Source organism: Chitinophaga sp., from assembly GCF_019236475.1.
Classification (GTDB): domain Bacteria; phylum Bacteroidota; class Bacteroidia; order Chitinophagales; family Chitinophagaceae; genus Chitinophaga.
Genome location: NZ_JAFAIX010000003.1, coordinates 173014 through 230684, shown reverse-complemented (window position 1 = coordinate 230684; position 57671 = coordinate 173014). Strand labels below are relative to the sequence as shown.

The window sequence follows — 57671 nt, the reverse complement described above, 5'->3', positions numbered from 1 at the left end:
ACTGAATGATAACAACATTCACCTGGTACAACTTCCTGCGCTGGCGGTGCCGTTCCAATATGCGAGTCTGCCACCAGTGCAGGCAATTCATCCTGCAAGGGAGTATCCGGCAACACATGCGCCGCCTTATGATAGTAAGATATCTCCCTATATTCTGCATTGTACTTTTCGTATATGATTCCCCGTTATTAACGGCGTACAACTGATTACCCTTTCCGCTACGTACGCACGTGTCTCCCTAAATCATTACAAGATTTTTTCAGTAACTAATCCCGTTCTCCGGGCATGTGATGCATTGGCATGACTTGCTTCCGGTAAAGCATTCATATGGTACACCGCATTATTGAATGGTCGTTAAAAAACCGGTTTATTGTACTGGTGATGGCGGCAGCCCTATTTGTATGGGGTATTTTCGCCATAAAGAAGAATCCGATAGACGCTATCCCTGATCTCTCTGAAAATCAGGTGATCGTATTTACGGAATGGATGGGGCGTGGCCCCCAACTGATCGAAGATCAGATTACTTATCCGCTGGTAACCAACCTGCAGGGACTTCCACAAATCAAGTATGTCCGCGGCTCCTCCATGTTCGGTATGAGCTTCATTTATGTCATCTTCAAAGATGATGTGGATGTATACTGGGCGCGTGAACGCGTACTAGAACGTTTGAGTACTGTATCCCGTTCCCTGCCAACCGGCGTTACACCTCAGCTCGGCCCCGATGGTACCGGCGTAGGACATATACTTTGGTATACGCTGGATGCACCCAAAATGGATCTGGGCGAGCAACGCGCACTGCAAGACTGGTACGTGAAATTCGCCCTCCAGAATGTAGAAGGCGTGAGTGAAATCGCCTCTTTCGGCGGATTTCAAAAACAATATCAGATCACAGTAGACCCGAATAAACTCCTTTATTACCGCCTCTCTGCCGCAGATGTGATTAATGCGGTGCGCACCAATAACAACGAATCTGGTGGCCGCAAATTTGAAATCAGCGATATCGGCTATATCATTAAAACGGCTGGTTATTTGAAATCGGTAGCCGAGATCGAAAATATACCGGTTAAAACGCAGAACTCTATTCCTATTCGGGTGGCGGATGTTGCCGCTGTACAGATGACGGGCGAAACTCGCCTCGGTATTTTCGACCAGGATGGAGAAGGCGAACGTGTAGGCGGTATCGTAGTGATGCGCTACGGTCAAAATGCCGATGCAGTCATTGAAAAGGTGAAACAGAAAATGAAGGAAGTGGCGAAAGGATTTCCGGAAGGCGTCAAATTCGATATTGTATACGACAGAGGCGATTTGATACGCGAATCCGTTGATTCCATCAAACACACGCTCCTAGAAGAAATGATAGTAGTGTCTATCGTCGTGATTATTTTTCTCTTCCACTGGCGGAGTGCCCTCAGCATAATCATTCAAATCCCTGTAACACTGGCCGCCAGCTTTCTGCTGTTAAATGCCTTCGGTATTTCTTCCAATATCATGTCGCTCACAGGGATTGCTTTGGCTATTGGGGTGATTGTAGACAATGGTATTATCATGAGTGAAAATGCCTACAAACACCTGTCAGAAAGGTATGCGCAATGGCAGGATCAACAAAAAAGTAAGTAATTATGAATTGGTTCAGAAAAATATTTCGCAAATCGCCCGATTGGATCAGTGAGGAAGAAAGACTGAAAATTATTGAACAGTCCAGCAAGCAGGTGTCCAGAGGCGTTTTCTTCGCAACGATTATTATCATTACTTCCTTTCTTCCGGTATTTATGTTAACCGGACAGGAAGGGAAATTATTTCACCCACTCGCCTATACGAAAACATTCATCATGATCGTAGATGCGCTCCTAGTGATCACCCTGGCGCCTGTATTGATATCTTTCTTCATGAAAGGTAAGTTTCGCCCGGATAATCATAACCCGGTAAACCGGGTACTGGAGCGTATATACGAACCCGTTATCAGAACGGTTTTGAAATGGCGGAAAACCACCATCGCTATAAATGTGATTGCGCTGGTCATCACGATCCCGCTATTACGCAGTCTGGGTAGTGAATTCATGCCGCCATTGGACGAACAGAGCATTCTGTTTATGCCAGTCACATTGCCGGATGTATCCAATGCGGAGGCCAAGCGCATCTTGCAGGTACAGGATCGTATTATTAAATCGGTGCCAGAAGTAGACAAAGTATTGGGGAAAGCGGGTCGCGCTAGCACTGCTACAGATAATTCCCCTATCAGCATGATTGAAACCATTATTATGCTGAAGCCTAAAACCCAGTGGCGTAAAGGGAAAACCAAGAAAGATATCATCAATGAACTAGATGCCAAGTTACAGATTCCAGGGGTGGTAAATGGTTGGACACAACCCATTATCAATCGTATTAACATGTTGGCCACTGGTATTCGTACAGACGTTGGCGTGAAAGTATACGGACAAAACCTCGATACCATTGCGGTTGTTTCAGAGCGTGTGCGAAAAGAACTGGAAGGTACGCCGGGTATCATGGACTTATACGTAGAACCAGTGACAGGTGGGAAATACCTCAGTATTAATGTGAGAAGAGGCGATTTAGCGAGATATGGTCTCACCGTAGATGATGTTAATCAGACCGTGGAGACTGCGCTGGGAGGGGCTCCTGTGGGCAATACCATTGAAGGACGTCAGCGTTTTTCTATTAGTGTGCGACTGGCACAGGAATACCGCAACAGTGTGGAACATATCCGTCGAATCCCGTTGATGTCGCCGGGAGCGGGAGAAGTACCACTATCCGCCGTAGCGGATGTACAGTTTGAAGACGGCCCTCCGATGATTACCTCGGATAACGCGATGCTGCGCGGAGCTGTACTGTTCAATGTCCGTGGTCGTGATTTGGGAAGTACAGTGCAGGATGCCATCGCTAAGATGAGTAAGGCCAAAGGCATACTGCCAGCGGGTTATTACCTGGAATGGAGCGGACAATATGAAAACCTCATCCGCGGACAACACACCTTGATGTGGATTGCGCCTATAGTGCTAGTGATAATTTTCTTCTCCCTTTACTTCGCATTTAAATCTGTCAGGGAAGCATTCCTGAGTTTGATTACGGTACCGTTTGCATTGATTGGTGGGGCTTACATGATTTATTTCTGGGGCGTCAATCTCTCTGTGGCAGTAGCCGTGGGCTTTATAGCACTATTTGGGATTGCTGTGGAAACGGGGATTGTGATGGTCATCTATCTCAATGATGCCATGCACCAACTGGTGAAATTAAAAGGCAATTCGTCGGAAACCATTACCAGAGATGACCTGCGAGAATATGTTATCTATGGCGCCGCGAAACGATTGCGTCCTAAGTTGATGACAGTATGTGTATCCCTCTTTGGACTGGTGCCGGTATTATGGGCCAGGGGAGTAGGTACAGATGTTATGAAACCAATTGTGTTGCCTATGATTGGCGGGGTATTGACTTCTTCTACGCATATCCTGTTGGTAACGCCTTTGATTTTCCTCATGACAAAAGAATTTGAATTACGCAAGCATGGTAAACTGGAAATTCATGAAGTACATCACTAAACATATATTTTGGTTGTTCCTCCTCGGAGCCGCGCCAGCATGGGCGCAACAGGCTCCGGTACTACGACTGGATACTGTCTTGCAGCGAGTAGACAGAAACAACGTATTACTACAATCCTACCAACTGAAAGCGGAAAGCTATCGTTATAACGCAGATGCTGCCACCTCCTGGATGGCGCCCATGGTGGGAGTGGGAACATTTATGACGCCTTATCCTGGTCAGAAAGTAATGGACGAAAGAGATAAAGGAAGTTTGATGTTACAATTGGAACAGGATATTCCTAATCCCGCCAAGCTACATGCCAAGAAGCAATACATCGCTTCCCAAGGAAACGTAGAACGCGCTACGAGAGAGGTAACACTCAACGAACTACGTTACCAGGCGAAACGCCTTTACTATGGCTGGTTAGTGGCCAAACAACGTATATCCGTGCTGCAGGAAAATGAAAAGATCATGCAGACGATGAAGAAAATCGAAGAGGTGCGTTTTCCTTATAATCAATCACAGTTGAGTGGCGTATTTCGTGCAGCAGCAAAGATTGAAGACAACCGCAATATGATTCGTATGCAGGAAGGCACGATTGCGAAGTCTAGATCCTGGCTAAATAGTTTGATGAATGTGCCCGGCAATCAACAGTTTGAGATCGATACCACTTTGCAACCAGCTTTCGTACAGGCGTCAACGTATGATACGGCAGTATTATCTACCGTAAGAGGGGATGTGTTGAAAATGAATGAGAGCATACGTTCCATGCAATTTAATATTGAGAGTATGAAAACGGAGAAGAAACCGGATTTCCGTTTGCGATTTGATCATATGTCGCCATTAGGGGAGATGATGCCCAAAGCTTTTAGTGTGATGGGAATGGTGAGTATACCAATTGTGCCGTGGTCTTCCCGCATGTATAAGTCTGGTATAAAGGCGATGCAGTATGAAATCCAGGCGATGGAAAAAGAGAAATCCGCCATGTTGCAGGAAACGCAAGGGATGCTGTACGGCATGCAGTATGAAATACAATCGATGCAGCAAAGAATCACTGCCATGGAAGAGAAAGTTATTCCAGCATTAAAACAAACGCTGGACGCCAATTTCCTGAATTACCAGGAAAACAAATTAGCACTTAGTGCAGTGATTGATGCCTGGGAGGCGCTCACTATGATGCAGGCCAATGTGCTGGATGAAAAACAGAAACTCTATGAAATGATAGTAGACTATGACAAACAATTATATCGCTAATATATTCCTGCTGGCTGCTTTCAGCGCATGTACTACACCGGAGGCGCAACATGCTACTGCGCATAAAGAAGCGCCGGTAGACAGCAGTACCGCAGCATTGGCAAAGCCTGTAAATGCGCAGGTAGTAGCTACTATTCCGGTGATCAAAGCGCAAACGGGTACTCGGATTGTAACGGCTACCGTCAATGGGGTGATTAATTATGATACCCGTAACCAGATCAGTATTGCTAGTAGGGTAGGAGGAAGAGTAGAGCGACTGCTAATAAAATACAATTATCAGCCAGTTAGAAAGGGGCAGTTGATGATGGAGATATATGCGCCCGATCTGGCAGCAGCACAGCGAGAGCTACTGCTGGTGGCCCGTCAGCATCCGGAGTTACTCGCTGCTGCGAAGGAAAGATTGCAACTAATGGGTATGGCGTCTTCCCAAATCACGCAAGTATTGGCCACTGGCAATATTTTATATCGTGTACCGGTATATGCTAACGGCAACGGCTATATTTTGGAGAAAACAGCGGCAGCAGCCACGACCGCTTCGGTGGCCGCTCCAGCAACGGCTAGCGGTGGAGATGGCATGTCTAGTATGGGAGGGGGATCAGCTCCAACCACGCTGAAAACCAGCGCATCGCCAGCGACCACACCTGTTATGCTGCGAGAAGGACAGTATGTGAGTGCCGGACAATCCTTGTTTACCATCTATACGGCGGAAGACCTGGTAGCTGAATTCTCCTTTCCGCCAACATTGGCTACCACGGTGAAAGTGGGCCAACAGTTGCTGTTTCATCCTGCGGGAGATCAAAATAATATGCATACTGTAAAGATAGGTTTGATCGAACCAGTGTTCCGCAATGGCCAGAATTTCACGGTAGTAAGAGTGTATCTCCAAGGGCATGAACAACGACCTGGCATGTTGATGACGGCTAATATACCAGTAGTCTACACATCGGGCTGGTGGCTACCGAAAGCCGCAGTCTGGCGTTTGGGAAATGAATCGATCGTCTTCAAAAAAGAGAAAGGCGTGTATGTGCCGGTAGTCGTCAAAACCGGCGCACAAGCAGATGACCAAATACAGGTGAATACCAACATCAGTGATTGGGAAATCGCTGCCAATGCGGCTTATCTCGTGGATAGTGAAAGTTTTATTAAAACAGTCAGCACTGATAAACAGCAGTAATTATGGAAAGGAAAAAATTTTTGAAAGTCGTTGCACTCGCTGGGCTGATGCCTACCATCCTGCTGACAGCCTGCAAAGATAGTAATAAGGGGCAGACGGGAGTTGCGAAACAAACGTATACCTGCCCGATGCATCCGCAAGTGGTGCAGGATAAACCCGGTACCTGTCCCATCTGTGCGATGGACCTGGTGCCATTCGACAAGAACAGCAAAGATGCTTCGCTCACACTTGGAGAAAGCCAGATGACCCTGGCCAATATTACCACCATGATAGCAGGGGCGAGTGATTTATCCAGCTATCGCCAATTGAATGGGCGACTGGTTACAGATCCTGAAGAAACGGCGGTTATTTCTAGTAGAGTAGCCGGAAGGGTAGAAGCATTGTACGTGAAGGAAACAGGGGTGAAGGTGAATAAAGGACAGCCGTTGTATAAAATATATTCAGAACAACTGGCGGCATTGCAACAGGAATATTTGCTGGCAGTAGCGCAGGTAAAGCAGTTTCCGGATGATGCGCGTTTTCGTCAGATAGAAAAGGCTGCCAGAGGCAAACTGCAATTGTATGACCAGTCAGACGCCCAGATCAATCAGTTGGTACAACAGCAACGAGTGAATCCATATGTCACCTATCCTGCTACCGTGAATGGCGTGGTGGCCGAGCTCTCTGTGACAGAGGGCCAGTACGTATTGGAAGGTGGAGTGGTGATGCGCGTGGAATCTTATCAGCAGTTATGGGTAGAAGCGGATGTGTATCCCAATGAGGCTGCCAGCGTGAAACCGGGACAACAAGTGAAAGTAATGATAGCAGGGCGGGAGCAACCGCATACTATGACCATACAGTTCATCAATCCTGTATTGCAAAGTGGTAGTCAATTGATGCAGATACGCGGGACTGTCAATAACCCGGAAAATGAATGGCAGCCGGGATTACAGGCGGTGATATTCTTGCCGATGCAAAGTAAAGATGCCGTACTCAGTTTACCTACAGATGCCGTAATACGAGATGGTAAAGGCGCGCATATATGGATAGAAACTGCCAAAGGGAAGTTTGTGCCGCGCAAAGTGGTGACAGGTATGGAGAGTTTTGACAAGGTAGAAATTGTAAGTGGATTAACATCTGGAGAGAAAGTAGTGATCACTGGTGCTTACCTGCTGTATTCCGAATTCGTATTGAAAAAAGGGAATAACCCTGTTTGATAAAATCTTTTGTATGATGAACAGATTTTCAATTATCGCCGTGATAGTAGTAGCCATGTTGGCTTTCGCTTGTAAAAACAAGGCGGTGCCGCAGGAGGTGGCAACAGATAAAAAGCAGGATACTATAACTGCCATCGTTACCAATGAAATAATACTGCGCGATGATCGGTTGAATGCGATCTATCCGCAGTATGTAAAACTGACCACCGCATTAGTGGACAATGATGCAGCGACCGCCAGAATAGCCGCCAATGCTATTGGAGAAGGAGCTGCAAGATTACAGCTAAACAGTAAGATAAAGCAGGAAGCGGATAAGATAGTTGCTACCGCAGACATCGCGCTGCAGCGGACAGCCTTCGCCGCACTGAGCAACGAGTTGATTGTACTCATTGAAAAGTCCGGCGTACAGGCGGGAGCGTTATACGTAGATTTCTGTCCTATGGCCATGGAGGATAAAGGTGCATCTTGGATCAGTGGTGTCAAGGATATTCGCAATCCTTATTTCGGGGAGCAGATGCTGACATGCGGAGGCATTAAAAGCACTTTCGCAGCCAACAATAATTAGTCATTCATTCATAAAAAACCAGTAAATGAAACGCTTATTCCTTTGTACGATGGCCCTTGCTGCCATTACCTTTTATGCCTGCAACAATACATCCAGTGAAGCAGGTGCCAGTGCCAATACACACGAAGCGCAGCATGCAGCCGCAGATACCAAGCCAGCCACGCCTATTAAAGCAATCGTAGATCATTACCTACATATTAAAAATGGCTTATTTGCAGATAATTCCGCAGAAGCCGCCAATGGCGGTAAGGCCATGGCAGAAGCCCTCAGCGCAGTGGATAAATCAGGATTGACGCCAGCACAACAGCAGGTATTTACTGACAACTTCGAAGACTTGAAAGAAAATGCGGAGCATATTGGTAAGAATGAGGGGAATATCGAACATCAGCGGGAACACTTTGCTGCCATGAGTGAGGATATCTATGCGCTGGTGAAATCTATGGGAGCGGGCCGTACGCTGTATCACGATTACTGTCCGATGTACAATAACAACAAAGGCGCATTATGGCTGAGTGAAGAAAAAGAGGTGAAAAACCCTTACATGGGCGCTAGCATGCCAGGTTGTGGTACGGAGAAAGAAGAACTGAAATAATTATCTACAGCAGGCCGAAACCAATCGGCCTGCTGTATTGTTTATCAGTAAAATTTAATCCTGTGAAAAAAATCAAAATTATTCTCCTGGTATTATTGGTAGCATTAGTAGTAATCCAGTTTATACGGCCTGCGCCTAATGAGAGCAATCAGGTGTATACGAAGGATTTTATGCATACCTACCAGGTACCCCAAGAGATCAGTACTATTTTGAAGCAGGCATGTTATGACTGTCACAGTAACAATACCAGGTATCCTTGGTATGATAAGATACAGCCCGTGGCTTGGTATCTAGACCATCACATCAGGGAAGCTAAGAAAGATTTAAACTTTGACGAGTTTGGGACTTATCCGGCAAAACGGCAGGAACGTAAACTGGCCAGGATCCAGTCGATGGTTCATATGAAGAAGATGCCGTTGCCTTCTTACACCTGGTTGCATCCAGATGCCAGATTGACTACTGCGCAGCGGGATACGATTGCTAATTGGATCGATACGATTACACCATGAAATTCTTATATGTGATAATTACAGATATTATTCCTCCTTCACGGATGTGTTGTCATAATTAGTCTTTTCTGGAGCTCGTTTCGGGAGTAATACTTGCCCCTTTTTTCTTATGTAACAAATGTAGCCGACCAGGAGATTTCCAATACGGAGCTTTGCAGTAAAATTATTGCAAATGTTAATACTGGGCTATATAGCGGCGATGTTGATTGGGATTTCCTTGGGACTGATCGGAGGGGGAGGATCTATTCTTACCGTGCCTGTGCTGGTGTATATCTTCCATCTGGAACCAGCGAATGCCACTACTTATTCTCTCTTCATAGTAGGCTTTACCAGTCTGATTGGCGCTATGGGTTATCTAAAACGTAAACAGATCAATATACCGGTCGCCCTCCTCTATGCCTCTTCTTCTATCCTTACGGTATTAGCCACCAGGCGCTTACTGCTGCCTTTGATCCCGGAACATATTTTCAGCTTGGGTGAAGTGAATATCACCAAATCCATGCTGACCATGATATTATTTGCTTTCTTGATGGTACTGGCATCTGTTTCCATGATCCGAAACGGCAGTGCCGCAGAACAGGCTGGAAATGGGGCAAAAATGGCTTATTCCCGCATAATTGGATATGGAGTGGTCATTGGGTTTATCACCGGTTTATTGGGCGCTGGAGGTGGTTTTCTAATTATCCCTGCATTGATTATGCTCATGAAGATGCCGATGAAAGAGGCAGTAGGTACTTCACTACTCATCATTGCATTGAACTCGTTGCTGGGTTTTGCGGGCGATATCGCTTTTGTACATATCGAATGGACGTTCCTGTTAGGTATCAGCATGGTGGCTGCTATAGGGATTCTGCTGGGAGCCAGGATGAGCAAGCGCATAGAAGGCGCCCGATTGAAAAAGGGTTTCGGTTGGTTTGTGCTGATGATGGGCATTTACATTTTCGCTGCTGAATTGTTGTAAGATGCGGAAGGTTCTTTTAATTTTTGTGGGATGGATATTGTTGGGATTAACTGTAAGCGGACAGGTAAAGGATAACCTCTGGACCAGGCTTACCTTACAAACAAAGCTCAATGATAAATGGGACGCAGCGCTGGAATTCCAACATCGTAGGCAACATCCAGAGAGTGATCCGCTGTTTTCCAAGCCATTGATGTACTCCATCCGGCCATGGATTCATTACAAAGTGAATCCACATTTTTCACTGTCTGTATCGCCACTGGCTTGGTATCAGCAGCATCCGGTTTTACTGACAGCACATGATCTGTCAAAAGATCCGATGCAAGAGCTGAGAAGTACATTGGCCATCAGTTATCAAACTGGTCTTACAGAGAAGATGAGTTTTCAATCTCGTGTAGGCGTTGAGTATAGGAATTTTTCTACCGGCCAGCAAGTATTGCGCACAAGGCTCAGAACAGGGTTGCAGTATGCTTTTTCGAATAATGTTTCACTGAATGCGTACAATGAAATGATGGTAAATCCGGTGGGTGTAGCACCAGGGCATTTTTTTGATCAAGATAGACAAGCGATATCAGGAGTGCTAAAGCTTAATCAAGCAGTGACATTAGAAGCCGGTTATATGCATGTCTACCGTAAATTACCGGCATACGATAATGTTATGCAGGAGAATAATTATTTCGTGCAGTTCAATATTTCGTTACATGCGCGTTAAGTATTTATTTTCAAAAGCAAAGGGAAATGACGTCGCAGACGTCATTTCCCTTTGCTTTTTTCGTCGTCCCGGCCCAGCGGGCCAGGACGACAGGTGGGAGATTTTTTGCGCCCACTGGGCAGGGGCAACAGGCGGGAGCGTATATTTTATCTCATTAATTTAATCATCGCAGCAAATCTTTCTTTGCCGAAACCTGCGGCTCTTCCTTGGTTTAACTGTTCCAGTGCAAAGGCAGGGAACGGCGCTGTGATGGTGGATTCTGCGGCATGTCGTTGCATCAGTTCAAAACAATAAGCACATATTTCCAGTGAACTGAGCGGCTGACTGAATTGACTTTTTTCAATATCATGTCCCACTTCTTGCACCATTTCGGCCAGTACAGGAGATAGTGCTGCAATGGTATCGCCGAGGGCTCCTACAGGAATACCCTCTGCCTCCATGATACGAGCGCCGTGCAGGAATCCGAACTGCATACCAAACATAGTAGACAATATCGCGAGATCCCATGCAGCGGCTGCACCAACCGCTGGCCCCATATACACTAGGTTTCCGGCCAGTGTTTTCAAAACGGCTTCTTGTTCGCGGAATATTTTTTCATCCCCTGAGAAGAAAATGGGGGTAGTAGGTTGTCCCATTTGTGGAGGAGTGGCTAGGATAACGCCATCCAGGTATTCGGCGCCTCTGGCGAGGATGTCCGTCTGCATTTCACGGGCATCTGCTGGGGTACCACTGCTCAACTGAATAATAGTTTTTCCGGTGAGGTCAAGGCCAGCCAGGATGTCGTTGCTGGCTTTGTAGTCTACTACACAAAGTATAATCACTCGACTATCGGCAACGGCTGTATGAACGTCCGGAACATATTTAGCGCCTTGGGCTATGAGCCCTGCTGCCTTTTCTTTTGATCTATTCCAAACGGTCAGGGATATATTATTTTTAACCATTAATTCCCCTAAAACCGATCCCATGGCTCCTAAGCCAATCAATGTGATGTTGTTTCCCATATCTATTGTTTTTTTGATTATTGTGGTAGTGTGAGTCGGTGAGAGAGGCCTCCGTCTACCGTAAGTTCTGCTGCGGTGGTGAAGGTGGCCTCGAATGCGAGGAATTTAACGGCTGCGGCTACTTCCTCCATTTTGCCGTGGCGCTTTAATGGCGTGATATGATTGCCCAATTCTTCGAAAGCTGCCAGTTCCTGTGGCGTAGCCCCATAAACACCCATGGTAGGCGTACTAATGAAACCCGGGCTAACGGCATTTACGCGAATGCCTTTAGGGGCTAGCTCCGCCGCTAGTACACGCATAAACGCAGTTACTGCTGCTTTTGCTCCCGCATAAGTGCCCATGCCGGCATATCCGGAATTATTGGCAATAGAAGTCGTAAAGACAATAGCGCCATGAGGGTTGATTAAGGGAGACATATGTCTGGCTGCAAAGAAGGCGCCCTTGGTGTTGATGTCAAATGTTTTGTTATAACTAGCTTCCGTTACCTGCGAGAAGAGCTCCAATATAGAGTAACCGGCATTGACATGCAGTAAATCAATTGTTCCGAAATGATCCGCTACAGTGCGACTGAGCTTTTCAATATCGGCGATATTGGAGGCGTCAGAGCGAAGGGCTAGGGCCTTGCTGCCCAGTTGCTGCTGTGCTGCCGCGATTCGTTCCGCATTGTTGCCAGTGATGATCACGGATGCGCCGAGGTCTATAAACATCTTGGCAGTGGCAAATCCCATTCCATGCGTTCCGCCTGTGATAACTATCTTTTTATCTTTGTAATCCATCATGTTGAATAATTTTTCACAAAGGGAGCGATTTCCGGGAGGTCTGACAATATGGGAAAAAAGTTACAGGTATGGATAATTTTTTCCATACCCTCCATTTTCCGAACATATGGTAAATTTGTTCCAGTAAAACCTAGTAAGATGTACGAAAAGAAAATACCGAAAGACTTTTCCTGTGGCTTTAGTGTACTGATGGAGATCATCGGTGGGAAGTGGAAATCCTATCTACTGTACCTCATTTATAACGGCGTGCACCGGCCTAATGAAATGCATAGAGAGATGCCCTCTGCTACCCGTAGGGTATTGAATATGCAGTTGCGAGAACTGGAATTTCATGGCATGGTGAGGCGGGTGATTTACCCGGAATTACCACCGAGAGTCGAATATTTTCTGACCGAATTTGGAGAATCCCTGTTGCCGGTGATTTTTGAAATGAATGCCTGGGGGAATAACCACCTGGAAAGATTCCAGAAACTGATTGCTAGCAAGGAGCTAGTGGAAGAGGAGGCGTAATGTAGATTAGCTGTTGCTGGTTAGGGTTTCTCCAATGTCTGGCTTTCGGAGGAGGCCATCAGTACTGGTTATGCTGAAGAAGTAGTAAGGGCGGTCGGCAATTAATGCTAATACCTTTTTGTCGTGTAATTGCTCCTCGATTATCCAGTGGTATCCAGTGGTTCCAGTAAGCAAGGTTCCAGGAACTGGAATCACATCTGTACATGCAATTATGATGAAAATTCTCCCTGAAACGGAATAAAATGACTCGATAACCGAATAGGTATGCTTACTTGACATAGGTGTACAGTTGGTAACTGGTGAAGATGTTGTCTCCCTAAAGATAAATGAAAAGTTAATCCTACTAGAAAACTTACCCAATTCTTTCATCTCATTATTCGCGAATTTCTCCTAGATTTAAATAAAAAAGATGTTCCCCCATCGCCTTCTGCCTAAGCCAGCATTACTATTGTTTTTGCTTGTTTTTTGCGGTACAATTGCCTGTGCTCAGACACAATCCTGGTCTTATGCAGATCCGGCTACCGACTCGATCGCTGGGATTAGCTTGGATAAAGCGTATGAACTATTGAAAGGTCGTATAGCCAAGACCGTTATAGTAGCAGTGATAGACAATGGATTCGATATTAATCATGAAGATTTGCAGGCCGTTATCTGGACGAATAAAAAAGAAATACCGGGCAATGGCATTGATGATGACCACAATGGTTATGTAGATGATATCCATGGTTGGAATTTTCGCAGTACGAAAGAGGGGGTGCTGGTGCCGGATGAGCAAGCAGGTTATACGCAGCTATATGCCGATTGGATCAATAAATACAGGGGAAAACAACCGGATAGCCTGTTGAATCCACTTTATTTCGCAGCTCAGCAAGCATACTTGGCAAAAATTCGTTCTGGACAGGATTCCAATGATGTGAAATATGCTTGTAACCTGACATATAACTCCAGTAGCCTGTTGGGCGATAAGCGGGAGGGCCCTTACGATCATGTTTATGGTAGCCCGATTATTCCTGCGGTGGCGGCTCTCAGTCACGGTACGCATGTAGCGGGCATCATCGGTGCGGTGAGGGATAACGGGAAGGGGATAAACGGTGTGGCGGATCATGTGCTGATTATGCCTATTGTAGCCACTACGCAAACCGGCGATGAAAGGGATAAAGATATTGCCAATGCCATTCGCTATGCGGTAGACAATGGCGCACAGTTGATTAATATGAGCTTTTCCAAAACATTTTCTTCTCATAAAAAAGTCGTGGATGAAGCAGTGGAGTATGCGGCAGCACATGGCGTGTTGATTTTTCATGCGGCGGGAAATGATGGCATGAATGACGATAGTATTCCTTATTATCCGGTGGCTACGTATATGGATGGCCGTAAGGCGCCTAATTTTATTACCGTAGGTTGGAGTCGTTCTAAATTTGATTACAGGCTAGCGCATCCTTATTCCAATTATGGGAAGTCGAAGGTAGATTTCTTTGCGCCTGGCAGTGATATCCTATCAACTGTGCCGGTAAATTCGTATGGGAGTAAATCTGGCAGTAGTATGTCAACGCCATGTGCTACGGGCATTGCCGCCTTGTTGCTGGCTTATTTTCCTGAATTATCAGGGGAGCAGGTAAAGGATATCATGATGCGTTCTGTTTTTAAGCCGGCGAATATGGTCAATAGGCCGGGCACAAAGGAGTCCGTTACCTTTGATCAGTTATGTGTGAGTGGCGGTATTATCAATGCTTGTAATGCGGTGAAAATGGCCATAGAACTAACGCATAGCCATTAAATATCCAGCTTTCGGCCACCGATGAGCTTCACCATATCGGGATCACGGTGATCGAAGAAGCTACTGGTATGTTGGTCCAGCGTGGCTATTTGATGCATATCAGCGGTGCTGAGTTCAAAATCAAAGATGTTGAAGTTTTCTATGATGCGTTCTTTGCGTACAGATTTGGGGATCGCCACTACATTGCGTTGAATCAGCCAGCGTAGCACTACTTGGGCAACGGATTTATTGTGTTTAGCGGCTACTTCCATCAATATTTCATTTTCGAACATATTATTTCTACCTTCCGCAAAAGGGCCCCAGGATTCCATTTGGATTTGGTGATCCTGCATAAAATGTTGTGCTTCTGTTTGCTGATGGAAGGGATGTGTTTCCACTTGGTTGACAGCAGGGGGAATTTCTTGGTGGATCAGCATATCCATGAGGCGGTCTGATTGAAAATTACTTACTCCAATAGCCCGAATTTTACCTTCTTTATAGAGATCCTGCATATCTCTCCAGGCACCGTATACATCTCCGTAAGGCTGGTGAATGAGGTAGAGGTCAATGTATTCCAGTTGGAGGCGATGCAAGGATTTCTCGAACGCTTTGCGCGTATGCCCATCGCCGGTATCTTGTACCCAGAGTTTGGTAGTAATGAACAGCTCCTCCCTTCCAATTCCAGCACGTTTTATAGCCCTTCCTACAGCCTCTTCATTCCTATAGGCAGCGGCAGTGTCTATCAGGCGATATCCGGCCTTTATCGCCTCCAAAACGGCCGTTTCGCATTCCATTGGATCCGTCACTTGGTAAACGCCAAAGCCCAGCATGGGCATGGACACACCATTGTTGAGAGTAGTATACTGCATAAGCTACCTGTTTAACTGGATTTCTTAATGAATATAACACTTTTAACGATGCTTGGTTTGTAAATCTGTGAGGCTGTTTTTGTACCGGAACCGTGTCTCCCTAAAATAAAATACGCTTCAGGATTCTCACCCTGAAGCGTATACGAAAATTCAATGTATTTCTCAGCCTGGAACAATCACTTCTTCTGGCTCCATGATGCCGGATAATACCGGGGCACAGGAACGGATTTCTTTCAGGCCTATCATTTTTTGTTGTTCCGGGTCCCAAACTTTCAGTCGGAAACAAGCGCGGATATCGCGGAAACGGAGGGAGGTTGTTTTAGCAGTTTGCAATTCAGTCATCTTCGCCATCGCTTCCGGTAAGCGGTAAAACGGAATACGCGCATTCAGATGGTGGATATGATGGTAACCGATATTAGCCGTAAACCAAGCCATCACAGGGCTCATCTTCATATAGCTGGAAGAGAGCAGGGCGGCTTTATCGTAGCACCATTCTTGGTTCACACTGAACGATACCCCCGGGAAATTATGCTGGGCATAAAACAGGTAAGCGCCAATGCCGCAGGCAATGGTGAAAGGAATAACGATCATTAGCAGCCAGCTTTCCCAGCCCCAGAAATAGATAACAGCCACACTGCCAGCCAAGTGTATGATCAATGCCAGTAAGGAATCTATATGTTTACGGGGACTGCTTAAAAAAGATTGCACGCACATACCCAGCATGAACATGGACAGGTAGCCGGCAGCAATCGTAAGCGGATGCCTGCTAAACAGGTAAGCGCGCTTTTCCGCAGGAGTGGCCGATTCAAATTTCTTACGAGTGAAAATAGGATAGGAGCCGATGCTGGCACTAAACAACTTCGAATTATGCTTGTGATGATAATCGTGCGAACGTTTCCAAATGCTAGTAGGCGCCAGGATATATATCCCGAAGATGGTCATGATACCCTCTGCTAGCAAGGACTTATTCAATATAGTATGGTGCTGGTGGTCGTGGTAAATCACAAACATCCGGACAATCAATAAACCGGACAACACACTGGCGAGTATTCTCAATGCCAGGAATGGTAGCGTTACCGTGCCTGATAATGCCAGGATCAATAACAGGAGTGTAGAGCAGGTGTATAGCCAGCTTTTGGCTCTGTCTTCGCATGCAAACGGCTTGGTAGCCAGGATTAGATCTTTTCCCTCCAGCATAATAGGTCAGTTGAAATAGTCATATGAATAAAATAGAAACAAACGGGTACAGTTAAACATTGGCTGGGCGTTTATGCTTCCAGCGCTTGTGCGACCACAGCCAGGTGGCTGGTTGTGATACGATATCTTCTTCCAGCTTGCGTGTATGCGCAACTGTTATATTTCCGTCTTTTTCATCGGAAGGTGTGGCAGTAAGGATTTCAGCAGATACGGTGTAGTAGCCTCTTTTCAATCGTTGTACTGTCACATACACTACCGGGTAATTCATTTTTTGTGCGATCTTTTCCGTACCCTTGAATACCGGCGTATCCTGGTGCAAAAAGCGTAACCAGTGGGCGGTATCGGGTTGTGGCGCCTGGTCTGCAATAAATGCAGTGGCATTCACTTCTCCGCGGTTTTGTACAATTTGGCGGAAGGTATCCTGCATGGCAATCAGCTTCGTGCCAAAGCGGGTGCGCATGCGGTACATCAGTCCGTTGAAGTGTTTATTGGCGAGGGGATGGTAGATCACATATAATTGCTGTTGGCAGAGAATGCTGAAGGTGTTGCCTGCCCATTCCCAATTGCCTTTATGGCCCATCACAAGGATGACGCTCTTTTTCTCCGCTGCCAGTTGGTTAAACAGGGCCACTGTTTCCGGGGTAAAGCTACAATGCTTTACCATCGAGGCTTTACTGATGGTCAGCGTTTTGAACGTTTCCAGGAACAGATCACAGAGATAATGGTAGAAATCCTTGCAAATACGTTTTAATTCTGCCTCACTTTTGTCCGGGAATGCATTGCGGAGGTTTTGCATCACCACTTTCTTACGGTATCCTATGCCGTAATACAACAGGGCATATACCCCGTCAGAGAGCAGGTAAAGCAGCGGAAAAGGCAATAACGACAGCGCATAGATCAGCGGCAGCAACAAGTAATAGACAATTGTAGGCAATGTGGCACAGATTTTATGATGCTTCTCGAAGCATTATTGAAATGATAAATATATAACTTAAGGTGTATATTACCTAGCGTGTTATACAAAATACAACTTTTTTCATCCATTTAATAGCTGATTTAGGTAATACTGTACTAAATTTCATGAGATTAGCCCCTGCCAGGCGCAGATTTTATGCGGCTTTGCAGACAGGAAGTGGTCCCTACTAAAGGATGACACGCGAGTTAGGACTTACCCCTATGAACAGGGTAAAAATTTTATTTCTATATCTTTATAGTGTAATGTACGAACAAATAGACCAATTTACCGATCAATGTATTTCCCTCACCCCTGAAGAGAGGGAGTACTTTCATTCCCTGCTGAAGTTTAAGAAAGTACGCAAACGTACTTACCTGTTGCAGGAAGGGGAGATATGTGATTTTGAAGCCTATATCGTGAAGGGATGTATCCGTACTTATTTTCTCAGCGATGATGGGACGGAAACCATTTTATCATTTGCGATTGAGAACTGGTGGGTCAGTGATCTCTACAGCTTTACAGAGCAGAAGCCTTCTAATATGTTTATTGAGGCATTGGAAGATAGTGAGCTACTGCTTATCGATCATAAAAGCAAGGCACTGTTATATGAGCGGGTACCGAAGTTTGAAACCTTATTCCGGCTGCTGGTGCAGCGTTCGTTGTTTGCGCTGCAGCGTCGTTTTCATAGTCTTGTTTCTCAAACTGCGGAGCAACGCTACCTGGCCTTCCTGGAAAAATATCCGGATATCGTACAGCGCGTTCCTCAGAACCAGATAGCCCGCTACCTGGGCGTTTCCCCGGAATTTCTTAGTAAAGTGCGCAGTGGCATGCATAAAAAAAAGTAAGCCCGAAGGCTTACTTGAAAACTAATTTATTGGCCTGATTGATTTCTTCCATCGTGATGGTATGTCCCATCTGCGGGTAAATGGTGGCAGTTACCTCCGCGCCCATGCTTTTCAGGATAGTGGCAGATTCCTGTACTCTAGCAACTGGTACGTGAAAATCCGGATCACTGCTGCCGATATAGATTGGCGTTCCTTGGAAATTACCTTTATAATTTTCGTTATAGATTTTATCTCCAATTAATCCGCCGGTAAAGGCTACTGCGCCGCCGTATTTATCGGCATTCCGTGTGATATATTCCAAGGTCAGACAAGCGCCTTGCGAGAATCCTAGGAAATAGATATTTTCTTTTTTGATACCTGCTGCTACCGCTTTATCTACGGAGGATTGTACATGCTGTAAACTCTCTGTCAGCCACGGTTCATTCTGGGCAGTAGGGGCCATGAAAGACTGCGGATACCAGGTATTTCCTGATGCCTGTGGCGCCAGCAGTGCATATTCCTGTACTTGCAGGTGAGGAGCCAGGGTAAGAATATCCCTGGCAGACGCCCCACGTCCATGTATCATGATCAATGCCTTTTCTGCGGAAGCCAGCGGCTTGCCCGCTGTGTATATTTGTTTTTCCATTATTAAGTTCTCCTTACTTTAACACGGGTAATACTTTTTCGATTTCTTCTCTTGCTGGTTCATACTGTTTTGGCAGTCTCAATGAGGTGCCCAGTTTATCCAAAGGCTCATCTACGGTGAATCCTGGATTATCTGTTGCGATTTCAAACAATACGCCTCCTGGTTCTCTGAAGTAGAGCGAATAGAAGTAATCACGGTCAATCTGCGGGGTGATCTTCAAACCTTTGGTGAGAATTTTATCCCGGAATTCCATTTGTACTTTTTCATCGGCTACGCGAAATGCAATGTGGTGGTTGGTACCAGCGGCATTGTAACCTCTTTGTCCGTCTGGATCTGCCAGCAAGTCGATGATGTTGGCGTTTTCAACGGCATTGGTTACAAAGCGGTAACGGTTGCCTTCTTGGCCTTGCAGGCTATAGCCGAATATATCGGTTAGGATTTTTGCAGTAGGCTCAATAGATTTCAATGTAAGCGTGGTGCTGTGGAATCCTTTGGTAGCGGTTTCCTTCTTCACTTCTGCTGTTTCCCAAATGCTGCGGGTATCGTTCGTTTTAGGTTCTATGAGACTCAGTTTAAGTCCGTCAGGATCTGAGAATACAAGGAATTTTTCGCCAAATCTTTCCTGTACTTCTTCAAATGGAACGTTAAAGCGGGTAAAGCGGTCTTTCCAGAAATCCAGGCTGCCAGTAGGTACACTGTAGCCAATTTCGGTGGCCATGCCGGTACCGTTTTTACCTTGATCAATACCTTCCCAAGGGAAGAAAGTCAGGATAGTACCAGGAGCGCCCTGTTCATTACCAAAATAGAAGTGATAAGTACCAGGATCATCGAAGTTGACAGTTTTCTTTACCAGTCGAACGCCTAATACGTTTGTATAGAAATCCAGGTTACGTTGTGCGTTTCCTGCGATAGCGGTGATGTGGTGTAATCCTAAAATATTGTTGTTCATGATAGTTATTTTTAATGATTTATTGCTGTTGTAAATTTTCAAATTCTGCGCGCACTTCATTTTCTAAGAGTCCGCTTCCGCCGCCATAGTGGCGGATAATACGGGTAAAAAGCTCTTGCTTTTCTATGGCTGCGCGAATAATGGCTTCGTCCTCTGGAGTTACACCTACGCCGAGTAATACGCCGTCGTAAGGGTATTCGGTTAGCTGTTGCAGTCCTTCTTCGAGCGACAATGCAATGGTGCCGTGCCATCCGGAGTGGCTATTCATCAGTCGGTGTAGTACCTGCATGATTTCAGGATGATAGCCTATCGCGAGTAAATGCAGTGATAATTTGTCTGTCATGGTCGTACAATTAAAAGGTCATTGGAACATCTGTTACGAGTATTTCCGCTTCCGGACTATTGATCTTTCCGCTGAAAGCGTTGGTATCAGTGATGCCCAGCGCATCGCCAGTTGATAATTGATGACCATCTATTTCAATACTGCCATTCATTACATAAACATAAGCGCCATTGCCGGATTGTTTGACCTGGTATTCGAATTCCCGCGTACTATTGAAGATTCCTAAACTCATCCAAGCTTTTTGTTGTACTGCAGCGGTGTGTACATCCGCTGTTGGTGCGATGAAGGCGGAAAATTGATTTTGAAATGCGTCCTTATTCAATTGTAGCTTCGTGTATTTCGGTGTAACATTCAGTGCTGATGGATATATCCAGATCTGTAAGAATCTTGTTTTTGCAGTTTGTTCATGGTTGTATTCGCTGTGGAATACGCCGCTGCCGGTGCTCATCACCTGGATCTCTCCTGCTGTAACAACTTGTTCGTTTCCTAGGTTGTCTTTATGGATGAGGCTACCATCCAGCGGGATGGAAATGATTTCCATATTATCGTGTGGATGTCTGCCAAATCCTTTGCCGGCCTGGAGAATATCATCATTGAAAACGCGTAGTGCGCCGAAGTTCATTCGTTTTGGATTGTAGTAATCCGCAAAACTGAAGGTCTTCTTGCTGTCCAGCCAATCATTGTACTCATGGTGGCGACTGTCTTCTTTATGATAAATATATTTTGCCATCGTTGTGCTGTTTTGATGATGTAAAATTGCAACAGTTTCGGCTGACGGGAAATAACCTGGATTAAGAAATGGTCTTAATCTAGATTAAGATTTTTGGGCTCCGAGGGTATGACGTGGAAGAGATGGGTATCGGGAGACACGAGTCTGGCGGGGCGGAAAGAGCAAGTAGATAATTTGGGATCAAGGTCTTTTGCGCTCATCATCAGTAGGAGAGCGGCTTTTGCGTAGTAGGGTATTTCATCTGCATGAAAGTTTTGTAAATTAAAGCAGGCGGTAACATTTGTAACCCTTAAAACCCTCCTTATGTTTAAGCATAACCTGCATCTTATATTCCGACAATTCAAACGATTCAAATCGGTTTTCGTCATTAACCTGGTAGGCTTGTCTACGGGCTTGGCGGCTGCCATATTGATTTTCCTCTGGGTGAATGATGAAGGCAGTACCGACAAGTTCCATCATAACAGTGATCATTTATTCCAGGTGATGGTGAACACTACCCAGGATGGACGCATCACCACAGATGAAGGCACAGGTGGGATACTGGGTGAAACGTTGGAACGTGAAGTGCCGGAAGTCGCTTCGGCTGTTACAACTGCTCCTGCAGCCTGGTTCCAGAAATTCAATGTGTCATTTAATACGCATACTCTTAGTGCGAAAGGCAATTTTGTAGGCAGTAGTTACTTTCAGGTATTCTCTTTTGAGTTGTTGCAGGGAGATAAAAGTCAGGTGTTATCTAACAAGACCGGCATCGTATTGTCTGAAACCCTTGCTAGGAATCTGTTTCACACAACGGATAATATTGTCGGAAAGGTGATTGAATGGAAATGGGCCTCATTTACGAAGCAATGTATTGTAATGGGTGTTTATAAGGACATGCCTTTTAATTCGACGCAACAATATGATTTTGTATTGCCACTGGATGCTTGGAAGGATATCGTACCTGCCACCAATGACTTGGCTGGCGGACCTTTTCGGACTTATGTGGTGTTGAAAGATGGTACCAACACAGCGCCTGTTCAGCAGAAGATAAGTTCATTTATCAGTGATAAAATTAAAGGCAGTAACGCCACTTTATTTTTACGGAACTATGCGGATGCATATCTGTATGGGAAATACGAGAATGGTAAACTGGCGGGTGGCAGAATAGCATATATCCGATTGTTTATTATCATCGCCATTGCTATTCTCCTCATTGCCTGTATCAACTTCATGAATCTCTCTACAGCAAGGGCTTCCGGCCGAATGAAAGAAGTAGGCGTAAAGAAAGCCTTGGGCATCAAGCCGTATATGCTCATGGTACAGTTCCTTGGAGAGTCTGTGTTGATGAGTTTTATATCCATGATCCTGGCCATCCTATTGATGTTGGTGTTGTTGCCACAGTTCAATCAGATCACGGGAAAGCATTTGCGTTTTGGCTGGCATCCAGGACTGCTGGCTGCCATCTTAGGCATTACGTTGCTGACGGGCTTATTGGCAGGCAGTTACCCGGCCTTTTACCTGTCGAGCTTTAAGCCAGTGATCACGTTAAAAGGGAAGTTGATAAGTTCTGTTGGCGCGTTATGGGTGAGACGCGGGTCTGTGATTTTTCAGTTTGTCATCTGTGTTTTGTTTGTGAGTGCTATGATGGTGGTGTATAAACAGATCCAATATGTACAAACGAAAGACCTAGGATATAATAAAGAAAATGTCGTCTATTTTGAGCTGGAAGGGCGCGCGGCAGCCCAAAGAGACGCTTTCCTGGCGGAATTGAATAATATGCCAGGGGTAATAGGCGCTTCGAGTATACAGCAAAAAGTGATTCTTCCTAGTAGCGTTCCTAATAGTGTTATTCAATGGGATGGCAAGAATGCTAATGGCGACATTCGTTTTTGTGAGATGCCAGTCAATTACGGCCTCTTAGAAACCCTCGGCATTCAGATGGCGAAAGGGCGTGCTTTTTCCCGGCAGTACTCTACAGATATGGGTGGGATTGTACTTAACGAAGCGGCCATCGCTGCCATGAATCTTACAGGAGATCCGATTGGTAAAATCGTGAACCTAAACGGAAAGGATACACGCATTATCGGTGTGAGTAAAAACTTTCACTTTAATTCCCTGCATGATGAGATCAAACCATTTATTTTCCGTCTCTCTCCAGATGAAACGATGCTCGTAATGGCACGTATCCAAGCGGGCAAAACGGCTGCTACAATACAACGCGTCGAACAATATTATAAAGACTTCAATCCGGGTTATACTTTTGATTACCAATTCCTGGATATGGCGTATCAACAGCAATACGCGTCTGAGCAACTGGTGGCGTCTCTCGCGAAATACTTTACAGGACTGGCAATTATCATTTCCTGCCTAGGATTGTTTGGCTTGGCGGCCTTCACAGTAGAACGCAGAGCTAAGGAAATAGGCGTACGTAAAGTGATGGGGGCTACGGCTGCGAATATCGTATATCTCCTCTCCATCGATTTTACGAAAATCATACTGGTGGCCATTGTGTTGGCATTGCCACTCAGCTATTTCGTCACCAGAAATTGGCTTGATTCTTTTGCCTATAGGATACATTTATCTGCAGGCTACTTTGTCGCAGCAGCAGTGATAGCCTTGCTGGTGGCCTGGTGTACGATTGGATTACAAACGATTAAAGCATCGAGGGTAAACCCGCTGTTGTATTTGAAAGAAGAGTAGATGCATTTGAGATTTACTGCTTGTCGCCCCTGCCCGCTAGGCAGGGGCGACAAAAAAATAAGGGAATGGGGTGACGTCGCAGACGTCACCCCATTCCCTTATTTTTTTGATACAGCTATTATTTACAGATTCAATTCTAGCCGCGCAAAGAGGAAGCGGCCATTGTAGCCGAATTGCGTAGCTCTTCGACTATACAAGAACTGGTTATTATTGGTATTATTAGGGTTTTTAACCAGATCTGGATAGATATCAAACACGTTATTGGAACCGATACTAATCTTCAACGCCTTTATCAGCTTGTATCCTATGGCCATATCGGTGACTACTTTTGGATGGTAGGTTTGATAGAAATTAGGATCCACCGTAGCTTCTTCTACACTTCCGAAGTATACATTCCGTACGAAGGCATTGAATTTCCTGATATTATAGGAGAGAGTCAGGTTAACTTTTTCGCGGGGCACGCTGCGTTCTAGGTAGATGCGACTAGCGCGACTGAAATAGATATTCTCTTTCCCCACCAGTTTAGGCGAAGCCTTTACAGGCCCTACTTGTTGGGTATTGGAAACGGTGGCGGCCAGGTCTGCGCGGAAGTTGCCTTCACCTAATTTAGTGCCGTAAGAGAATACCAGGTCAATACCTTTTGTTTCAGAGTTGATCGCATTGGCAAAGAAGGCGGCCCTATTGGCATTGGCCTGTTGCAACAGCAGATATATCTCTTTGTCGGTAGCGGATGCGTTAGGGGCATTACTACCGGAGAACTGATCGGTATATACCACGCGGTCATCAATGCGCGTGAAGTAGCCATCAACGGTCAGGCTGAATTTCCCGAACTGGCCGGTGAGGCCGGCGCTCATACTTTTGGATTTCTCCGGTTTGAGTTTAGGAATGCCGAGTAATTCCGCAGGGCGACTATCATTCGTAAAGGTACCTACTTCATATGGTTGTCCGTCTACGAAAAGAGTGGCCGTATTGGAGAAGTAGCGTTGATGCAGGGAAGGTGCTCTGAAACCGGTGCTGGCAGAGCCTCGCAGGGCAAACTGTTCACTCAGTTTATACCGGGTGGTCAGTTTACCGGTTAGCGTAGAGCCGAAGTCGTTATAGTTTTCAAACCTGGCCGCGGCCCCTACGAGGAAACGGCTATTGAAATTCAGTTCCGCATCTACATAGGTGGCAATGGCACTGCGGGTAGCATCTACTGCATTTTCTGGCCGGAAGCCTGGAAATACTTGCGCACCGCCGGGGCGAGGGGTACCATCGGGACCGAACTTCGTATTAATAGGGCCTTGCGGGTCTGGTACTAGGATAGGATTACCTTGTCCATCAACGCCCACCTGTGAGGCGCGACCATAATCCGTATACGAGTTTACGCTGCCTGGAATCAGTTTATACCGCTCAAAGCGATGTTCTGCGCCAAAGCTAACATCCAGTCCACTCAGTACCTCCAATCGGCGGGAGAAATCCAGGTTGGTGGTATTCTGCGTAAACACAGGGCCTCCGGCGGTGAAGGTAGTAGGAGAACTTTTTCCCATAGAAGCATTCAGGGAATTGGCAACGGTAAATTTGAATTCATTTTGTCCCCATGCATTGCTGAGATCTACTTTCCATTCGCCCAGGTGGCCGCGAATACCCATGGCCAGGGAGCGATCATAGATATCAGAATGTATTTGCGGGAGGAATCCCAGCGGATAAATATCGATGATATTTCGGCTATCGCTGGGCAAGCGGTATACACCGGCCGCTTCCCCATTGCGGTATCCGAGTCCGCCGAAGGCATAGATTTCCGCCCCATTTTGAAGGGGTACGCTCGCGTTCATAAACACTTGGCTACCGCGTAGTCTGGATTGGCCTGCCCGCATGCGGATATCGTTCCGGGTGATATTATTAGCTACCAGGAAAGAATCCGTTCTGTCGATGCCGCCGGGATATGTTTTGTAGATAGGGCCTACCCAGGGGCCGGAGCGGTTTGTATAGTTGCGGTAATCGAAGGATGCGCCCACGTTGATGTATCCGCCTTTTTCTCCTAATGGCAATCCGTAGTTGACAGCCGTTTGCACGGTTTGTCCGTCGATGCCGTTATCTGCTTTTGGAGTGACATTCGCACCAGTAGTAACGTTAACGGATAAACGATTGACGGTGCTTTTCAGCACGATGTTGATGACGCCGGCGATGGCATCGGAGCCGTATTGGGCTGCGGCGCCATCACGGAGGATTTCGATGCGGTCGATGGCAGCAGTAGGGATACTATTCATATCTGTACCTACAGCGCCGCGGCCGAAGGTGCCGTTTACATTTACGAGTGCTGTATTGTGGCGGCGTTTGCCGTTTACCAGCACTAGCACTTGGTCGGGGCCTAGGCCGCGAAGAGAAGCCGGATCGATATGATCTGTACCATCTGCCACTGTTTGTGTACCGGAGCTGAAAGAAGGCGCAACGTAGTTGAGGATTTGGTTAATGGTTACCTGAGGGGCATCCGATACAATACGTTTTACGTCAATCACGTCAACAGGTACAGGGGTTTCCGTTTGTGTACGTGGAAGATTGCGGGAGCCGAGTACTACCAGTTCATTGATGGTAGCGCTTTCGCTCAGGGCCACATTCAGTTCCAGTTGTTGTCCGGAAACCAGTGTGATGGTTTTGTGTTGCGCAGCATAACCAATGTAGCTGATGCTAATCGTGTAACTGCCTGGTGCTACGGTAAGGGTATAGTTGCCAGTACTGTTAGTATAAGCGCCTTTGCTGGTATTTTCCAGGTGTACGGTCACACCTTGGAGAGGGCCTTTGCTATCAGTAATTTTACCATAAATGGTAGCTGTTTGGGATCGGGCCTGGCCTACAAAACATAGCAGGCATGCCCAAAGGAATAGGGGCCGAAGTAACGGGGTTGGCATAGTTTATAGATTTTGTTTTCTTATAAATTACAAATAAAAATTCGCAATAACAGTGAGTATTTCAAGGGTAGGATAGGTATCATAACTAAATCGGGCGTAACTGCATTTACGTTGCAGTGGACTGTTAAAATACCGCAGGACGCGTGTCTTCCTAAACTAAAAATTTGCTATTCTAATCATTCAATTGCAAGTGGTTATGTTTATTTTTTTATATTGCGGGAAATCTAAACAGCATATTTCTAACCCAGCATCATCATCCATTATCTTGCTTGCATGAAACCAGATAATATCGAGATAGACCAATTAGTTAAATCATTTTTCAGTGTGTTCACTAACGTAAATGGGCATACGCCGGATTTTACTTTAATCTTCCAGCTCTGCATTCCAGCAGCAGTGATTATCAAGAAATCGGGGCTCCAGGAAGAGATCTATAACCTGCAAACCTTTATTGCGCCTAGGAAACAGCTATTGACAGATGGTAGGCTCACCGATTTCGAGGAGAAGGAAACCAGCGGCATTACGCAGGTGCTGGGCAATATTGCGCAGCGAACGTCGAAATATGTGAAGCATGGCCTACTGAATGGCGCTGAATTTTCCGGACGTGGGAATAAACTGTTTCAGTTCATCAAAACAACTACTGGTTGGAAAATAGCCGCAGTAGTATGGGAAGATGAGTAATAGCCATAAGCCATATCAAAAACCGAATCATCCATGACACACCAACAAATAGTAGATAAACTGGCAGCCAAACGACTGGTACAATCCATAGACGAAGATCTGTCCAGGCTTGTGTTCAATGCCATGAGCTTTCATAAGAACGACACGGTAGCACAATTTTCGTATATCCTTTCCCCGTTAATGCGGCGATGGAATTGTGTGCTGCAGGCCGATAGAGAGATCTCCCTGGATTACCGGCACAAAACCTCGTTGGCTTTGGCCGTACTGTTGCATAAATATGGTTTCGCGGATAAAACCATTACGGATAGCGCCTTGCAGGCCATTGATGCGTTAAATAAAGGTGTTGTTTTAAGTGACGATTTTTTCCGAAAGTCTGATGATATCAAGGCATTCATTCAGTCGACACCCGTTTCATTGAAAAAGAAACCTTCTTACGCGGAAAGTCTGACCTTCTATCGGGGAGAAGACGTTATTTCTTTTCAATTAGAGAACAAGTATTATGCGGCTTATATTCATTACATACAAGGTGTGAATGAGAGCCCGGTGTTGGAGTTTTATGACGGCATATTTGATAGTGTACCGAGTTTGGCTATGCTGGAAGGGTTGCCCGCGAAAGGGGCTATTTTTAATGATGGTAAGTCTAGGATATCATTGTACGCAGTTCCTGGCATGAAGTTTCTGCCGGATATGGCTGGGCAGGTGCAGTTGATAAGCGCCAGTGTGAAGCATAAACCTTCCAATGCGCATTTGATAAAGCCTGATTGGGAGTACACTTTGTCGGATTTGTTTAATTTACAGAAGACTATTCAGGGGATGTTTGGAAAATGATATAGGGAGACGCGTGTTGCACGAAACGCAGTGAGCGTATGGTGTATGGAGCGACCGGTATCTCCCGAAAAAAAAATATTACAACAAAAAGGCTTCAGTATATGCTATCTGAAGCCTTTTTTATGCATTTTATTCCGCTAGGAATGGTTCCAGGATAGCGTTGAATGCTGCTGGTTTTTCCATCATGGGCGCATGCCCGCATGCTGGAAGCATTACTAGGGTGGAATTTGGCAAATAATGATGGAATTCTTGGGCTACATCTGGCGGCGTCACCTTGTCGTTTTCGCCCCAGATCAATAGCGTAGGCGTATGGATTTCAGGCAGGAGGGCGGCTACATAATTGCGATTAGCAGATTTGGCTGTTTTAACAATACGAAAGCATTTTCGTATATCCGTAGTAGTACTGAATACCTCATCTACCAAGGTATCTGTAGCAGTGGCTGGGTCATAAAAGATATTGGCCACACGTTCACGGATATACGCATAGCTGCTCCGTTTGGGAAAACTACCCATATTGGTGTTTTCATATAAGCCGGAACTGCCTGTCAGTATGAGTTTAGCTACTTTTTCTGGGTGTCGGTGGGTAAAGAGGATGGCTACGTGTCCGCCTAATGAATTGCCAATCAGCGTTACGTTTTCCAGGTTTTCTTGTGTGATATAAGTATCGAGGTAATTTACCAGGTATTCCAGGTTATCTTCTTTATGATCGTCGTATATGGGTAAGCGTGGGATATGAATGTCATAGCGGGATCCAAAGTGTGCCGCAACGCCTTCCCAGTTACTTAAACCGCCGAAAAGACCATGCAGTAGAATAAGGCTTTGTTTCATGTAATTTTTTGATACAAAGCTAAATTGCTGCTATAAGGGTAGCTGTGATCTCAGTCACAAAAGTTGCGCGACTGGTCCAGCAGGAACAAACGGGCTCTACTCAGGGCTTCCCGGCTGGTATAGAGATACCTGGCGATATTGGTGAGGGATATTTTTTTAATGATGGCTGGCCGTCTCTCTAATAGAAATTTATAGCGCTGCAGTGGCGTTTTAAGCGACAGTATATACTGATGCTCTGATTGTTGTTCCACCAGCTCTTGGAATAATTGTATGTGAACATGGAGGAGATTAGGATGGTTCTTATGGAATGACTGTAATCTCTTGGAATTAATTTTCAGGATCACCGCATCTTCCATGGCGATGATACTGATAGCCGAGGGCGCTTTTTTAGTAAAACTTTCACAGTTGGCCAGGAAGTCGTCCACCATGCCAAAGCGCACAATCTTTTCATTTCCTTCCTCATCCGTGATGGCGAATTTAAACATACCGGAGATGATAAACGCCGCATCGCGGGCTATTTTGCCATAGCGTAAAAAGGCATCGCCTTTCTTAATATGCTTAATGGTAGCGATACTATCGAGCAGTATCCATTCTTCCGGCGTTACTACCGGATATTTCTGCATTAGGCGCTCGTAATAGGAGGGAAGATTTGTTGCCATACGGGCTGCAAAATAGGAAAAAGTCAGGAATCAGGGAATGCTCCCACTTTTGGGGAATATACTCCTCAACCATGTGGGGAAGCTTTTACCAATTATGCCATTATTCCGCCTTTTTAAAAATGGTCTTTTGAGCTTTCCAAGTAAGGTATACCGTAATAGCCAGCATGACCAGGATGAAAATAACATGATGGGCAAAATCGATCTTTCTCATGATCCTACTGAGCGGGTGTTGCAGGACAATTCCAATGATCAAATAAACAATGGTATAGGATAAAGTAGCCACCCCATTGATTAGGAAGAATAATTTCCAGCGTATTTCGGAGATACCCGCTATAATCGGGCAGAAGAACCGTAGGTTAGGGATGAGCGCACTGATAAATAGTGTTTTGGTCGCATTTTGCTTCAATTTTTCCTGCGCCTTGGTGAGCCATTCTGCATTGACCTTCTTTAGCAGTTTTTTGGACAATTTTCGGCCTTTTGCAGAAATGAAGAATAAGGTATTGTCCAACACAATGAGGCCCGTAAAAGCGACTATTCCGCATAATATGGGATTTAGCCCGCTATGTACGGCAATATAGCCAGTACTTATCAAGGAAATTTCTTCTGGAATGGGGGTGAATTGTTCAATAATAGCAAACCATAGAAATATTCCCAGATAGGAAAGATGGTGAATATAGTATTTAGGTTAGCATATTCCATGACCTTGGTTTGCGTGGAAAATAGGATTTAAGGCCGGTAACGATCACCGGCCTTGTTAATTAGCCGCAATTATGACAGTTGAATGATCATACAGTACTTGGTTCAAGACTGGCTTGATGGTTTATTTCCATTTCGGCTACTCTCGTGAGTTTTTTATCTGTTTCTTTTTCTTCATTCAGTGTTTCATTCAGGATTTCGGCGATGTCGTCGTATCCCATTGTTTTGGCCAGTTCTTTTAATCCACCATAGGTGGCAATTTCGTAATGTTCAGCTTTTTGTGCGGTCATAATCAGTGCGGCATCTCTGTGGGAAGAGCCTTCTTGGGTATCGTCAATGATATCGCTTTCTTCTTCGGTGATTCCAGCCATAGCCGGACATTTGGTGGCATGAGATTTCTTACCCATCTGTTCAAAAATATTTTCCAGTCGGGTAACATGATTATGTGTTTGTTCGGCATGTTTGTGGAAGCATTCTTTCAATTCACTAGCAGTGGCTGCTTTTTCCAGTTTTGGCAATACTTTCGCCAGTTTTTTCTCTGCCCAGTAGATTTCGCCCAACTGTTCTTCAAAGAAATCATTTAGTTTGGAAGCAGTTGGAATGGATGATGCTGCATTTCTCATTTGCTTCATAAAATTGGTTTTAGAAATTAGGAAATGTTGAATCATGGTACTACTAATCGCATATAGAACAGGGTTCAATTATGATACCAAATGGTATCCATGAATCGGGTAGATGATTCCTGTCAAAGCAAGATGGCATGGCCAGTTTGCAGCCTTGACGCATGCTATTTTTCAGTCGCTTAATTGCTAAAAAAGCGTTATCTTGCACAATTACATCATTGAAAATAGTTGATAAAAAGGGATTATATGTCTATAAACGAAGATTTAAATGCTGGCTATGGTACAGATCCGTATGAGAAATTTCGTTCATTATTGCAGCAGTCGTTAGTATTTCCGACAGAGTATACTTTTAAATTTATTATTAAGGCAGACGCGGATAAATCGGCCGAGCTGAAGTCCATCTTTGCGCATACTAATGCGAATATTTCTGTTACCAATTCGGCTACAGGAAAGTATAAATCCTTTACGGTGCGGGTACAGGTAGCAGATGAAGAGGAAGTAATTGGATATTATAAGGAAGTTTCTAAGATTGAATCTGTGATCATGTTGTAAGGAATAACATCCTCAAAAATATAACGGCGGTGCGATGTGAATATCGTACCGCCGTTTTTAATAAATGAAAAAACCGTTTCAAATGAATGAAACGGTTTTTTCTGTTTACGCCCATGCAAAGATTGTAAAAACCGGTGAGAACACGAGTTTCGTTTACAGTATGCCCTTCTAAGTGTTATTAAAAATAAGTTGGAGGATGGACCGACAAGTCAGTGTACATCCTCCAGTTGGCAGATTATTTCATGGTAACGAACTTGGTCTGGGAAACATAAGCGACCTTATTATCTGCTGTACGCACATAGATAAAGAGGCTGTATGATTTTCCTGTGGCCAGTTTGGTTAGTTTCAGGTTTAAATTCCCTGAAAATGTATTTGTGTTCGGATAGGTTGCTGGAGTAAGCACGGTAGATACGCCGTTATTGGCGGTAGCAGTAGATGCAGCCACATTCCAACTGGCAAAATGCGTACTATCCACTAATACGGGTTTGCCGGAGGTAGGTACATCATACCATGCGCAGTCCAACGCTCCTGGATCAGCTTTGGTAATAGCGCCGCCAAAGGTAACCTGGATAACATCGGTGGATTGGAAAGGCCCAGTTTGGCGTAATAAACCCATACTGGTCACTTCAATAGTAGGCAATGCTTTTTCCAGTTCTGTCTTAATCATATCGTTGTTCTTAGTACAGGAATGTAACAGTACAGCAACGAGTCCAGCAGCGATATATGTTAACTTTTTCATGATTATTGTAATGTTAAATTAGAAACTGTAACGAGCACCCAGTTGCATAGACCATGTACTGGTGCTGCTGTTGATGTTCTGGTAAGGAGTAGTGTACAGTACCCCGTTGTAATTTTGCATGCGGTAAACAGGCACACCATCCGCACCAACGCTTCTATAAACCAGCGGCTGCGTAGTGGTAGTCTGTTTCTGGATACCCCAGTATTTATTCAGGAGGTTCGGCAGGTTGAGAATATCTGCGCTGAACTGCAAGGTATGTTTGGTTTTACCAGATTTGATATAGAACTCCTGCAGGAATCTTGCAGCGATATCATTATACCAAGGTGCTTGTGCAGCGTTTCTTTGCGTATAACCACCACGATGTTTGCTGAGATAAGGGGTGTTGTTGATGAATTTATCCAAAGCAGCCGCCTGTTGATCCGCCGTAAAGTTATAGGTAACGCCACCCACGGTAACATTATATGGCTCAAACACTAGCTCATTACCCTTTTTAGGTACATACATCAGATCTTGGTTGTTACCATCACCATTGAGGTCGCCGTTTATTCTGTAGGTAACAGTACCGCTAGGCGCGCCCTGGTAAACCAGAGAGATAGTGGTAGCGGCATGCGATAGGTACTCAAATCTGTAAGACAGCATACTCACAATTCTGTGGCGAGTGGCTGCAGCAGAAGGATTCATCTCCAGGTCGTTGCTGGTACCAATGGTCGCATTGGAGTTCCATACAGAATATGCCTGTGAACCGGAGTTGCCAGAGATATCTTGCGCTTTCGTATAGGTATAAGCGATAGAGCCATAGAAACCTTTTGAGAACGCTTTGGTAAACTGCGCTGTTAACGCGTAAGAATAGCCTTTATTGGTATTTTCCACGATCACCGCAGAGCTGATATTAGGATAGATATATCTGTCGGTATTAGCGGTAGATACGTAGCGCGGCCTGTTATCTGGACCATTGAAGATACCGGTTGGATCTTTCAGATTGGCGTTACGCATTCTGATAGCATTGATATCTTTTGTGATCAATCCTTCCAGGGTGAAGCTGTAGCCATTACCGAGGTTCTTGTCAATTGCCAGGTCTGTTCTGAATATCTGCGGGAATTTAAAATTACGATCCACCATCACGATATTGCTAGGTATAGAAGTACCCGCAACAGGAGGGAACAGGTTGGCATATGCATCCACTTTAGGATCGAATACCATGTTCTTCAGTTTCGCAGCATCATCCGGGTTGGTGTTTTTCAAGGAAACGCTGTTCTGATACATACCAGAGTTAGTAGGCATATTCGTTAACCATACGAATGGCGCCATACCGTTGAAAATACCTGTACTTCCACGAATGATCAGGGATTTATCTCCCAATACATCCCATCTCGCGCCAACACGTGGAGAGATATTAATTCTTGGCGTAGGCCACTGACCGTCATAATGCGTCATATTACCATCTTTGTCTGGGAATGTCAGTGCAGTGATAGCAGGGTTTTCCAGGGCTTTCTCCAGGTATACCGGTCTATCGGCACGCAAACCGATGGTTACTTTCAGTCGGTTGTTGACTTTGATTTCATCCTGTGCATACAGGGCTGCCTGGCCGTATTTCAGTTCAGCGGAATACACTGCTTTTTTTCCAGGCACCATGGAGTATGCATAGGAATAGTACAGGGGCGATTGCTGTGTGATGAAGTCGTTCAGCGAATTGTAAATATAGTAGCTCTGTGCACCAGGCATGAACATATTACCCACCATTTGGTATTCATAAGAAACCCCGGCAGTGAGGGAGTGTTTGCCTGTGTAATAAGAGAAGTTATCTGTAGCGCTCCAAACCTTGTTGATAACATCGTTATTATAGCTGTAAGGTTCCACGCCAAAGCTCATATAGTTATGTGGCGTAGTGGTGCCATCGAAGATCTCTACGAAAGGAAAATCTTTACTGTTGGTAATCCTGGTATCTTGGATTTTAGTACCAGTCAGTAACAGACTGTTGGAGATTTTACCATAGGTACTGTTCAGTTCCAGGGTACCGGTTCTAACGGTATGTTTAAAGCCATATACGGAATTAGAGAATACCATGGAGCGATTACTCAACCTGCTGTTAGGTAAAGAGGAAATAGAAGCCGTGGTACCTGGCAGAGAGAAACCGCCACCGCCGATGATAGAGGACGCATTGATAGCAGAAGGATCTTCATTGCTAACAAAATCACTGAATTTGGCAGTCAGTTTATGATGATCGTTGATGTTCCAGTCGAGCTTAGCGATGTATTTATAGTTGTTTTTCGCAGCAGTAGGGAAGTTGTCGTACGCACCTGGATCATAGTTGTATTGTTTTTTCAGGAAATCAGCCAATTTAGCGAGGGAGTCGATAGGCGTAGAAGAAGGCGTGCCCGCGTTCTTACTACCTTGCGCTACATAGTTGGTGATTCTTGCACCGGAGTTCATTTCATACTCACCATTCAAGAAAAAGAACAGTTTATTTTTGATGATAGGGCCACCGATACTTCCGCCATAGGTTTTCCTGGAAGAGGCAGTAGCCTGATCCAATTTGATATCGCCTACATTACGGCCGTTGAAGGACTGGTCGCGGTAGAAGCCATACACTGTACCGTGGAATTCATTGGTACCACTTTTAGTAACAGCGTTGATACCTGCACCGGTGAAGCCCGACTGGCGTACGTCTACAGGAGCGATGTTGACAGAGATTTCGTCGAATGCATCCAGCGAAATTGGAGGAGCGCCGCCACCAGGTAATGGCGCTGTACTGAGGCCAAAGCTGTTATTCAGGTTGGCGCCATCTACTTTCAAGTTGTTATAATAACCGCTTCTGCCTGCGAAACCGTTATCACCATTGGATTGTGGGGAAAGCTTAGTGAAATCGGTGATACTGCGGTTGAAGCTCGGCATAGTGGAGAGCGTTCTGGAATCAAATACAGTGGCTGCACCGCTTTTTTCCGTAGCGCCTTTGCGTTTCACAGAATTGATGGTAACGCCGGATAACTCTTTTGTGTCAGCGCCCATGGTTACTACCACGTCGTAAGGCTCACCTAATAATACCTGGAAGCCTTCTACGGTTTGGGTTTTAAATCCCACGAAATCTACTCTTAACACATAAGGACCACCCACGCGTACGCTGCTGATAGTGAAGGAACCATTTTTCAAGGTGCGGTTCATATAGCGCGTACCGGAAGGTTGGTGTATAAGCGTGATGCTGGCGCCTTCCACGCCTTTGCCATCAGGCCCTTTTACCGTACCGGTTACAGAACCGGTAGTTACCTGTGCCTGCATTGCCAGTGGCAATATTAAAAGGCATAACAAATAAAATAATGCTTTCGTCATTCGCATACATGCAACATTTAGAGATATAGTGAGATAGTTGTGATGAGTGAAAACAGATATTGTAGGCAGACGACAGCACATCTGCCTACGGTGTGTACATCTGTGCTACAGTAATAAGTAGTTATGATTAGGTATAGTGTTAAATGGAATTTTAAACCTCCTCATGATTTTGGATATTTGAATCGCTTTGAAAAACCTTGCTGTGTTAAGAGAATGCAAAAATATAGGATGCAGCGGAGGAGGGTGTCAAGCCAGGATCACCAAATCGTTATGGGAATATTAAAGATGTTAGAATCTTACAATTGCAGACCAGTTAGGGGGCTAGATCCAATGGTATTAATGATTTCAGCAGCCAGTTGGCGCGTAGTGCCGGTAAGATCGGCAATATCCTGAAGGGTGATCAGCCGATGGAGAATGATTTCGCGATTAGAGGCGATGATGGTTTTTTTCTGGAGTTCGTTGTACAGCATTTGAATCCGTTCTCTGGGCTCATAAGAACGGATATTCGCCAGCATGGATTCTGTTTTATTCCATCGGTAGACTATTTTTTCAAAGCACCATGCTGCCACTTCTGGGTCATGCGTCATTAGGTGTTTGAAGAAGGCAGGTTTATATACTCTGAGTTGTGTTACTACGATGGCTTTACCGAATTCGCAGAAGGTATCGCCCAGCATGGCCAGGTTACCAAAAAATTCGCCTGGTGTCACCAGTTCATATATGTATTCTTTACCCTTTCCAGAGATGCCGCCCAGTTTAACAGCGCCACTAAGGATTTCGTAGATATCTGTATACTTCTGTGCGGTATCGTATAGTTGTTTACCTTTCTTAACAGTAATTAACTTTACATTCTCTCTCAGCCCTGGAACTTGCTTCCAGGCCAAATAGTTGTATAATCCTATTTCTGAGATTTTAGGCATACCCGACATCAATTACCATGGAAAAGTATTAAACTTTCTGAGAGGATGAAATAACACGAACGGGTATTTCGTTTTAAATTATTATTAACTTTTTACGGGGTCTTCCGTGAAGAATTGACTTTTTGAATGCGAAAAAGTTTTAGGAACCCTTCTTCAAAAATGGATGCTGATGTAGGCTTTGTTTGTAGCTTCGGCCCACAGGGATGGCCGTCTCCCCGATAAATACTTGATGGCCTTCTACGGCAGTCAGTCGATCGATAGATACGATATAGGACTTATGTACCCGTATGAATTTTTCTGGGGGAAGACTGTTTTCTATTCCTGTTAGGCTAGAATACACCATGTACTTTTTATAGGGGGTGATGATATGTACATAGTTCAGTCTTGCTTCTATATATTGAATATCCTGCAAGAGAATCTTCTCGAAACGCTGGTTACACTTCACATACAAGGACCCTGGCTGCTCCGTATTGGAGCGAATAGCGCCATTGCCACTTATTTTCGCCTGTGCTTTTTCGCAGGCTTTATAAAATCGTTCAAAGGTGACGGGTTTCATCAGGTAATCAGTAACAGACAGCTCAAATCCTTCTACGGCGTATTCTGAAAATGCGGTGATCAATATGATCTGTTGTAGCGGATTATGTTGACGGAGGAAATCGATGCCGCTTTGGTGTGGCATTTTGATATCAAGAAAGATGAGGTCTACCGCTTCGGTTTCCAGAATAGCTTGGCCTATCAAGGGATTGCGCGCAGTGCCCACCAGGTGCAGAAACGGCACCTTCTCTACATAGCTTTCAATCTGTTTGCGAGCTAGCGGTTCATCATCGATAATCAAGCAATTCAACATGCGGTTAAATTTAAAGTGAGTGTTACCAGGTAGATACGTCCGTTGATGGTGATATCCAACTGATAACGGTCTTGATAGAGTAATTCCAGGCGTTTTCTTACATTTTCCAAACCTATCCCTTTTTTAGCTGGCCTATTGAGAAATGTAGGCGGATCAAATGTGTTTTCACAGCGGAAGGAGAGCTGGCTGTCTCCCAAATCAATACGCACTGCTAATCTATTTTCTTCTTCATCGCTGTCGGATAAGTATTTAAAAGCATTTTCTACTAGGGGCATCATCAGCAGCGGGGCAATTTCGTAATTTTCCGGATTTCCATTTACAGTGAAACTGGTATTGCAATTTTCAATGCGCAGTTGCTGGATATGGAAGTAATTGTTTAGATAATCCAGTTCTTTTGAAAGCGGGGTAAAATCAGTACTGCATTCGTACAACTGATAACGCAATAGATCTGCAATAGACACCAGCGTATGCCTGGCATCGGCAGGGGCGTAATCTAGCTGGGTATAGAGTGTATTGAGCGAATTAAAAAGAAAGTGCGGATTGATCTGTGCTTTCAGATAGGTCAATTCCGCAAGGGATCGCTCTTTTTCCATACTTTCCAGTTTGCGCCGCGCATCTAGTCTGTCGATCGCCAGTTTTACAAAATACCCGCCCATTACGCCCAGCAAAACTAGGAAGAAACGATTATATTGTAAATCCTGGTAGGTCCATATGAAATCGAACCGAATAGGCACCAGCATATGGTTTAAAAAGTACTTCATGCTCCACGCATAAGTAGCTGTTAAAATTACAATCAGGGAAACGGACAAAACTATCAGTCTGATTTTATTTTTACGCCGGAAATAATCCGGCAGCACATAACTGAAGATGCCGTAGAATGCAAATATGATCAGACTTACATCCAGCGCGGAGAAATAAAGGCGGTTGACAATATTATTTCTTACATAGAAATACATCACCTGGTTCCACATCAGATAGAAAACAATCCAGAAAACAATATGTACCAGTATTTTGCGCATACTGCGAAGTAAGTAAACAATAGGAACTGGACAAACGCATTATATCAACTGCTCCTATTCCGGGATAAACGGCACTTTAGCGTAGTTTATTGTTATACATAGCAGGGGCTTTGCGCTTCATATAATTGCAACTGCCTATTTCCAGGAAGTATTGCATTATTGTAGAAAAAAGATGAGATCATTATTTTCGTTACTGCTCTGTTGTCTCGCAGTGGCAGGTTACGCCCAAGATAAAACTACTGCTGCCGCCAATTTCAGCGAAATAAAGGCGATAGGATTGCAGCAACAGGTATGGCGACTCCCTCTATACGGTCCTATGTTGCTGGTAGACCCACAAACGCGACATGTATTTGCGAATGAGCCGGATAGTGGCGGCTATCTTACCCCTGCTGGAGAGGGAGTATACAGTGGTACCTTACCGGCGGATGTGATCATCGCCAATACTGCCATTACTTGGCAAGGTAAATCCTGGTCGGTGGTGATGTTGCCGCTACCCGAGGATAAAGATGAACGTTTAAGTCTCCTCGCGCATGAATCTTTCCATCGCATCCAGGATAGTTTGGGATTACCTGCTCATAGCCCCTCGGCGGACCATCTGGCCACCATGCAAGGCCGTATCTATTTCCTGTTGGAATTACAAGCGTTGAAGGCTGCATTGAGCAAACCAGTGGATAAACGAAACGCTGATTTGGCCAGTGCCCTGGCATTCCGGGAGAAAAGGAAACAACTCTTTCCCGAAACCTTTGCCAATGAGCGTATCCTGGAGATGAATGAAGGACTGGCGGAATATACAGGCGTAATTTTAGGTAGAGCTCAAGCGCATATCCCCGATTACTTACAGCATATTATTGACTCTGCGTCAGCTCGCAGCACTATCATCCGTTCATTTGTTTATGTCTCTGGTCCATTGTACGGCTATCTGTTGTATCAACGTCAGCCGGAATGGACGGCGAAAGTAGACTCGCTATCTGATTTTCCTATGCTGATCAAACAATATTATCAGTTGCCTACACAGCAACAACCATCCGAAAAGAAGCTACAACAATTAGCAAAAATGTATAACGGTGATGCTATCACTGCATCCGAAAAGGGAAAGGAAATAGTTCGTTTAAAAAAGGTAGCAGACTATGTGGCGCTCTTCACCGCGAAACCCCGACTGGTTATAAAGTTGCTAAAACCTAATATCGGTTTTAATCCTAGTAATATGTTTGATCTCGGCAGCTATGGCACCGTTTACCCAACAGCAGAAGTAAAAGATACTTGGGGAAAGTTGACAGTAGCCGCTGGAGGTATGCTGATGAAAGATTGGAAGGTCATTACTTTATCGGCAACGGGCGTGGTGATGAAAGACCATGTGATAGAAGGCCCCGGATGGAAAATAGTGTTGGGTGAACATTGGAAGTTATTACAGGAAGACGACATGCACTATGCACTGCAACAGTTAAAATAGAAAAATACAAGCGCTGCCATCATTAGCAGCGCTTGTATTTTTTTATCCTTCGAGTCCATGTACCAAAATCATGGAACAATTTCCAGTAGAACCCCATCTGATGGCTTTCAGTGGTTGATATGCTGGATCAGCGTAGCATTGAAGTGCAGCCGCTTCAGAAGGGAATTTAATGATGGCATTCATCTGTAGTGGTTTCCCTTCCACACCGATTGCTTGTAGATCGGCAGCCAATACTTCCGCTCCGTATTTGTGCAGCAGTTCAATGGTAGGAGGGCCATATTTTGCATATTCTTCTTGATTGGTGATGTTGTAGCTGTTGACATAATATACAGGCATGATAATAACGTTTAGTAGATTAATAAATATAAGCGGGTGGAACAATTCCTTTGCAGCGTAAATAAACCGTAGCCTGGCCTCTATGATGCGTGATATGATCTATAGTCGCATAAAATCCATCCAAACCTTTACCAGTGGGTACCTTATTTGCTAGGCTTAATTTTAAAGCAGAAAAGGCATTCTCCAAGTAGGCAATAGTGGAGGATTTATCGGTGGTAGCCTGTGGTGGGTTCCAGTCGGTAGATTGTTGGCGTATATAGTTTTCTTCCCACCAGGAGATGCCATAACCAATATGATGCAATAGTGTGGCGAAGGTCATGGTATCCTCCGCAGGTGTGAACTGATAACTGTTTTCGGGCATGGCCTCCGCTACTGCAAGAGTATAATTCCTGGCATTTTCCAATGTCTCCAATAATTGTGTTTTCATGATAATCTGTTTGAGACATCAAAATTAGACATCGGAAATGGGGGAGATTTAAGGAATCTTGCTCATTTTAGCTACGCATCGCTGCTGGTGATTTCCCAAATTGTTTCTTATAGGCGGCAGAGAAATGTTCTAGGCTATTGAAGCCGGTAGAGAAGGCAATGGACGTAATGGAATCGCGGGTATGGAGGAGTTGGAGTTGTGCTTCTTTTAATCTTATACGGAGGAGATATTCATAGGGACTGACCTCCGTTACTTTTTTAAATAATCGGCTGAAATGGAAAGGGCTCACATGCGCGATATTAGCTAGTTCCGACAACTGGATGTCTGCGGTATAATGCGTATATATGAATGATTTTACTGTTTCAATCATAGGCAGGTAATGGATTTGCTGTTTCCTGCTTAAAGTAGGTAACCCTTCATTGTTGCCAGATAGAATCTGTGTAAAAAGCGCCACCATTAGCTGTTCCACCCAAAGTTGCTGACGTCGTGGTTTGGATAATTCTTGAAAAATGACCTGGTGTAAGAACTCCATTTCTGGCGTTGCCTTGATTAATATGGATTGCATATCCGGGTTTTTAAAGAACCGGGATAAAGTATTGCTTTGGGCTGTTAGTTCGGCGGCACTGTCAACAGAGAAAGAAAAGATGGTACACTGGTCTGGGATATCATGAATATGCCTTACTTGGTGTTCATATCCAGCCTTACATATTAGGAAGAGGCCGCTGTAGGCATCCAGTTCCTCCCGATATATTTTAAAACCAAAACTACCCTTACGGATAAACGCAATGGAAAATGTATCCTGGTATTCCTTCGCCGATATGGTGCATTCCATGCATTGGCAAAGAAAGTTATGTACCGAACAGAGGTTAGGAGAATGGTAGATAGTTTGGATTTCCGCTTCCATAGTGATAAAGTTAGTACAATAGTACAAACTTAAAAGCTGGTTGTGACAACATTATGTCAGTAGTGATCTTATCGTGTACGTAAAATAAACATATGATATATTAATAAAATATAAATAATCAATTTTGTACATAAGAATCCTAGTTGTAATTTAATAGTTTAATTATCACCCTAATAAGCACGAGATTCCCCGATGGAGCAAGTACAAATTGGTAAATGTGTATACATTCTTAGCACGGGTAGGAACCTGTATAAGATTGGTAAAACGCAGGACCTGCATAAGCGGTTGGCGGCTTACCATACGCATCTGCCGATGATGTTTCGTGTGATCCGGCAATATGCGGCCATGAATATGACCGAGCTGGAAGAGAGTCTGCATATCGTATTTCAACACAAGCGCATAAAAGGAGAGTGGTTCCAATTGACCAAAGACGATCTCATTATTTGTGATAACATCGCCCGCAATTATGCGATGCAGACTTTACAAAGGCAACGCAGAAATACCGATATCACCTTTAGCGATAACCCCTTGCTACAGGTAATGGAGGCGAATGAAAAATACCTGCAAGATTATTCCCGTGTGGCAGACGATATTAAACTGGGCCTTAGCAATGATGAAATATTCGAATTGCATGAGGGGACCGTCAGCAGAACGATTATAGAAACGGTTAGGCGTTTATTAAGATACCGAACTCCCAATTCGGAATTCCTAGGCAAGTGGCTGCGGGTAGTAAATGAGATGGGCAGTGGTACCAGTGAAAGCGAAATTCTGCAGAAATATAAAGGCCAGGTCACTCGTTCTACTATACAAATGATTAAACGAATATTGCGTAACCAGTTATATTGAGAGACAGCCAACCCTCGATAACGAAAGGCTCAACATATCATCGGTTAAATTGGAGCCCGGTAAGTTCAGCATCGGATATATTTTTAGATTGAATCAGTACTTGGTATTTACTGCCCATATCTATCAAAAGAGTAAAGCTGATATAGGATTCCTCTTGTGCCAATTGTAGAATATTCTTCTGTTGGCGTTCATTGGCAGTTCTTAATAATGCTTTAAATCCCAAGGCTTGTAAAAAACAACTCAACGAGGTAATGCCATTGGTATTTAATCCGGCTAATGCGCCCCAATGTTGTAGCGCACTAAAATTCACATGTGCGGTGATATCCTGCTGGCCGATATTACAAAAATAATCATCGCTGACCTGGTGTTTATAGTAACATAATACAGAGCCACAATGGTGGCGCGGTTTATATAGCTCTTCGGATAGTGCGCCATAGTCGATCGTAATGATAAATCCTTTTTTGAGATGACTGGATGCATTCCTTATCCAGTTAATGGCATCGAGATTTATTTCGGTGCGGTAGCCTTTGGGGAGTGTTACATGCAGTTGATGAAAATAGTGTTGAAGGGAAGAGGGGGCGGGTCTCAGCAATTCTTTAAATTCTTGGTCGTAATCTATATATACTTCCATTAATGCATCCTCCATCACTACTTGATGTACGGGTAAATTATCTATTAGCTCATTGGAGAAGATACAATCAATGGGCCAAGGTATGTCATCAATTGTCCTATAGCAATGGACCTTGTCCGACATCCATTTGATAGGTGCGTCCTTTCGTTTCTCAATGATACAATACCTGATATGATCATAAAGCCGACTATTTTCTTTCAAGTATTCCAGCATATCATGGCATAGCAGTCCCTGGCCTGCGCCATATTCAACAATAGTGAAGTCTTTTTTCCCCAGTATGTGCCATATCTCCTCCATTTGCTTGCCAATGGTGGCGCCGAAGGCAGGGGTCAAGCTACTACTGGTAATAAAATCGCCATCCCGACCTATTTTATCTCCAGCGGTGGTGTAGTAGCCATAGTCTGGATGATAGAGGCAGAGATCCATGAAGGTGTGGAAGGAAATCGGACCTTCGCTTTGTATTTTGCTGATGATAATATCTGACAGTCCCATCCATCTGCTGTTTGATGGTGAATTGTTTTCTTTATTATCATACATAGATTCTTATGCCAAATATAGAGACACGAGGTCATTGGATTAAAATAAACCCGCTACAAGAGCGGGTTTTGAAAAAAGATATTCGATACTACTTAATATATCATTGAAGGAGATATTATTCCGTACGAAGTGCATCCACAGGATTAACCCTTGCTGCCCTGAACGCCAGAATACCAATAGTCGTAATAGCGATCGTCATGGCAGCAACGCCTGCCAATGCGAATATCCACCAGTGAATATCCACGCTATAAGCAAAAGTATTTAACCAATTGTGCATAGCATACCAGCTAATAGGGGTGGCAATGGCAATTGCAATCAAAATCAATAAAATGAAATCATGAGACAGTAACCCGATCACATTAGGTATAGATGCCCCCAAGGTGCGCCGTATCCCTATTTCTTTAATTCTCTTTTCTATGGAATAAGTGACCAAACCAAAAAGACCAAGACAAGCAATGAATATGGTCAATAAGCCGAAAATGCTGAATATCTGCCCAAAGCGTTGATCTTTCTGATACTGACGGTTAAAGGCTTGATCTAGGAAAGAATACAGGAAAGGACGCTGAGGGGCTACTTCATTCCAGATGGCCTCTATCTCTTTAACTGTCTTTCTAAGATCGGGCGACTGTAATCGTAAGGTAATTTTATTAAAAGCATCGTAATCTCCTCTCCGCAGGGCCAATGGCTTTACCTTCTCATGTAATGATTGAAAGTTAAAATCTTTGACTACCCCGATCACAACTCCCTTTCGGCCCCATTGTTCGAAGGGTTTGCCTATAATATCTTGAGGATTGGCATATCCATACAATTTTGCAGTCGCTTCGTTGATCACTAGGGACTGCGCCGTATCTGCAGGGAAACTTTTTGAATAACTACGACCAGCCATCATGGGGATTTTAAAGGTAGATATGAAATCTTCATCAATTTCATACATGGAAAGATTATACGCCGCCGTTTCTCCTGTTGGTGTAGCAATGACGGTACCTCCATCTGGGAATTGGTCTCCAGGTACGGCTCTTGATATGGAAATGGCTTTGACATCAGGCTGCTGAGCCAGTCGCAGTTTAATAGCATCCTGGTGTTTATTTATCTGCCTATCTCCGCCATAATCTATCACCAGTAATTGTTCATTATTGAAGCCCAGACTGTGTTGTTGCAGATGTGTTAATTGGGAATACACAATAGCAGTACTGGCAATGAGGGCGATAGATAAGCTGAATTGGAAGACAACCAACCCTCTTCTCAATTGCAGCCCTTTTCTACTGGAGGTGAACCTTCCTTTCAATACCTGTACTGGTTTGAATTTGGCCAATACAAGCGCGGGGTATATTCCTGCTGGAATACCAACTAGTATAGGCGTCAGGAAATAGAGCAGGATTAGTTCTTTAGACCACATGAGTTGCATCGGGAGTCCTTTATCAGCGAGCTGTCTTAATATCGGTAGGCACACGAAACAAAGGGCTATGGCCAGTATGGTGGCAAAAGTAGTCAGTAATATTGCTTCTGCGAGATATTGAATAATAAGGGTACTTTCCTGTGCGCCTATTGCCTTTCTAACGCCGATTTCTTTGGCCCGTTCCAAAGACCTAGCAGTAGAAAGATTTACAAAGTTAATGGCCGCAATAACCAGCATAAATATGGCAATCAATGAAAAAATTACAATGTTCGATAAGCTGCCTGTAACACCGGGCTGCCGTGCCGCCTGAGAAAAAAGATAGGCATCTTTCAATGGCTCAAAAGTGAAGGTATAATTCTCATCATGGATATCTGAATTATGCTGCTTTAAAATACCAGGTATCTTCGCCTCCATGGCAGCTATATTTACGTTTGGTACTGTTCTGATATAGGTGTAAAAGTCTACATAACCCCATTGAGAGAATATTTCCGCACGTTGTCTTTTGAATGTTTCCATGGAAATAAGCCCTGTAAATGTAAAATGAGAATTAGAGGGAACGTCCTCCATCACGCCTGTCACATTGAGGATTAGGTTTTCGGCCTTAATAGTTTGTCCAACAATATTGGTGGTACCGAAATATTTCTGTGCCATCGATTTTGTTAGCACGATGGCATTAGGTGCAACGAGGGCGGTTTTAGAATCGCCGGTTATAAAATTCCAACTGAATACATCGAAGATGCTGGCGTCTGCGAATAAAAGACTGGTTTCCTGGAACCGAGCATCATTATGCTCCATTAATATGGTGCGTGGACTAGTGAACTGCGTGACACTCATCACCTCTGGAAAATTATCTTTCAATACAGGCCCTACAGGGGCGTTTCCCCAAACCTGGTATTCACTAGGGGCGGGTGGGGGTAGCTTCCCGGAACCCGTCATAGGGCGATACGCATGCAGCACCCGGTATATTTCGTTATAGTGTTGATTATATTGATCGTAAGACAACTCATCCTTCACAAATAGGGTGATTAGCATGCAGCAAGCTATTCCTACGGTTAACCCTGTAATATTTATAAAAGAATGCATCCTATTCTTCTTGATACTACGAATGGCTGTTTTAAGGTATATATTGAACATGAGTTGAAGTATTTAATAGATACTGGAATATGAATACATTCCTGGATGCCAAATTGAATGCCATTACTGTAATCCCCCTACCGTAAAGGATTACACAATTTACGATTTCTTCCAACTGTTCAAATATGGACACTTTTTTGTCCAATTATGCACAACTGCAGGGTTACATAAAAAATAACATCCCGTAGCCATTAAGACTACGGGATGTATAACTTATTGTTGCTGATACCTATTTGAATTTTAATGCCACCGTAACGATATCGCTGTTTAAGCCGGTGGAGCGTATATAGTGACCATATCTCAGCTCTATCGAATTAAAATGCTGCCATCCAAAGACGCCTCTGGGAGGAGACAAGCGTAAATTACCACCCAAGAAGCTACTGTGAAAAGTGGACAGATCATAATCACTCGTATAGTAAGTGTCGGTCGGTTTATGCTGCCCAAATGGGGTAAAATAACGCGTGCCTTTTTGATTGTTGTAGCGATAAAAAGGACTCAGACTTACAAATGAGGTTAGTTTAACAGGTACCTCAATTTCTGCCGTATGCGCCCTGATGCCCCAATTGTCCATATAGTAACGATAGAAAGTGCGTATGATAAACCGGTCTTCCAAAAAGTAATTTAACCTAATGGCAATTGGCAATTTATAGCGATCGTCTGGAAGGTTTTCTACCCGTTCAGAACCATCTGTAAAATAATCGCGCTGATACTTGGTTGCCAGCAAACCATGCTGATAGGAGGGGTCTATGGCGAGCATGCCTTGTAGTCTTGTATTAATCACCTGTGATAAGCCGAAAAACGCACTGAAGGAATTCCTGGGTTTATAATCAATCGGGCGACTATCTCCCTCTGCTCCAGAACCATAGCCGGGTGGCCGCAGTTCCACTGGTAATATCACACTCCATCTATCCAGGAAAACTTGACCCCGGAAATCAAACTGTCGGTTTTTATCTTTGGAAACGCGTGTTAGATGTAAGCCTCCACCGAATGACTGGTAATCGTATTCATGAGAATAGGAGGCCGATAATCCGAATGCGTTCCCCGTTTTGACGTTTGTATTAGTCCAGTTCACAGACGGATAAATACGGGTGTCTGACTTGGATGCGGACGAGATGCTATTAGGGTCTATTTTGTCGGATGATGCAGATGTATAGTGATCAATCCCTAATTCAAAAAGGAAAGTATTTTTATGGGCCTTTTTGTTAAGTATAGAAAGCTGCACATCCAATGTATTGGCAAAGTCAATCAGCTTTTCCGTACCAATACCACCAGTTACTGCGGAATTATTACCATCCTGGTTGTAATAGGCAGATACGATATTTACTTCGTCCAAATGAAGCTTTCTTGATTGATAGTTAGCAGTATCTGATGGTTGCTTTTCTTGTGCCTGTGCGTGCGATGTCAGTATGCCCACGTATATTGCCAGAATGCTCAGATTTAGTCGTCTCATTTACCTAATTTTAAGATTAGTTACAACCACAGCCGCCGCCGCTTTTTCCACCATTAGCGCCAGAACCACCTTCTCTATACAACTGGAAGCTCTGTTCAAATTGCTGTGACTTACGTGCCGATAATTCCATTTCTGAATCATTTAGCTTGTTTTTCTGATAAGCCTTCACAGTGGTGCAGGCGCTCTGCATCCCACAGAAGCTAGCTAGTAAGAGCATAAAGCAGATATTTCTCTTCATGTCAGTTGATGATATTTATATTGTTGGAACAAAACACTTGATGGTGTTCATCTATTATTACACAGGCGATTTGCTGCATTTGATTAATAAGATCCAGACCTACCTTTTTTCCCATTATCATGACCGGAGTGGCCATCGCATCCGCCAGCTCTGCACTGGGACAGATAATACTGACGCTTTTTAATCCAGTTATGGGCAAACCTGTTAAGGGATCAATTGTATGCGAATACTTTTTACCATCGATGATGGCATACTTTTCATAATTGCCAGAAGTAGCAATGGCCATATTGCTGATATTCAGGGTAGAGAAAGGAGTGCTTGCATGATCGGGATCGGCGATGCCGATAGTCCATGGTTTGCCATTGGGCTGCGTTCCCCAGGTAATGAGGTCTCCAGCGGCATTCACAATCCCACTTTTAACACCCCTGTTTTGAAGTATACTCTTGGCACGATCGGCCGCATATCCTTTTCCAATGCCACCAAATCCTATCCGCATGCCCACCTCTTTCAGGAAAATTGTAGTAGCAGAGTCATCAAGAATAATATTCCGGTAGTTGATCAGTCGAACCGCCTTTTTTGCTAGATGGGGAGAGGGGAGAGACTTCATGTTCACATCGAAGTTCCAAAGACTTTTATCAATACCCCCATAGGATATATCAAAGGCGCCTTGTGTAAGCGCGGATATTTTTAGTGATCTTTTGATGAGATGAAATACCTCCTTGTCAACCGCTACTGGCCGAATGCCCGCCTGACGGTTTATTTCGTTGGTTACACTATCATCACTGAAAGTAGTCAGCAGCTTTTCAATACGACTCACCTCAGCAATGGCTGCTTGGATATGATTTTCCGCTTCTTCTTTATTCTCACCCACCACGCTAAACTCAAATCGGTTACCCATGAGCTTTAGGACTTGTCGATGAACGAGTGCGCCATCGGCAGGACTATTACTGTGCATCATGCTCCATTGCAGTTATTTCGCCAACAAACTTTTCAGGCGTGCCGCCTGGAAACCCATCCCAAACCTTGATTACCTTGCCATTTTCATCTACCAGCAATGTATAGGGGAATTTACCTTCCGGATTGTATTTATCGGCCAGGGCCTCGTTGAGTCGTACTTGTTCCTTGCTCAGTTGATTCTTCTTTTGACGCGGGAAATCCGCTCTCACCAGTAATAGATGCGAAGCGGCATAATCTTCAAAAGGTTTCGACTCCAGGATTTCTCGTCGTAGTCGGATGCATGGCCCACACCAGTCAGACCCTGAAAAGTTAATCAGGATAAGCTTATGAGCGGCATGTGCAGCTATTTGTGCTTCCTGGAAATTCCCCAACCAATTTACACCTGGATTGATAAAAGCCAGGAGTAAGAAAATGGATAATTTCATATGAATACTGTGAATTAGGAGTAGATGCGTAATGATGTTCCTGTAAGTGTGGTTTTATATACCACGAGGGAACGACTAGCTGGTCCGGTGATAACGGTACCATCTTCGCGGAAAGTGGCTCCATGGTTGTTACAATAAAACTGATGGCTAGATGACTGATAATTTAAGGGGTAACTTTCATGGGTACACGATTGCTGTACTGCAATATATACGCCAGCCGTTGTTTTGGCTACAATGACGCCATTGATGGAAACGTATCCGCCATTGGTTAATAAGGCTGCATTGGTGGAAGCATTAAGGTCTAATGTAAAATCTACATTAGAGGAGGGTGCAGGGGCATCACTTCCTCCAGAACCCTTGGAACATCCAATGCATGTTAAAATCATTGCCGCTGAGCTCATGCCAAGCGCCGCGAGAAACTCGTGTCTCTTCATGTTTTCTATAATTTGTAACAGTTTTGCCAAACAAAATGAATGGCGGGAATGGTGATATACATTAAATGGCTGTTATACAGAAAGGCGTAGGTAAATGGAGAATTGCATTTAAAAAGGTGATTTTAGAGGAGTGCTGTACTTGATTATACAGACCCAACAATTGAAAGTTAATGTTTCAAAATGAATTTACAAAATAGTAAAACGGAAAGGTCACCTAAGATATTGATAATATGGCGCTTTCTGCTTCTTTACAATAATAAGCATGAACTGTCACTCCCTTCCATACACGTAGATGGTGCTGAACCAATTATTCAGTAATAACGTTTTTATCTCAACAATATTTTGGGGAATATACGCTTATCACCATTTTTTACCTTCAAAAAACCATATCAAATGAAACCTATTGAATCAACCGTCATTAATGCTATCAGTAAATCTGCTGGTATTCCAGAGGAGGCTATCTCTCCAGATCACTCTTTGAACGACTTAGGAATGAACTCTATCCTGGCCGTTCAGCTCTTATCGAACCTGCAACAGCAATTTGGAATAAAAGCAGATCTGGGTGGGATGTCCACCAGCAATACGATTGGAGAGATTGTAGATTATTTTGAAAGTAATGCTAAATGAGTCTTACCGGAAAAATAACGATCATTCAATAATGCTTTTTTGTTTGTTTAGGGAGACACGATGCTCTCTGGTACTCCTGGTATCAAACAAGGTTTGGATAATAATCCCGCAGATACAACGAACCATACCTGCATCAACGCGCAATAGTGCGCCACTCACCTAATCTGCATAAGGACTGAACAATAATAAAGCCTGTAGATATTATGTCTACAGGCTTTGGGATTCATATCGTAATTAAGGGTTACTATGATGATAGCATGCTTAGTTGCATTAACAAGATTTCGACCATCATCTTTTTTTCTTGGCCTTTGATACCGGGTATTGAGCCGCTGATATCGCGAAACTAAAATCACCGAAGATATTATTGTTGACGGAATCCGCTGGGAAAGGTGCAATGGTGCTATATTTATGACAACTATAACAAGTATTGGTGTTTTGCACATAGCTCTCTAGCGTGGTATTGGCCACTACATGCGCGCCGCTCAACATAGCAGATGTATTTAACGGAAACGGTACCTGAATGGGCGTTGTTTTGTCTGGTTGCAATGTTTGCGACCAGATTACATCTACTAGTTCATAATATTGAAAAACAGATTGAGGATAAAACTTTTTGATATTGCTTTGCATCATATTATTGATAGGCACCGCATCTGTCGGGTCGATTGGGTTTAACCTGGTCACCTGTACCGGAACTGGCCCTGCCTGCGACAAGAAATAGGGCGGCGAAGTATTAGCTGTACAGCTTACCGTTGCGGTACCGCCACCATGCAGACTTACCTGACGAGGCGTGCAATTCGCAGTATAAAAATTATATCCATATGGTGGCGTCGTTTTACTGTTGGTATCCGGTACATTATCTACCTGTTCAAAAGTAGCCCATACCCAAGTAGGTTGATTCTGTGTTTTGTGTAGAATGTGCAAACCTACCAACGCAACAACTGTTTGTCTAAAATTTCCTGTAGCAGAATCATACACGGTTGCATTGGAGAGTTTATATCGCTGCCATTTAGGGGAATTGATATTGTCCACTTCCATCCACGCGGCTTTCACTTCTATAGCACCTACGGGGCCATTATATACACCTTGCGGAAAATTAATCGGGATGCCTTTTTGTACGGAGTCATGTTGTGTGATAGCATTATAATACCCATTCTTGATCACAAAATCATAATAGTCTTTATTCAGCTTGATCTCATACCAAACATTGGTATTATTTTGAGCACCCAGCCAATTGGGGCTGCCTATAGGTGCGGCTTGATCAGGATCTAGGCCAAAGACGCTATCAGCAGCAAACTTAGTGGTGAAGGTTAAAAGTTTCGTTTTAGTTGGATTCATCAATAGTCGCTGTGATTTAAATCTGGCGGCATATTGAGGTGAAACAAGCGTTCCCCAAGAGGATGGCTGCACTCCGTCGGGCTGGAATAGCACGTCAATTGGCATATATGCTTCCCAGCTTACTGGGGAAGTATCCCCGGGAGTGCCAAAGTACCCTGACGGGTTTATCGGCCAGTTCAAAGAAATGAATTCCTGCCAGGCAAAGCAATCTGCCTGGGATTGATTATTGAATGCCGCAAGGTCTCCAGGTACCTTGTTGTTGAATTGAATGACAATATTATACAAAGACGAACTAGCATAACAGTTGCAGGTGTTTGTAGACCGCGCCAACTTGGGATCTCTGTTATCCGGCTTGAAAGCTGTTATGATAAACTGGTTGATAAATAAAGCAATGCAAGTTATTAGGAAGATAGTAACAGATCTTTTCATTTTTGCAAGATTTATATGAAGGAGTGCTAATAATTCAAGAGGCACATATAGGTTCATATGTGCCTCTCTCATTTATTGATCTGAATATTGATATTTCGTATCAGTTAGTGTACATCAATAGCTACTGTAACAGCCCCTATGTTATCGGTTAAACCAGCGCCATATAGACCTTTCAGATCATCATTGATGCATAATTGTATCTCGCCACTGAGGTTGGAAGGAACGGTAGCGCCCAAGCCAACCAGGAAAATAGTATTACCTACTTTGCCAACCAATGCGCCTATGTCTTGACCTGGCATCGGATAGCCTTGTGGTGCCGACATAAACACGGGATTACCTGCGGCATTATACAGTTGGCCACCATTATCTTGCGGGTTAGCAGTCCACAAGCCAGATACATATTTGATGGAAGCTGTATTGGTAGGAGTGAGTGTCACGCCCGTATTTTGCCATGCAATATTGGCTTGTACTGTTACAGGTGATACCATAAACAGTGCGGGCATAGCTGCCTGGCGTTGCTGGCCAACATTGGTCACATAAACGCCATGTTGTCCATGTTTCGCTTCGGCGCCAACGGAAACCGTGATGTATAACGCTGTATTTGCGCTAGGCTGACTATTACCAGGTATTGCGTAGGTAACGTTCTGTTTTACCCCTGTTACTATCGCCGTAATATGAGGATCATCGAAAGTAACAGAAGGATAGGTAGCCGGCTTGTTTTCTTGTGCTGTGCAGGTGCCCACCACTACTACCATTTTGGCGGCTGTGGTACCAACGTTAATGTAAGACGGTACATATGTACTGTTACTCAACAAAGGAATGGGGTGGTTAACTGGGTTAGGAACATTGATATTATAGAGTGTCTCAAAATAGTCTTGGTAGAAGAGTTGAAGCGGTTGTGCAAAAGTATTCGCAGGAGTGGTATCACCAACGGGATCATAACCCTGTGGAACGGTACCATTATAAGCACTAGCAACAATTTGCATTTTGAAGGTGTATGCCACCTGAGATCCCCAGTTAATCGGCTGATTTGAAATGGTAATATCGCTTACGGTATAACCCTTGCTGGCTGGTACTTCATACACAGCATGCAGAATAAAGTTACCAGGTAAAGCATTACCTGCCTGATCAGTCAGTGTTTTGCTGCCCCGTTTAATTGTCCAGAAAGTGGACGCATCGGTACCATCAGGCGTTTTGTAGTTAGAGAAATCAGGCATTTGAATATAGAGCCCGGGAGGGTCAGCAAGCGTTAGCATAAACCCTTGTGTAACGAAATTATTTACAGTACCTCCAATATTAGGGTCGCTATTGCGATACCGCTGACCAAATTGGCCCACGCAAATTAAATCATTGAATTGCGCTGATGGCCACATGGTATTGGTAGTAGCTGGTGGAGGAGGAGGGTTGAAACGTTGAATGGTAGAGGTGGTTGCTAGGCCGATTTCAGTTTGTATCGTATTAGGAGTGCTAGTTAGATGTATGGCGCCTCCTGTTGTTGCAGTAGATACTGGCCCGGAGTTCCATTTATTCAGTGGATTGTATATCGGCTGATTGGTAATAGGATTCACGATGCCTGGTACGGATAGATCTTGCAGGGTGATCTGCGGTTTATCCAGGATGGTTTGATACAGGGTTACCACCTTATTGGGGTCTACCATCCATAAGGTGTTCCAGTATTCAGGGTTTTCGCAGGTGAAATCAATTCGCGTAATTTTTCCTGCCTCATTTCGCGTAACGGCCCATTCACAATATTCATCCTGCCAACCTCTAGGACCATAAGGGAAATAGGCAACATTTTGACCTGTACCACATGGGTCGTTTGATATTTGGCCGGGCATTGATCCGGTGTCAGCCATTTGATACAGTTCAGCTTGTGTGGCATTGGGAAAATTATATTCTAATCTCCCTGGAAAAGCCAGCCATTGAATATTGGCGGCTTCGCTGGTTGGATTATTGTCGATGGGGTTATAATAATTTGTAGTAGGGGGCGTGTTGGTTGTATTCCATCCATTGTTCAACATCCCTTGTTGCGTGAACCCATCCAGGTTGTTGCTCCATAGACTATTCATCTTTTTTTGTTTGGCCGGATCACCTGCAAAATCTTGGATGTTTGCAGGTGTGCGGAATTGAAACCCCGATGTGGAGGAAGGGGCTTTTTTTTCATGAGCAAGTTTTTCTACGCTTTGCATTTTCGATTAGTTTTAAATGGTTATTTAAAATTGAAAGAGGACACCGCGTGCGTGTTAGGGCGATTGATTCTTTGAGAAAAGAATGCATTTGAGGGAGGCCCTATATTAGTTACAAATGTATGATATACGCTAATTCAACATACCGTGAAAATACCTTTTTTGCGAACGATTAATTTTAGTATATTATGAGGTGGCAAAAAAGAAAAGCTTTACAGCGAATCGTTGTAAGGCTTTTTCTTTTTGGAAGCACGACTATACGAAACCCAGGTATTGTTGTTGTGAAATTTTAATGTTGTATAAAAAATCTATGTATCTATTCTCTAGACTCTTCTGCACTAATTAAGATAGAGTACGGTGCTGTGGCCTATATCCGATAGCAAAGGAGATGTTGTTGGCGGGTAAACCGGAGAAAATACAATAATCGCTAAAGCCGTTGCCAGTAGGAATACAAGGCAACGGCTAACATAAAATTACTTAAAAGAACTCAGGCAAAGGCTGAGGAAATTAAGTATGCGATTGGGTTGGTTATTGTTTTACTTTCTATAATGAAAATTGTAGATTTTATCTGCCAAATCATGCGAACCGCTTTTGTCCAGGTATTCTGAATTTGGGAATTACTACTATTTCCACAAACTTTTTGGCGCTTCGCCGTTCTTCATCTTTTCCACGTTTGCCAGAATTAGATTTTGCGCCCCACTAGCCTTTTCTAAGAGAGGGTCGTTACCTGCAGATTCCATTATGTGCACTGCTTGTTGGGTATTACCAATTTTAAAGAGCAGCCCCGCATACACGGCTTTACTGGAAAAATGAGGGAACCATTCATCCGCCTGTTTTGCCCAGTCTGTTGCCTGCTTAAGCAATTTAGGATCGCTTATGTTTTTGTACACTTCTTCGGCAGCATCTCGCAATTGATAGGAAATAGATACCATGTTATTGCTTTGCATGATACGCTTCATGGCAAATTTTTCATCTTTTGTGGAGTCAGCCTTCCCTGTCAGGTAAGGTGCCATAAATCCTGCAAACGTTTCTTCATCTTGCTTTTGTTTACCGGCAATATCCAGCTTCATGATTCCATTCTGCACATAGTCTATTACAGCCGGCGCCAGTTTTGTGGCATCTCCTGTAGTACCATAATATTCCACAGGTAATTCTTTCTCCATTGCAATAATTTCAGCCGGTTGGACATTTGTTGCCTGCATTATCTTTTTATAAGATTGAATCATTACAGGCAACATTTTTTCCTTTTTGTTTTCAACGATGTTTTTTTTGAAATAATTTCTAATTCCGAATTCCATAATACCCAATGGGCTTTGGATGATTTTGGAAGAGTCGAGTTGCTTATAATTGTTCAAAACATAAGTAAACAGCTTGCCGCCTGGTACGAATTGAATGTTCGCGTCAAAATAAATAAGACTTGTGATGACGTCCTTTTTTTTCAGATCTTCCTTTGTCAATAGGGGAAATAATTCCTCAATAATTTCAGCAGAAGGCAGTTTTAAATTGGACCTTTTTTTCATGTAAGCGAGTAAAAAATCCTTGCTTCTCTTTCCATTATTATATTCATCCTGCCATTTTGCAATGGGTTTGGGATCATCTTTCGCTTTTAGAGCGATATTGGCTTGATCCAAAAACGAAGCTGCTGGCATATAGCCCGAAGTGCGATAAATCAAATCACCATTTCCATTTACAAACAAATAAGTTGGGAAAGCATGCACCTCAAATTGCTTTGCAATTTGTACTCCTTCGCCTTTTTCGGCATCAATTTTATAATTGATAAATGAAGCATTGAATTTGTCAGCAACGACTTTCTGCGGAAATATTTCGGCTGCCATCATTTTACAAGGACCGCACCAACTGGTATATACGTCTATGAAAATTAACTTATTCTCTTTTTTTGCCTGGCTAAGAATTTCCTTCCAACTTCCGTGGCTGAACTGGATACCATCTTCTGCCTGTGCGCTGGCAAGTGAAAGCAGAGAAATAAAAAGTGCTAATATTCTTTTCATTAGTTTAAATTTTAATACCCAAAAATCTCTTTCAATTTTTTCTCGAATGCGTCTTCATCGCCCACAAAGCGGGCTACTATTTTCCCCTCTTTATCCAATAGGATTTTTGTTGGAAAAGCTGATACGCCATAAGCTTTGACTGCATCAAACTTTTCTATATCCTGGTTGTTCAATACCTGCAGCCAGGGAATATCATCTTGTTGAATAGCTGTTTTCCAGGCCTTCTCGCTTTCGGCTAACGACGCCCCGGTTTCATGTGCAATACCTAAGATTTCAAAGCCCTTGTCTTTGTATTTTGCATAAAGCGCTTTTAAAATCGGGTGGCTTTGGCGGCAGGGACCGCACCAGCTTCCCCAGAAATCAATCAGTACATATTTTCCTTTTAATGTCCCCAGATTTACCAAATTTCCATTCATATCTTTTTTGTTGATAGGAATTGCTGCTTTGCCCACTGCAGTGGATTCCATGTTGTGGATTTTTGTTGCAATTTTCTTCGCGATAGCATTGCTTTTTAACTTAGCTCCCAAGGAGGCATAGGCCGATTTTAATTCATTCAGAGAAATGCTATTGACCAGACCAGACAGGAAATAAAGGCTGACAAACGAATTGGGATATTGCTTTATGAAATCCATCCTCAACTGATTCACCTTGTCATTATTGGCTGCACGTAAGAGGGAAGCATTTTTTAATGTCGTAGAATCACCGCTGATGTACGCCTGTTTTTCCGTTTGCCAGCTTTCTTGTGTTAGCTTATTTTCCTTTTCCTTGATTTTATTCCATTCTTTATTGTTCTGGCCACCAGTTACTTTAGCCATATAAATCTCATCGGCATCGCCATTGATTTCGATGTTCTCATTGGTGAGAAAAAACTTTAAATCGGGCCCCGGTATAAATCCACCACTTGGAACTTTAATCTCCAGTGCTGGATTACGGCGAACTCCAAGATCAGCAACAGCGGGTTCGGCCACCTTTCCTTTGAATATAGCCCAACCTTCCTCAATGGTATAACTTGTATCAACCACATAACCATTATTACCAGAATACGCCAGGTACATCTTATACTTGTTGGGATTGTTAATTTTGGCACGTATGGTAAAGCCATGCTGGCAATAACCAGCCAACGCATAAAAAAGGAATAAGACTAAGAGGATGTTTTTTTTCATTTTTACACTTTAATTATTAAATGTTTATTGTTTCAAAATTTTTGACCTTACCGATCAGAAATGGATTCCCCGTTTACGCTGTAGCAGCATATTCGCTTTGGGTTCATTAATTCCATTTAGTTTTTATGTTAAGGATTGTTTTCCATGCCTGGATTTTGATTCATCAGTTTTTGTGGGAAACGCAACACCAAACGTTCAGGCTTTAGCGTTAGTGTTTGCGTAACCTGCCCCGAAGAAGAATAGACATTATGTACATTACCTACTGTTGCGCTAAAATCAGGGTCCACTGAAAGTCTGCGCATGTCAAACCACCTGAAACCTTCTACTGCAAACTCACGAATGCGTTCTTCCAGAATAAATTTTACCAGTGCTTTTTGATCCGATGCAATGGCGGTGGGTACTGACGCATTAGTGGAAGGCATTC

General features: G+C 44.0%; 56 protein-coding genes (2 of these 56 only partly in view). 21 read left to right on the top strand and 35 right to left on the bottom strand.

The annotated features are described in order from the left end of the window. From JO154_RS03130 to JO154_RS03080, 11 genes are all read left to right on the top strand, one after another. Positions 1-178: the final stretch of a hypothetical protein gene (locus JO154_RS03130; RefSeq protein WP_291941759.1), read on the top strand. Its footprint begins 221 nt before the window's first position; 178 of the gene's 399 nt are visible here — the last part of the coding sequence; its start codon lies beyond the left edge, outside the window; it ends in the stop codon at positions 176-178. Between the two features lie 149 nt (positions 179-327). Continuing rightward, on the top strand, positions 328-1617 hold the full coding sequence (locus tag JO154_RS03125) for an efflux RND transporter permease subunit (RefSeq protein WP_291941758.1): 1290 nt from the start codon (positions 328-330) through the stop codon (positions 1615-1617). A 2-nt stretch (positions 1618-1619) separates the two neighbouring features. Further along, positions 1620-3554, top strand: a complete 1935-nt coding sequence (locus JO154_RS03120; protein ID WP_291941756.1) for an efflux RND transporter permease subunit — start codon at positions 1620-1622, stop codon at positions 3552-3554. Beyond that, positions 3538-4791 (top strand): TolC family protein, encoded by a 1254-nt coding sequence (locus tag JO154_RS03115; protein WP_291941754.1) that lies wholly within the window; start codon positions 3538-3540, stop codon positions 4789-4791. Before JO154_RS03120 ends, JO154_RS03115 begins: the two co-directional genes overlap by 17 nt. Then, a complete protein-coding gene (locus JO154_RS03110; protein WP_291941752.1) occupies positions 4769-5965 on the top strand; it encodes an efflux RND transporter periplasmic adaptor subunit in 1197 nt (398 codons plus the stop codon). The genes JO154_RS03115 and JO154_RS03110 overlap by 23 nt, the downstream gene beginning before the upstream one ends. A 2-nt stretch (positions 5966-5967) precedes the next feature. Continuing rightward, positions 5968-7161, top strand: coding sequence for an efflux RND transporter periplasmic adaptor subunit (locus JO154_RS03105; protein ID WP_291941750.1), 1194 nt, complete (start codon positions 5968-5970; stop codon positions 7159-7161). Positions 7162-7174: 13 nt separating this feature from the next. Further along, complete coding sequence (locus tag JO154_RS03100; RefSeq protein WP_291941748.1) at positions 7175-7726, top strand: DUF3347 domain-containing protein; 552 nt, start codon at positions 7175-7177, stop codon at positions 7724-7726. A 25-nt stretch (positions 7727-7751) separates the two neighbouring features. Beyond that, positions 7752-8318 (top strand): DUF3347 domain-containing protein, encoded by a 567-nt coding sequence (locus tag JO154_RS03095; protein WP_291941747.1) that lies wholly within the window; start codon positions 7752-7754, stop codon positions 8316-8318. Positions 8319-8380: 62 nt separating this feature from the next. Beyond that, complete coding sequence (locus JO154_RS03090) at positions 8381-8827, top strand: heme-binding domain-containing protein (protein WP_291941745.1); 447 nt, start codon at positions 8381-8383, stop codon at positions 8825-8827. Positions 8828-8999: 172 nt separating this feature from the next. Further along, positions 9000-9788 (top strand): sulfite exporter TauE/SafE family protein, encoded by a 789-nt coding sequence (locus tag JO154_RS03085; RefSeq protein WP_291941744.1) that lies wholly within the window; start codon positions 9000-9002, stop codon positions 9786-9788. Position 9789: 1 nt separating this feature from the next. Further along, on the top strand, positions 9790-10497 hold the full coding sequence (locus tag JO154_RS03080) for a DUF2490 domain-containing protein (protein WP_291941742.1): 708 nt from the start codon (positions 9790-9792) through the stop codon (positions 10495-10497). Positions 10498-10643: 146 nt separating this feature from the next. On the opposite strand, the gene JO154_RS03075 is transcribed toward JO154_RS03080, so the two are convergent. Both JO154_RS03075 and JO154_RS03070 read right to left on the bottom strand, forming a co-directional pair. Continuing rightward, entirely contained in the window at positions 10644-11498 is an 855-nt protein-coding gene (locus tag JO154_RS03075) for an NAD(P)-binding domain-containing protein (RefSeq protein WP_291941741.1), read from the bottom strand. Between the two features lie 17 nt (positions 11499-11515). Further along, on the bottom strand, positions 11516-12277 hold the full coding sequence (locus tag JO154_RS03070; RefSeq protein WP_291941740.1) for an SDR family oxidoreductase: 762 nt from the start codon (positions 12275-12277) through the stop codon (positions 11516-11518). A gap of 138 nt (positions 12278-12415) precedes the next feature. On the opposite strand from JO154_RS03070, the gene JO154_RS03065 reads away from it, so the two are divergent. Continuing rightward, a complete protein-coding gene (locus JO154_RS03065; protein WP_291941738.1) occupies positions 12416-12787 on the top strand; it encodes a helix-turn-helix domain-containing protein in 372 nt (123 codons plus the stop codon). Positions 12788-12793: 6 nt separating this feature from the next. Here the strand turns inward: JO154_RS03065 and JO154_RS03060 are convergent, their stop codons facing one another. Continuing rightward, the gene (locus JO154_RS03060) at positions 12794-13066 is read right to left on the bottom strand and encodes a hypothetical protein (RefSeq protein ID WP_291941737.1); all 273 of its coding nucleotides are present in this window, start codon (positions 13064-13066) and stop codon (positions 12794-12796) included. Positions 13067-13196: 130 nt separating this feature from the next. Between JO154_RS03060 and JO154_RS03055 the strand changes: the two genes are divergently transcribed. Next, entirely contained in the window at positions 13197-14564 is a 1368-nt protein-coding gene (locus JO154_RS03055; RefSeq protein WP_291941735.1) for a S8 family peptidase, read from the top strand. On the opposite strand, the gene JO154_RS03050 is transcribed toward JO154_RS03055, so the two are convergent. The 3 genes from JO154_RS03050 to JO154_RS03040 all read right to left on the bottom strand — a co-directional run bounded on the left by JO154_RS03050 (position 14561) and on the right by JO154_RS03040 (position 17543). Continuing rightward, on the bottom strand, positions 14561-15412 hold the full coding sequence (locus JO154_RS03050; protein WP_291941733.1) for an aldo/keto reductase: 852 nt from the start codon (positions 15410-15412) through the stop codon (positions 14561-14563). The two genes, JO154_RS03055 and JO154_RS03050, sit on opposite strands and share 4 nt — an antisense overlap. Before the next feature lie 162 nt (positions 15413-15574). Further along, positions 15575-16609, bottom strand: coding sequence for a fatty acid desaturase (locus tag JO154_RS03045; protein WP_291941732.1), 1035 nt, complete (start codon positions 16607-16609; stop codon positions 15575-15577). A gap of 52 nt (positions 16610-16661) precedes the next feature. Beyond that, a complete protein-coding gene (locus JO154_RS03040) occupies positions 16662-17543 on the bottom strand; it encodes a lysophospholipid acyltransferase family protein (protein ID WP_291941730.1) in 882 nt (293 codons plus the stop codon). 284 nt (positions 17544-17827) lie between these two features. On the opposite strand from JO154_RS03040, the gene JO154_RS03035 reads away from it, so the two are divergent. Continuing rightward, positions 17828-18409 (top strand): Crp/Fnr family transcriptional regulator, encoded by a 582-nt coding sequence (locus JO154_RS03035; protein WP_291941728.1) that lies wholly within the window; start codon positions 17828-17830, stop codon positions 18407-18409. 10 nt (positions 18410-18419) lie between these two features. On the opposite strand, the gene JO154_RS03030 is transcribed toward JO154_RS03035, so the two are convergent. Genes JO154_RS03030 through JO154_RS03015 form a run of 4 tightly spaced genes read right to left on the bottom strand, consistent with a single transcriptional unit; the run spans position 18420 to position 21056 of the window. Further along, complete coding sequence (locus JO154_RS03030) at positions 18420-19034, bottom strand: dienelactone hydrolase family protein (protein WP_291941727.1); 615 nt, start codon at positions 19032-19034, stop codon at positions 18420-18422. Positions 19035-19047: 13 nt separating this feature from the next. Next, positions 19048-19983 carry a ring-cleaving dioxygenase gene (locus JO154_RS03025; RefSeq protein WP_291941725.1) on the bottom strand — a complete coding sequence of 312 codons (936 nt, stop codon included), beginning with the start codon at positions 19981-19983 and terminating at the stop codon, positions 19048-19050. A 19-nt stretch (positions 19984-20002) separates the two neighbouring features. After that, positions 20003-20326: a hypothetical protein gene (locus JO154_RS03020; protein ID WP_291941724.1), complete on the bottom strand. Its 324-nt coding sequence runs from the start codon at positions 20324-20326 to the stop codon at positions 20003-20005. A 10-nt stretch (positions 20327-20336) separates the two neighbouring features. Beyond that, a complete protein-coding gene (locus tag JO154_RS03015) occupies positions 20337-21056 on the bottom strand; it encodes a pirin-like bicupin family protein (RefSeq protein ID WP_291941722.1) in 720 nt (239 codons plus the stop codon). A gap of 303 nt (positions 21057-21359) precedes the next feature. Between JO154_RS03015 and JO154_RS03010 the strand changes: the two genes are divergently transcribed. After that, complete coding sequence (locus JO154_RS03010; RefSeq protein ID WP_291941720.1) at positions 21360-23735, top strand: ABC transporter permease; 2376 nt, start codon at positions 21360-21362, stop codon at positions 23733-23735. 122 nt (positions 23736-23857) lie between these two features. On the opposite strand, the gene JO154_RS03005 is transcribed toward JO154_RS03010, so the two are convergent. Further along, entirely contained in the window at positions 23858-26623 is a 2766-nt protein-coding gene (locus tag JO154_RS03005; protein WP_291941718.1) for a TonB-dependent receptor, read from the bottom strand. A 273-nt stretch (positions 26624-26896) separates the two neighbouring features. On the opposite strand from JO154_RS03005, the gene JO154_RS03000 reads away from it, so the two are divergent. Beyond that, positions 26897-27301, top strand: a complete 405-nt coding sequence (locus JO154_RS03000; protein ID WP_291941716.1) for a hypothetical protein — start codon at positions 26897-26899, stop codon at positions 27299-27301. 33 nt (positions 27302-27334) lie between these two features. Next, positions 27335-28129, top strand: a complete 795-nt coding sequence (locus JO154_RS02995) for a hypothetical protein (protein WP_291941714.1) — start codon at positions 27335-27337, stop codon at positions 28127-28129. Between the two features lie 129 nt (positions 28130-28258). Here the strand turns inward: JO154_RS02995 and JO154_RS02990 are convergent, their stop codons facing one another. The 4 genes from JO154_RS02990 to JO154_RS02975 form a co-directional block, all read right to left on the bottom strand. Continuing rightward, on the bottom strand, positions 28259-28957 hold the full coding sequence (locus JO154_RS02990; RefSeq protein ID WP_291941712.1) for an alpha/beta hydrolase: 699 nt from the start codon (positions 28955-28957) through the stop codon (positions 28259-28261). 50 nt (positions 28958-29007) lie between these two features. Continuing rightward, positions 29008-29616, bottom strand: a complete 609-nt coding sequence (locus JO154_RS02985) for a Crp/Fnr family transcriptional regulator (RefSeq protein WP_291941710.1) — start codon at positions 29614-29616, stop codon at positions 29008-29010. 100 nt (positions 29617-29716) lie between these two features. After that, a complete protein-coding gene (locus JO154_RS02980; protein WP_291942071.1) occupies positions 29717-30214 on the bottom strand; it encodes a VTT domain-containing protein in 498 nt (165 codons plus the stop codon). Positions 30215-30401: 187 nt separating this feature from the next. Beyond that, complete coding sequence (locus JO154_RS02975; RefSeq protein ID WP_291941709.1) at positions 30402-30944, bottom strand: ferritin-like domain-containing protein; 543 nt, start codon at positions 30942-30944, stop codon at positions 30402-30404. A gap of 237 nt (positions 30945-31181) precedes the next feature. Between JO154_RS02975 and JO154_RS02970 the strand changes: the two genes are divergently transcribed. After that, complete coding sequence (locus JO154_RS02970; RefSeq protein ID WP_291941707.1) at positions 31182-31487, top strand: DUF493 domain-containing protein; 306 nt, start codon at positions 31182-31184, stop codon at positions 31485-31487. A 235-nt stretch (positions 31488-31722) separates the two neighbouring features. Here JO154_RS02970 and JO154_RS02965 read toward each other — a convergent pair whose 3' ends face one another. The 5 genes from JO154_RS02965 to JO154_RS02945 form a co-directional block, all read right to left on the bottom strand. Next, a complete protein-coding gene (locus tag JO154_RS02965) occupies positions 31723-32226 on the bottom strand; it encodes a hypothetical protein (protein WP_291941706.1) in 504 nt (167 codons plus the stop codon). An 18-nt stretch (positions 32227-32244) separates the two neighbouring features. Beyond that, positions 32245-35556 carry a TonB-dependent receptor gene (locus JO154_RS02960; protein WP_291941705.1) on the bottom strand — a complete coding sequence of 1104 codons (3312 nt, stop codon included), beginning with the start codon at positions 35554-35556 and terminating at the stop codon, positions 32245-32247. A gap of 290 nt (positions 35557-35846) precedes the next feature. After that, positions 35847-36467 carry a Crp/Fnr family transcriptional regulator gene (locus JO154_RS02955; protein ID WP_291941704.1) on the bottom strand — a complete coding sequence of 207 codons (621 nt, stop codon included), beginning with the start codon at positions 36465-36467 and terminating at the stop codon, positions 35847-35849. 139 nt (positions 36468-36606) lie between these two features. Further along, a complete protein-coding gene (locus JO154_RS02950) occupies positions 36607-37314 on the bottom strand; it encodes a LytTR family DNA-binding domain-containing protein (RefSeq protein WP_291941702.1) in 708 nt (235 codons plus the stop codon). Beyond that, positions 37308-38333 carry a histidine kinase gene (locus tag JO154_RS02945; protein WP_291941701.1) on the bottom strand — a complete coding sequence of 342 codons (1026 nt, stop codon included), beginning with the start codon at positions 38331-38333 and terminating at the stop codon, positions 37308-37310. Before JO154_RS02945 ends, JO154_RS02950 begins: the two co-directional genes overlap by 7 nt. Before the next feature lie 172 nt (positions 38334-38505). Between JO154_RS02945 and JO154_RS02940 the strand changes: the two genes are divergently transcribed. Next, on the top strand, positions 38506-39783 hold the full coding sequence (locus JO154_RS02940) for a hypothetical protein (protein ID WP_291941700.1): 1278 nt from the start codon (positions 38506-38508) through the stop codon (positions 39781-39783). Positions 39784-39825: 42 nt separating this feature from the next. On the opposite strand, the gene JO154_RS02935 is transcribed toward JO154_RS02940, so the two are convergent. From JO154_RS02935 to JO154_RS02925, 3 genes are all read right to left on the bottom strand, one after another. After that, complete coding sequence (locus JO154_RS02935; protein ID WP_291941699.1) at positions 39826-40119, bottom strand: DUF1330 domain-containing protein; 294 nt, start codon at positions 40117-40119, stop codon at positions 39826-39828. Positions 40120-40138: 19 nt separating this feature from the next. After that, on the bottom strand, positions 40139-40546 hold the full coding sequence (locus JO154_RS02930) for a DinB family protein (protein WP_291941697.1): 408 nt from the start codon (positions 40544-40546) through the stop codon (positions 40139-40141). A 67-nt stretch (positions 40547-40613) separates the two neighbouring features. Beyond that, positions 40614-41450 carry an AraC family transcriptional regulator gene (locus tag JO154_RS02925; protein WP_291941695.1) on the bottom strand — a complete coding sequence of 279 codons (837 nt, stop codon included), beginning with the start codon at positions 41448-41450 and terminating at the stop codon, positions 40614-40616. A 192-nt stretch (positions 41451-41642) separates the two neighbouring features. Between JO154_RS02925 and JO154_RS02920 the strand changes: the two genes are divergently transcribed. Continuing rightward, positions 41643-42296, top strand: coding sequence for a GIY-YIG nuclease family protein (locus JO154_RS02920; RefSeq protein WP_291941693.1), 654 nt, complete (start codon positions 41643-41645; stop codon positions 42294-42296). 37 nt (positions 42297-42333) lie between these two features. On the opposite strand, the gene JO154_RS02915 is transcribed toward JO154_RS02920, so the two are convergent. The 7 genes from JO154_RS02915 to JO154_RS02885 form a co-directional block, all read right to left on the bottom strand. Continuing rightward, a complete protein-coding gene (locus JO154_RS02915) occupies positions 42334-43419 on the bottom strand; it encodes an SAM-dependent methyltransferase (protein WP_291941691.1) in 1086 nt (361 codons plus the stop codon). Positions 43420-43579: 160 nt separating this feature from the next. Next, positions 43580-45994 carry an ABC transporter permease gene (locus JO154_RS02910; RefSeq protein ID WP_291941690.1) on the bottom strand — a complete coding sequence of 805 codons (2415 nt, stop codon included), beginning with the start codon at positions 45992-45994 and terminating at the stop codon, positions 43580-43582. Positions 45995-46223: 229 nt separating this feature from the next. Next, a complete protein-coding gene (locus JO154_RS02905) occupies positions 46224-47444 on the bottom strand; it encodes a DUF3570 domain-containing protein (protein ID WP_291941688.1) in 1221 nt (406 codons plus the stop codon). A 16-nt stretch (positions 47445-47460) separates the two neighbouring features. Further along, on the bottom strand, positions 47461-47682 hold the full coding sequence (locus JO154_RS02900) for a DUF4266 domain-containing protein (RefSeq protein WP_291941686.1): 222 nt from the start codon (positions 47680-47682) through the stop codon (positions 47461-47463). 1 nt (position 47683) lies between these two features. Continuing rightward, a complete protein-coding gene (locus JO154_RS02895; protein ID WP_291941685.1) occupies positions 47684-48640 on the bottom strand; it encodes an FAD:protein FMN transferase in 957 nt (318 codons plus the stop codon). Next, the gene (locus JO154_RS02890; RefSeq protein WP_291941684.1) at positions 48627-49064 is read right to left on the bottom strand and encodes a thioredoxin family protein; all 438 of its coding nucleotides are present in this window, start codon (positions 49062-49064) and stop codon (positions 48627-48629) included. The genes JO154_RS02895 and JO154_RS02890 overlap by 14 nt, the downstream gene beginning before the upstream one ends. A 14-nt stretch (positions 49065-49078) precedes the next feature. Beyond that, a complete protein-coding gene (locus JO154_RS02885) occupies positions 49079-49498 on the bottom strand; it encodes a ubiquinol-cytochrome c reductase iron-sulfur subunit (protein ID WP_291941683.1) in 420 nt (139 codons plus the stop codon). A gap of 393 nt (positions 49499-49891) precedes the next feature. On the opposite strand from JO154_RS02885, the gene JO154_RS02880 reads away from it, so the two are divergent. Beyond that, positions 49892-50125 carry an acyl carrier protein gene (locus tag JO154_RS02880; protein ID WP_291941682.1) on the top strand — a complete coding sequence of 78 codons (234 nt, stop codon included), beginning with the start codon at positions 49892-49894 and terminating at the stop codon, positions 50123-50125. Positions 50126-50413: 288 nt separating this feature from the next. Here the strand turns inward: JO154_RS02880 and JO154_RS02875 are convergent, their stop codons facing one another. The 5 genes from JO154_RS02875 to JO154_RS02855 all read right to left on the bottom strand — a co-directional run. Then, positions 50414-51889, bottom strand: coding sequence for a hypothetical protein (locus tag JO154_RS02875; protein WP_291941681.1), 1476 nt, complete (start codon positions 51887-51889; stop codon positions 50414-50416). A 104-nt stretch (positions 51890-51993) separates the two neighbouring features. Next, positions 51994-54078, bottom strand: a complete 2085-nt coding sequence (locus tag JO154_RS02870) for a hypothetical protein (protein WP_291941680.1) — start codon at positions 54076-54078, stop codon at positions 51994-51996. A gap of 620 nt (positions 54079-54698) precedes the next feature. After that, entirely contained in the window at positions 54699-56084 is a 1386-nt protein-coding gene (locus JO154_RS02865) for a thioredoxin family protein (protein ID WP_291941679.1), read from the bottom strand. 11 nt (positions 56085-56095) lie between these two features. Continuing rightward, complete coding sequence (locus tag JO154_RS02860) at positions 56096-57247, bottom strand: AhpC/TSA family protein (RefSeq protein ID WP_291941678.1); 1152 nt, start codon at positions 57245-57247, stop codon at positions 56096-56098. A 128-nt stretch (positions 57248-57375) separates the two neighbouring features. Then, positions 57376-57671: the 3' portion of a RagB/SusD family nutrient uptake outer membrane protein gene (locus tag JO154_RS02855; protein ID WP_291941676.1), read on the bottom strand. Its footprint extends 1153 nt past the window's final position; only the last 296 of its 1449 coding nucleotides appear in the window; the start codon falls outside the window, past its right edge; the stop codon is at positions 57376-57378.

Excerpts from the sequence above, each read along its gene's own strand:
- JO154_RS03125 (WP_291941758.1), top strand. The coding sequence starts at position 328 with ATGGTACACCGCATTATTGAATGGTCGTTAAAAAACCGGTTTATTGTA.
- JO154_RS03120 (WP_291941756.1), top strand. The coding sequence starts at position 1,620 with ATGAATTGGTTCAGAAAAATATTTCGCAAATCGCCCGATTGGATCAGT.
- JO154_RS03115 (WP_291941754.1), top strand. The coding sequence starts at position 3,538 with ATGAAGTACATCACTAAACATATATTTTGGTTGTTCCTCCTCGGAGCC.
- JO154_RS03110 (WP_291941752.1), top strand. The coding sequence starts at position 4,769 with ATGACAAACAATTATATCGCTAATATATTCCTGCTGGCTGCTTTCAGC.
- JO154_RS03105 (WP_291941750.1), top strand. The coding sequence starts at position 5,968 with ATGGAAAGGAAAAAATTTTTGAAAGTCGTTGCACTCGCTGGGCTGATG.
- JO154_RS03100 (WP_291941748.1), top strand. The coding sequence starts at position 7,175 with ATGATGAACAGATTTTCAATTATCGCCGTGATAGTAGTAGCCATGTTG.
- JO154_RS03095 (WP_291941747.1), top strand. The coding sequence starts at position 7,752 with ATGAAACGCTTATTCCTTTGTACGATGGCCCTTGCTGCCATTACCTTT.
- JO154_RS03085 (WP_291941744.1), top strand. The coding sequence starts at position 9,000 with ATGTTAATACTGGGCTATATAGCGGCGATGTTGATTGGGATTTCCTTG.
- JO154_RS03080 (WP_291941742.1), top strand. The coding sequence starts at position 9,790 with ATGCGGAAGGTTCTTTTAATTTTTGTGGGATGGATATTGTTGGGATTA.
- JO154_RS03075 (WP_291941741.1), bottom strand. The coding sequence starts at position 11,498 with ATGGGAAACAACATCACATTGATTGGCTTAGGAGCCATGGGATCGGTT.
- JO154_RS03070 (WP_291941740.1), bottom strand. The coding sequence starts at position 12,277 with ATGATGGATTACAAAGATAAAAAGATAGTTATCACAGGCGGAACGCAT.
- JO154_RS03065 (WP_291941738.1), top strand. The coding sequence starts at position 12,416 with ATGTACGAAAAGAAAATACCGAAAGACTTTTCCTGTGGCTTTAGTGTA.
- JO154_RS03060 (WP_291941737.1), bottom strand. The coding sequence starts at position 13,066 with ATGTCAAGTAAGCATACCTATTCGGTTATCGAGTCATTTTATTCCGTT.
- JO154_RS03055 (WP_291941735.1), top strand. The coding sequence starts at position 13,197 with ATGTTCCCCCATCGCCTTCTGCCTAAGCCAGCATTACTATTGTTTTTG.
- JO154_RS03050 (WP_291941733.1), bottom strand. The coding sequence starts at position 15,412 with ATGCAGTATACTACTCTCAACAATGGTGTGTCCATGCCCATGCTGGGC.
- JO154_RS03045 (WP_291941732.1), bottom strand. The coding sequence starts at position 16,609 with ATGCTGGAGGGAAAAGATCTAATCCTGGCTACCAAGCCGTTTGCATGC.
- JO154_RS03035 (WP_291941728.1), top strand. The coding sequence starts at position 17,828 with ATGTACGAACAAATAGACCAATTTACCGATCAATGTATTTCCCTCACC.
- JO154_RS03030 (WP_291941727.1), bottom strand. The coding sequence starts at position 19,034 with ATGGAAAAACAAATATACACAGCGGGCAAGCCGCTGGCTTCCGCAGAA.
- JO154_RS03025 (WP_291941725.1), bottom strand. The coding sequence starts at position 19,983 with ATGAACAACAATATTTTAGGATTACACCACATCACCGCTATCGCAGGA.
- JO154_RS03020 (WP_291941724.1), bottom strand. The coding sequence starts at position 20,326 with ATGACAGACAAATTATCACTGCATTTACTCGCGATAGGCTATCATCCT.
- JO154_RS03015 (WP_291941722.1), bottom strand. The coding sequence starts at position 21,056 with ATGGCAAAATATATTTATCATAAAGAAGACAGTCGCCACCATGAGTAC.
- JO154_RS03010 (WP_291941720.1), top strand. The coding sequence starts at position 21,360 with ATGTTTAAGCATAACCTGCATCTTATATTCCGACAATTCAAACGATTC.
- JO154_RS03005 (WP_291941718.1), bottom strand. The coding sequence starts at position 26,623 with ATGCCAACCCCGTTACTTCGGCCCCTATTCCTTTGGGCATGCCTGCTA.
- JO154_RS03000 (WP_291941716.1), top strand. The coding sequence starts at position 26,897 with ATGAAACCAGATAATATCGAGATAGACCAATTAGTTAAATCATTTTTC.
- JO154_RS02995 (WP_291941714.1), top strand. The coding sequence starts at position 27,335 with ATGACACACCAACAAATAGTAGATAAACTGGCAGCCAAACGACTGGTA.
- JO154_RS02990 (WP_291941712.1), bottom strand. The coding sequence starts at position 28,957 with ATGAAACAAAGCCTTATTCTACTGCATGGTCTTTTCGGCGGTTTAAGT.
- JO154_RS02985 (WP_291941710.1), bottom strand. The coding sequence starts at position 29,616 with ATGGCAACAAATCTTCCCTCCTATTACGAGCGCCTAATGCAGAAATAT.
- JO154_RS02975 (WP_291941709.1), bottom strand. The coding sequence starts at position 30,944 with ATGAAGCAAATGAGAAATGCAGCATCATCCATTCCAACTGCTTCCAAA.
- JO154_RS02970 (WP_291941707.1), top strand. The coding sequence starts at position 31,182 with ATGTCTATAAACGAAGATTTAAATGCTGGCTATGGTACAGATCCGTAT.
- JO154_RS02965 (WP_291941706.1), bottom strand. The coding sequence starts at position 32,226 with ATGAAAAAGTTAACATATATCGCTGCTGGACTCGTTGCTGTACTGTTA.
- JO154_RS02960 (WP_291941705.1), bottom strand. The coding sequence starts at position 35,556 with ATGCGAATGACGAAAGCATTATTTTATTTGTTATGCCTTTTAATATTG.
- JO154_RS02955 (WP_291941704.1), bottom strand. The coding sequence starts at position 36,467 with ATGCCTAAAATCTCAGAAATAGGATTATACAACTATTTGGCCTGGAAG.
- JO154_RS02950 (WP_291941702.1), bottom strand. The coding sequence starts at position 37,314 with ATGTTGAATTGCTTGATTATCGATGATGAACCGCTAGCTCGCAAACAG.
- JO154_RS02945 (WP_291941701.1), bottom strand. The coding sequence starts at position 38,333 with ATGCGCAAAATACTGGTACATATTGTTTTCTGGATTGTTTTCTATCTG.
- JO154_RS02940 (WP_291941700.1), top strand. The coding sequence starts at position 38,506 with ATGAGATCATTATTTTCGTTACTGCTCTGTTGTCTCGCAGTGGCAGGT.
- JO154_RS02935 (WP_291941699.1), bottom strand. The coding sequence starts at position 40,119 with ATGCCTGTATATTATGTCAACAGCTACAACATCACCAATCAAGAAGAA.
- JO154_RS02930 (WP_291941697.1), bottom strand. The coding sequence starts at position 40,546 with ATGAAAACACAATTATTGGAGACATTGGAAAATGCCAGGAATTATACT.
- JO154_RS02925 (WP_291941695.1), bottom strand. The coding sequence starts at position 41,450 with ATGGAAGCGGAAATCCAAACTATCTACCATTCTCCTAACCTCTGTTCG.
- JO154_RS02920 (WP_291941693.1), top strand. The coding sequence starts at position 41,643 with ATGGAGCAAGTACAAATTGGTAAATGTGTATACATTCTTAGCACGGGT.
- JO154_RS02915 (WP_291941691.1), bottom strand. The coding sequence starts at position 43,419 with ATGGGACTGTCAGATATTATCATCAGCAAAATACAAAGCGAAGGTCCG.
- JO154_RS02910 (WP_291941690.1), bottom strand. The coding sequence starts at position 45,994 with ATGTTCAATATATACCTTAAAACAGCCATTCGTAGTATCAAGAAGAAT.
- JO154_RS02905 (WP_291941688.1), bottom strand. The coding sequence starts at position 47,444 with ATGAGACGACTAAATCTGAGCATTCTGGCAATATACGTGGGCATACTG.
- JO154_RS02900 (WP_291941686.1), bottom strand. The coding sequence starts at position 47,682 with ATGAAGAGAAATATCTGCTTTATGCTCTTACTAGCTAGCTTCTGTGGG.
- JO154_RS02895 (WP_291941685.1), bottom strand. The coding sequence starts at position 48,640 with ATGATGCACAGTAATAGTCCTGCCGATGGCGCACTCGTTCATCGACAA.
- JO154_RS02890 (WP_291941684.1), bottom strand. The coding sequence starts at position 49,064 with ATGAAATTATCCATTTTCTTACTCCTGGCTTTTATCAATCCAGGTGTA.
- JO154_RS02885 (WP_291941683.1), bottom strand. The coding sequence starts at position 49,498 with ATGAAGAGACACGAGTTTCTCGCGGCGCTTGGCATGAGCTCAGCGGCA.
- JO154_RS02880 (WP_291941682.1), top strand. The coding sequence starts at position 49,892 with ATGAAACCTATTGAATCAACCGTCATTAATGCTATCAGTAAATCTGCT.
- JO154_RS02875 (WP_291941681.1), bottom strand. The coding sequence starts at position 51,889 with ATGAAAAGATCTGTTACTATCTTCCTAATAACTTGCATTGCTTTATTT.
- JO154_RS02870 (WP_291941680.1), bottom strand. The coding sequence starts at position 54,078 with ATGCAAAGCGTAGAAAAACTTGCTCATGAAAAAAAAGCCCCTTCCTCC.
- JO154_RS02865 (WP_291941679.1), bottom strand. The coding sequence starts at position 56,084 with ATGAAAAGAATATTAGCACTTTTTATTTCTCTGCTTTCACTTGCCAGC.
- JO154_RS02860 (WP_291941678.1), bottom strand. The coding sequence starts at position 57,247 with ATGAAAAAAAACATCCTCTTAGTCTTATTCCTTTTTTATGCGTTGGCT.